This is a genomic window from Rahnella perminowiae (genome assembly GCF_019049755.1).
Taxonomy (GTDB): Bacteria; Pseudomonadota; Gammaproteobacteria; order Enterobacterales; family Enterobacteriaceae; genus Rahnella; species Rahnella perminowiae.
In genome coordinates this window covers 1-41,541 of record NZ_JAFMOS010000633.1, presented here as the reverse complement: position 1 = coordinate 41,541, position 41,541 = coordinate 1, and the positions used below count along the sequence as shown (strand labels likewise).

The window sequence follows — 41,541 nt, the reverse complement described above, 5'->3', positions numbered from 1 at the left end:
ACTTCGTAATAATTCACTAAATGAATTACTGCTTGGTCACTCTAAGACTTGATATTTTTTGCCACCGAAGTGGCTGATATCGTCTTGTGAGTGCCCACACAGATTGTCTGATAAATTGTTAAAGAGCGTTCGTTGCGAGACTTAACTCAGCAACGTGGGAGGCAGATAATACTCCTTCCCACTGAAGAGTCAACCATTTTCTTTTACAAGATTCGGTGTTTTCACCGGGTTGATTCTTCCTGACTGGGCGACTTGGTTCTCGTTAGAGGAGTCGTTGTTCCCGGTCAGTGGAGGCGCATTATAGGGAGTTCTCAGAAGGCCGCAACTCCTAATTTCAAAAAACTTTCCGACTGCTTTCTTTTTGGCCTGAACGTCTATTAAGACCGCATTAGTGTGATTTTTTATACGATATTTGTCCAAAATCTTCAGCGAATTTGGCTACCTGTTGCCAGTCGGTGTATTCCACTTCTTTACGGGTATCTGTTTCCCCGCCTGTCATCCGCATAATAAGTTGGATCATGACCTTATCGAACCAGCGATATCGCGGATAACGTAATGCGCCAGCAAAGACACCACACATTGCAGGTTCCCAAGGCGACGCCAGCAGGAATTTACGCACGTAGGCATTAGTCTGTGGCGTACGCTTTTCAGGTTTGCGTGCAGTCAGATTGACGCCGAAAAAAGCTGACGGCATGCGGTTCAATGTTTCGGCGTGTTTTTTAACGAACTTATCCAGTACCGGGTTGAAGTGGCCGTAACGTATCGAAGCGCCGATCATGATCTGGTCATAGCTTTTCAAATCGACGTGTGCCGCATGGCCGAGATCAATAACATCGCAGTAGCACTTCTCTTTCAACTCACTGGCTATATAAGAAGCGATAGCATGTGTCTGCCCGTCACGACTTGAATAGAGTATCAACGCTTTCATACTTGTTTCCCTTTCTTAAAACTCATTCCCGCCAGAACGTCGGCGTGAACAGCACTAATAATGTGAAGACTTCGAGACGACCAAACAACATGGTGACGATCAGGATCCATTTCGCCACTGAATTCATCGAGGCAAAGTTATCCGCCACAACCCCTAAACCAGGCCCAAGGTTATTGAGCGTCGCGGTGACCGCAGCGAAGGCGGAGAAGTTATCTACACCGGTGGCCACAATCGCCAGCATGCTGACAATAAACACCAGCGCATAAGCGGAGAAGAAACCCCATACCGCTTCAATGATACGTTCAGGCAAAGCGCGGCTACCCAATTTAATCGTGTAAACCGCATTGGGGTGAACCAGCCTTTTCAGCTCGCGGGAACCCTGTAAATAAAGCAGAAGGATACGGATCACCTTTAGGCCACCGCCGGTTGAACCCGCACATCCCCCGATAAAGGCAGAACAGAGCAACAGAAGCGGCAAAAACAGCGGCCATTTAGAAATACTGTCCGTGGTATATCCTGCGGTAGTAGCCATTGACACCACCTGGAAAAATGCCTGATTCAGCGTCTCCAGACCGGAACCGTAGGTATTGTGGATCCACAAAATCACCGTACAGATGATCACCAGCGTGAACTGCACACCAATGAACATACGAAATTCCGGATCTCGCCAGTACACTTTCAGGTTTCGCCCGCTCAGTACCGCAAAGTGCAGGCCATAGTTACAGCCGGAAATCAGCAGGAATATCGCGACGATAGTATTGATCGTTCCGCTATGAAAATATCCGATACTGGCGTCGTGCGTTGAGAAGCCGCCGATGGCGATAGTCGAAAAACTGTGGCTGATCGCATCAAAGACCGGCATACCCGCGCCCCATAACGACAGCGCACAAGCGATGGTCAGCAGTACATAGATGAGCCAAAGCGTTTTTGCTGTTTCGGCGATACGCGGACGCATCTTGTTATCTTTAAGCGGGCCCGGCATTTCTGCACGGTACAACTGCATCCCGCCGACACCCAATATCGGCAGAATGGCCACAGCGAGCACAATGATCCCCATACCGCCAAACCATTGCAGCATCTGCCGGTAGAAAAGAATCGCTTTGGGCAATGAATCCAACCCGACCAGAGTGGTCGCGCCCGTCGTCGTCAGGCCGGAAAAGGATTCAAAGAAAGCATCGGTAAGGGAGAGATTCGGCCGCTCGGAGAACAGAAAAGGCAATGCCCCGACGCTGCCCAGTACCGTCCAGAACAGCACAACAATCAGGAAACCTTCCCGTGGTTTAAGCTCACTTTTCTGCTTTCGGTTGGGCAACCACAGGAATAATCCAATCGCCAGAGCGACAAAGAAAGTCTGACTGAACGCACGCCCCGCGCCATCGCGGTAGATTAAAGCGACCAGACCGGGAATAATCATCGTTCCCGAGAAAAGGATGACGAGCACCCCCACAATGCGTGTTATGGCACGAAAATGCATGCTGGTGCGTTCCTCAGCGAAGTAATCATAGAAAATTTAAGAAACCGGACGCAGGATAAGTGTGCCACGGCTGATATCGAATAAGTGGCTGACTGTTGCCGGCGCATCTGCGGCAGGCAGCGCCAGAACGAGGTCCACCGCCGCGCCGTACTCACTGCGTAAAATATGCCCACCCACATGCGAAAGCAGCATTTCAACCTGCTGTAACTGGCTGTAATCACACTGTACTGCGTACTTCACCAGCGGAACCTTTTGCTGCACGATAAGTTGTTTTAATGCCTGCTGAACACCACCGCCGTAGGCCTTCACGAGGCCGCCGGTGCCCAGCATAATGCCACCGTAATAACGCACCACGACGGCCGTGATCTCCCCAACCCCGCATCCCATCAGCTGACTTAAGATGGGTTTACCGGCTGTGCCCGCCGGTTCTCCATCATCAGAAAAGCCCAGTTGCTGAGAATCAGCAGGCGCACCAGCCACAAACGCCCAGCAGTGATGACGCGCTGCCGGGTGCTGATGTCTGACATGCTGAATAAAGGCTTTTGCCGCTTCAATGCCTTCCGTTCTTGCCAGTAAGGTGATGAAGCGACTTTTCTTTATTTCTTCGCTGAAACTGACGGACTCAGCGGGGACGGCATAAGGCTGCATCAGGCCAGCTTCAGATCGCGTGTCATATTTTCGATACGATTGTCATGGATGACAATATTGTCTTCGATACGAATACCGCCAAATGGCTTCATCGCATTGATGCGATCCCAGGCAAAATGTTTGCTGAACTGCCCTTCGCGCCACGGTAACAACAACGAATCGATGAAATACAGACCCGGCTCGATAGTCAGTACCATGCCAGGCTCAATCACACGGGTGCAACGCAGATAAGGATATTGCGAAGGCGCAGCCAGATGTGTACCGGTATCGTCCTGCATAAACCCGGCAACATCATGCACCTGTAATCCCAGCGGATGTCCCAGACCGTGTGGCAGGAAAGGCCCGGTCAGGTTCTGTTCCACCATGGCGTCTTCACTGATATCGACCACCAGCTTGTGCGCTTTCAACAATTTGGCGATGCGGTGATGCATCTGAATATGATAGTCGGTATAGCGCACACCGGCCTTAATCGTATCAATTAACGCGAGTTCTTCCGTATTGAGATCTTTCACCAGTGCAGCGAAATCACTGTCCGGTTTTGCGGCATAGGTCCGCGTCAGGTCAGCGGCATAGCCATTATATTCCGCACCGGCATCAAGCAGGAAGCTGTGCATTTCGGCAGGCGGCTGGTTATCTAGCGTCGTGTAATGCAGTACGGAAGCGTGTTCATTGAGCGCAACAATGTTGTCGTAAGGCACATCGGTATCACGATGACCGGTAGCCGTGAGATACGCCAGATTGATGTCGAATTCACTCATGCCGGAAAGGAACGCCTCTTTCGCCGCACGATGGCCGCTGACCGCGACTTTCTGCGCTTCACGCATACAGGCCAGTTCATAACCCGTTTTGTAAGCGCGATGATAATGCAGGAAATCCAGCACAGCTTTCGGGTTGACGTTGGCAGCAGGAATACCCATGCCGATCGCGCGTTCCTGACTGTAACCGATGTAACCCACACGTTTGAGATCAACCGGCAACTGGCCTTTGATATCGTCGGCGTTGGCCAGCGGCGTCAGGGAAATTTCTTTCGTCCAGAAGGAGTCTGGCAGCGGTTCATGGCTGTGCCAGTAGTCCACGGGGGAATAGAACCACAATTTCGGGGCATTCACGCCATCCACCCACAACCAGCAATTCGGCACTTTGGTGACCGGCACCCAGGCCTTGAACTGCGGATTGACTTTGAAGGGATAACTGTGGTCATCAAGGAAGGTCGTCAGCAACTCACCGGAGTGAATCAGTAACGCATCAAGCTGAGAACGTTGCAGAATTTCACGGGCACGCGTCTGCAGCGTGGCAATATGTTCTTTATAAAGCGTAGTAAGCGATTCCATCCAACTCTCCTTTTTTCACCTGAAAGACGATGCAGCATCTTACCACAGCCTCACCGCGACCATAGTCCCGGAAGGTTTGTGATCTTGCCTGCAAATAAAACACATCTCATTTGCAAATTATTAACATAAAAACCACACTCCAAGTCATCTGGTCATACCAGATCATCCCAGATGATTCAGGAGAGACACATGCTCTACCAAGGCGAAACATTACACCTGCACTGGCTCGATGACGGTATCGCGGAGCTGGTGTTTGATGCCCCAGGCTCGGTCAATAAACTCGATACCCAAACGGTTGCCAGCCTGGGCGAAGCGATTGCAGTACTTGAAAAGCAGTCTGAGCTGAAAGGCTTACTGCTGAGTTCAGCCAAACCTGCATTTATTGTCGGTGCGGATATCACCGAGTTTTTGTCCCTGTTTAACGCACCTGCGGAAAAACTGCAGGAGTGGCTGAATTTCGCCAACCGCATTTTTAACCGTCTGGAAGATCTGCCGGTACCGACCCTTTCCGCTATCAGCGGTTATGCGCTGGGCGGCGGTTGCGAATGCGTACTGGCGACGGATTTTCGCATCAGTACGGCCGATGCACGTATCGGATTGCCGGAAACCAGCTTAGGTATCATGCCGGGCTTCGGCGGATCCGTACGTTTGCCACGCCTGATTGGCACAGACAGTGCACTGGAAATTATCGCAGCCGGGAAAAACATCAGCGGGAAAGAGGCCCTGAAAGTCGGTCTGGTAGATGCCGTCGTTGAAGCAGACAAACTACGCGATGCAGGCATTACCATGCTGAAAAATGCCGCTGACGGCAAACTGGAATGGCATAACCGCCGCGCCCCGAAACGTCTGCCGCTGAAACTCAGCCAGATTGAAGCGACGATGAGTTTCAGCGTCGCCAAAAGCATGGTCATGCAAAATGCCGGCAAGCATTATCCCGCGCCTATGACCGCCGTGAAAACGATTGAAGCCGCCGCTCGCCTTGGCCGTGATGAAGCATTACAACTGGAAACCGCCAGCTTTGTACCGCTCGCACAATCTAAAGAAGCCCGCGCACTGGTCAGCATTTTCCTTAACGATCAGTTTGTAAAAGGCAAAGCAAAAAAACTGGCTCAAGGGAGTGATAAACCGACGCAAGCTGCGGTGCTGGGTGCCGGCATTATGGGCGGCGGGATAGCTTATCAGTCGGCCCTGAAAGGTGTACCGGTCGTCATGAAAGATATCAACGATCAGTCCCTGACTCTGGGCATGAACGAGGCCGCTAAGTTGCTAAACAAGCAACTGGAGCGTGGCAAACTTGACGGTCTGAAAATGGCCAAAGTCCTGTCGACCATTCATCCGACTCTCAATTACAGCGGAATCGAACATGCCACCGTCGTGGTCGAAGCCGTGGTCGAGAATCCAAAAGTAAAAGCCGCAGTGTTGGCTGAAGCTGAATCTTTACTCGGTACCGGTGCCGTTCTGGCTTCCAATACTTCGACCATTCCTATCAATCAGCTGGCATCCTCGCTGAAAAATCCGGAAAACTTCTGCGGTATGCACTTCTTCAACCCGGTTCACCGGATGCCGTTGGTGGAAATCGTGCGGGGTGAAAAAACCTCAGACACGACAATTTCACGCATTGTCTCTTACGCGCTGGCAATGGGGAAAACACCGATCGTCGTCAATGACTGCCCGGGCTTCTTCGTTAACCGCGTGTTGTTCCCGTATTTTTCCGGTTTCAGTTTGCTGTTGCGTGATGGTGCCGATTTCCGCCAGATCGACAAAGTGATGGAAAAACAGTTCGGCTGGCCAATGGGCCCGGCTTATCTGCTGGATGTGGTCGGCATCGACACTGCCCATCACGCCCAGGCAGTGATGGCCGCCGGTTTCCCGGAGCGTATGTCGCGCAATTACCGTGATGCTGTTGATGTGCTGTTTGATAACCGTCGTTTTGGTCAAAAAAACCATCTTGGCTTCTACCGTTACAGCGAAGACAGCAAGGGCAAGCCACGCAAGGAAGTCGATGAACAGGCAATCAGCCTGCTGGCCGATAATCTAAAACCGTCACATGCGGATTTCTCGCCGCAGGACATCATTGCCCGCATGATGATCCCGATGATTAACGAAGTGGTACGCTGTTTCGAAGAAGGCATCATTGCCAGCCCGGCCGAAGCCGACATGGCGCTGGTGTATGGCATCGGTTTCCCTCCGTTCCATGGGGGACCGTTCCGTTATCTGGATACCCTCGGTACCGCTGCGTATCTGAAAATGACCGAACAGTACACACACCTGGGGCCGATGTATCAGGCACCAAGCGGGTTACGCGTCAAAGCGCAAACCAATGAAAGTTACTATCCGGTTGCGGCGCCGCTGGAAAACCTCAGCACCGGTAATCAGGCATAAGGACCGAAATCATGGAAAACGTAGTCATTGTTGATGCAGTCCGCACGCCGATGGGCCGTTCTAAAGGCGGCGCATTCCGCCACGTCAGGGCTGAAGATCTCTCCGCTCATCTGATGCGCGCCGTGCTGACCCGCAACCCGGCACTCAACGCCAAAGATATTGATGATATTTACTGGGGCTGCGTCCAGCAGACGCTGGAGCAAGGCTTCAATATTGCCCGCAACGCGTCGCTGCTGGCAGAAATTCCGCACAGCGTTCCCGCAACTACGGTCAACCGTTTGTGCGGTTCTTCCATGCAGGCACTGCACGACGCAGCGCGCGCGATTATGGTTGGCGACGCACAAGTCAGCCTGATCGGTGGCGTGGAACATATGGGTCACGTACCGATGAATCACGGCGTGGATTTCCATCCAGGTCTGAGCAAGACCGTAGCGAAAGCTGCAGGCATGATGGGACTGACAGCTGAAATGCTGGCGAAAATGCACCAGATCAGCCGTGAAATGCAGGATGAATTTGCCGCACGTTCACATCAGCGCGCCCATGCAGCCACCGTTGCCGGGCATTTTGCTAACGAAATCGTGGCGACCGAAGGCCATAACGCCGACGGTGTGCTGACCCGTTATGACTTCGATGAAGTGATCCGCCCGGAAACTACTGTCGCCACGCTGGCAGCTTTACGTCCGGCGTTCGATCCGGTGAACGGTACCGTTACGGCGGGCACATCCTCGGCCCTCTCCGACGGCGCATCGGCGATGTTGCTGATGAGTGAATCTCATGCCAAATCTTTAGGTCTGAAAGCCCGCGCCCGCATCCGTGCCATGGCGGTAGTCGGCTGCGACCCGTCGATTATGGGTTACGGCCCGGTGCCGGCAACGCGTCTGGCATTGAAACGCGCCGGGCTAAACGTGCAGGACATCGGTCTGTTCGAACTGAATGAAGCTTTTGCCGCACAAGCTTTACCGTGCGTGAAAGATTTGGGACTGCTGGAAACCATGGAAGAACGCGTCAATCTGAACGGCGGCGCCATTGCGCTCGGTCATCCGCTCGGCTGTTCCGGCTCGCGTATTTCCACCACGTTGCTGAATCTGATGGAGCGCCGCGACGTACAATTTGGCGTAGCCACCATGTGTATCGGTTTGGGACAGGGCATCGCGACCGTTTTCGAACGCGTCTGATTTCCCTCTTCCTGAAAAACACAAAAGCGGGCATTAAGCCCGCTTTCATCAATCTGTCGTTACCGTTTTAGTTGCCGTTTTCCCGCCTGTCAGGGGCGGGCTTTTTCATTATTCAATCAGATGAAAGAGAAGGCATCACCAAACAGACGGTCTTCCTGTGCACCGCGTTCTGCGACAAAACGTTCACGGGCGATTTTTGCCATCTCAAAACGACCCGCGATATAAATATCGTACTCAGCCAGTGAGGAGAAATCCTGTAGCACCGCGCTCAGGACAGTACCGCTTCTGCCCTGCCATCCTTCTTCCGGCTGTTCAACCACCGGGATCACTTTCAGGTTCGGGTGATTGATGCTCAGCGCTTCCAGTTCACTGAGATCATACAGATGCTTCAGTTCACGGCCGCCCCAGTAAATAGAAATATCACGATGTGGTTGTTGTTCGAGCGCGGTGATCAAAATAGAACGCACGTAAGAAAATCCGGTTCCGCCCGCAATCAGCACCAGCGGACGTTCACCGTCTTCACGCAACCAGGCATCGCCGTGCGGAATATCCACGGTGATGGCCTGTTCTTTCAAAATGCGATCCATCACGGCCATCGCGTACAGATTCAGTTCAGACGCGCCAATGTGCAACTCAATCACATTGTGTTGGGCTGGCGTGGAAGCCAGAGAGAACGGGCGCTTGTCACGCTCATCCATTACCACCATCAGATACTGACCCGCGCGGAACGAGAAAGGCGCTTCCGGAACCAGCCGGACGCGATACACCGTATCGGTTATCGCCTCAACTGAGGTCACTTTACAGCTCAATGTTGTCATGCGGTCCCTCTGTGGGTCGTCAAAGCAAAGCGTAGGACAAAGATTCGATTATTTTTTCGTATCGTCTTTATCATTAAGAATAGCGAGTTCGTGCCAAATAGCGTCGATACGCGCGGTGACTTCCGGATCTTTCACAATCGGACGCCCCCATTCACGCTGCGTTTCGCCCGGCCATTTATTGGTAGCATCCATCCCCATTTTCGAGCCAAGGCCCGACACAGGGGAAGCAAAATCAAGATAATCAATCGGGGTATTTTCTACCAGAACCGTATCCCGCGCGGGATCCATTCGGGTCGTGATCGCCCAAATCACATCGTTCCAGTCACGGGCATTCACGTCATCGTCGCACACAATCACAAACTTGGTGTACATGAACTGTCGCAGGAAGGACCAGACCCCCATCATCACGCGTTTCGCATGACCCGCGTACTGCTTCTTCATGGTAACGACAGCCAGACGGTAGGAGCAACCCTCAGGCGGCAAATAGAAATCAACAATTTCCGGAAACTGCTTTTTCAGAATCGGCACAAACACTTCATTCAGCGCCACACCCAGTACTGCAGGTTCATCCGGCGGACGGCCAGTATAGGTCGAATGATAGATAGCATCTTTACGCTGTGTCATGTGCGTAATGGTGAACACCGGGAAGTTGTCCACTTCATTATAGTAGCCGGTGTGGTCACCATACGGGCCTTCCGGTGCCATTTCACCCGGCTCGATATACCCTTCCAGCACAATTTCGGCGCTGGCCGGCACTTCCAAATCGTTAGAAATACATTTAACCACTTCCGTTTTGTTGCCACGCAACAGCCCGGCAAAGGCATATTCAGAAAGCGTATCGGGAACCGGCGTCACAGCACCAAGAATCGTAGCCGGATCAGCCCCCAGCGCAACAGAAACCGGAAAACGCTGACCCGGATTCTGTTTGCACCATTCCTGAAAATCAAGCGCACCGCCGCGATGGGACAACCAGCGCATGATCACTTTATTTTTACCCAGCACCTGCTGACGATATATGCCCAGATTCTGACGCGGCTTGTTCGGTCCCCGGGTGACAGTCAGTCCCCAGGTGATGAGCGGCGCGGCATCTTCCGGCCAGCACTGCATCACCGGAATTTTGGTGATATCGACCGCATCACCTTCCCAAATCTGCTGCTGGCACGGGGCGGAATGCAGCATTTTGGTCGACATATTCAGCACCTGTTTAAACTTTGGCGCTTTGTCGTATAAATCACGCAAGCCCCGCGGTGGCTCAGGTTCTTTCAGAAATGCCAGTAATTCACCGACTTCCCGCAACGCACTGACATCTTCTTTGCCCATGCCCATCGCCACACGCTGAGGTGTGCCAAATAAATTGCACAGAACCGGCATGTCGTAGCCTTTGGGGTTTTCGAACAAAAGCGCGGGACCGCCTGCACGCAGGGTGCGATCGGCAATTTCGGTCATTTCCAGATAAGGGTCAACTGACTGTCTAATGCGTTTCAGTTGGCCTCTCTTTTCAAGTAACGAGAGGAAGTCACGTAAATCACGGTATTTCATGCTGATTCTGAGTCGCCGGGTTGAAGGAGAGCATTATAGAGCCTCTCCGGGGTTGTTGCTGCCTTTTTGTTATCAGCAAGTTTGTTATGAGTAAATTTCTTAACAGTAACTAAAGTCTGATAACGTAAAAACTGTATAACCGTCAGCCGGGTATTTCTGGACTGACGATGCGGAAGTAGTATCGTGACGACAATTACAGGCAGTTAAAAGGCACCAGAGACTGAATCGCCTGAGTGTCCTGATATTCCTGCGTATCCTGCCCGTGACGGAAAACTTTAAAACCCTGCTCTTTCGCACTGAAGTAGCTCAGATTGTTGCCGGACACCTGTAACAGGCTGCCTTCACGCAACGCAATTACTGATTCCGACGGATTAACCGCGCAGAATTCCGCAATGCGCTCATCACGGGTTTCACCCATATGACCGCTTAAATGGGCATCAATATAGTGCGGATTGATTTGCACCGGGAACAGGCCAAGAGAAGGCAGAACCACAGAGTTGCGAACAGGCATATCATTGGTGGTACGGATACTGGGTGTGGCGACATTGCAGCCCGCACTCCAGCCGATATAAGGTACATTGCGCTCACGCACTGCCCGCTGGATCGGCACGATCAGGCTGTGTTCATGCAACATTTGATTAAGCATCCAGGTATTCCCGCCGCTGATCAAAATACATTCCGCGCTGGCAATCGCTTCAGCCGGGTTTGCTGCATGATGAATACTGCTAACGTCAATGCCCAGCACATCAGAAAGCTCCAGGGCGCGGGCATCGTAATCGCTGCGGATCAGGGCATAAGGGATTAGGACAGCTGAGGTAATCTTGTGCGCCTCAAACATAGTCTGGATACGCGCTTTAGCGTAGCCCAGTAACTCAGATTCACCTGAAAGCTTACCGTTACTCAGTAAGAATAACTCCATGAGATTTCTCCTGATAAAATAGGACTAATAGAGGGGATAAGAATGCGCTTTTCTCCGATAATAAAAGATAACGGGCCGACAATCAGCAAACGTCTGCAGAGACTTGCACTGTCTATATCTCCTGAGCGGCTTTTGGTATGCTGCCCCGCTCGACGCTTTTATGTGGGAAACTATGGAATCCTGGTATTTACTCTATTGCAAACGTGGTCAGCTTCTTCGCGCAAAAGAACATCTTGAGCGCCAGCACGTTAACTGCCTGACGCCAATGATCACGCTTGAAAAACTGGTGCGCGGACGCCGCACTGCGGTCAGCGAGCCACTGTTTCCGAATTATATGTTCGTCGAGTTCGACCCTGAGCGGATCCATACCACGACTATCAACGCAACGCGTGGTGTCAGCCACTTCATCCGCTTTGGTGCGAAACTTGCCACCGTCCAGCCTGATGTCATTAAACAGTTGATGGAACCGCCATCAGTTGATATTCGTGATCCTGATACACCGTATGAAGGCGATCAGGTGGTGATTACCGGCGGAATTTTTGCCGGCATCGAAGCGATTTATACTGAACCGGACGGCGAAGCACGTTCACTGCTGATGCTTAATCTCATCAACCAGCCGGTTCGTCAGAGCATCGAAAATACGCACTTCCAAAAAATGTAACCGGTATTCCCGCTCTGTTGAACTGGATGGGTCGACCGTAAAAAGGCACTGTCCTGCAGTACCTTTTTACGGGGTTCAGCCGCGTGCCGGAAGGGCAAAAAGCTTACGCGCATTGTCATCCGTAACGTCCGCCAGCCATAGGGGATCCTCACCACGCCAAAGAGCCACCTGCTTCACAATATGCGGCAGGAAAGCGGGTTCATTGCGACGGTTTTTCGGTTTGTTTTCCATATCACGCGGCAGTAAATACGGTGCATCGGTTTCCAGCAATAACCTCTCCGCCGGGATCAGCGGCAGCATTTCACGCAGTTCCAGCCCGCGACGCTCATCACATACCCAACCGGTAATACCCACCGACAGTCCGAGAGATAAATACAACTCAAGCTCCTGACGGGTGCCGGTAAAACAATGAACCACACCGCCCGGCAAACCGGACAGCCAAGGTTTGAGCAACGCGGCGAAGCGCTCCCCAGCATCGCGACAATGCAGAAAGACCGGTAACTGCAGTTCTTTCGCCAGCGCCAGCTGCGCGGTAAAAGCCGCTTCCTGCCGATCTGCCGGAGAAAAGTTACGATTGAAATCCAGCCCGCACTCGCCGATCGCAACCACATTGGGTAACGCTGCGAGCTCGCGGATACCGGCTTCAACCTGCGCATTCCAGTCGCTCGCCTGATGCGGATGCACACCCGCCGTCGACCAGCAAAAATCAGGATGATCATCCGCCATTTTCTGCGCTTCGACACTTTCCTGCGCTGACGTTCCGGTGATCAACATGCCGCTCAGACCGGCGGCTCTGGCTCTTTCCACCACCTGCAGCCGGTCTTTATCAAACTGACTGCTGGTAAGATTTATACCGATTTCAAACATGGGGAGTCCTGAAAATGAAACCGCCCAACAGGGCGGTTCTCTATAACGAAAAAAACTTTAAGCAGACTGATCCGGATCGGTCTCGTTGTCGACGTCCGACCGGCGACGGCCTCCGACATAGAAACGGGCAAAGAACACGCCAATTTCAAATAGCAGGTACATCGGAATGGCCAGCAACGTTTGCGAGAATACATCCGGCGGTGTTAACAACATCCCGACTACAAAAGCCCCGACCAGTACATAAGGACGTTTCTTTTTCAGATCTTCCGGGGTCGTTACACCACTCCAGCAAAGCAGCACAATCGCGATAGGCACTTCAAAGGAGACGCCAAACGCCATAAACAACGCCATCACGAAATCGAGGTAGTTGTTAATGTCGGTGGCTATCTGCACGCCAGCCGGTGCGGTTTTCGCAAAGAAAGCGAACGCCAGCGGGAACACGACGAAATAAGCAAACGCCACACCGAGATAGAATAACGCGGAGCTTGAGAACAGCAGCGGCATCATGAGCCGGCGTTCGTGTTTGTAAAGTGCCGGTGCTACAAATGCCCAGACCTGATACAAAATGAACGGTGCAGAGACAAACACCGAGACGATCATAGTCAGTTTGATAGGCGTAAAGAACGGCGACGCGACGTCAGTCGCAATCATGCTCGCACCCAGCGGCATTTGCTTGATCAGCGGCGATGCCACCAGTTGATAGATGTCATTTGCAAAATAAACCAGCGCTAAAAACACCACAATAATACAGATAATGGCATTCAGCAGACGTTTACGTAGCTCGATCAGATGGCTGATAAGGGGTTGTGTATCTTCAACGGCCATGTTTAACGCTCGCCTGTCGTTTGAGTTGATGAAGCCGGTTTAACCGGTGCTGTGGGTTCCTCCACAGGGGCTTCAGCCGCGGTTTTCACAACAGGTGAAACGTCAACAGAACTGTCAGCGACAGGTTCCACCGATGCCGCCAGCGTTTCAGCTGCGGCATGCGCCGTTCTGTTTGATGCCAGGGCAGCATCAACAGCACTTTGCGGTGCAGCGGCTGGTGCAGAAATTACCTTGTCGGCAGCAGCAGGAGAGACACCTGCATCATGGTGCGCTTCAGCTTCATCCAGAACAGGATTGTGGATAGTGTTGCCTTCCGCTTTGGCGTCTTCGACAGCCTTCTCCGCAGGATTCAATCCTGAATTGATCGACTGCTTCATAGATTCTGCGGCCTCTTTCAACTCGTCCATAGACGCTTTGATTTCTGGCGTGAGATTCTTCAGACCGGATTCTTCCGCTTTCTTCAGGCTATCCTGCAATTCCTGGAGCTTCAGTTCCTGCGATAATTCGCTCTGAACTGAAGCAGCCATTGCACGAAGCGTACGGATCCAGCCTGCTACTGTTCTGACTGCTACAGGTAAACGCTCGGGCCCGAGGACAACCAGGCCAATCACCAATACCAGCAGCAGTTCACTAAATCCAATATCGAACACGGCTTATACCTGCTCTTTGTTTTGGCTCTTGGTGTCTTCTGCTTTCGTTTCTGGCTTGCTTTCAACAGACTTGGCTACGAAATCAGCGTCATTAGGAGGAATGTCAGCGTCTTTAGGTTTTGGCTGAGTGTCGTCATCACTCATGGCTTTTTTAAAACCTTTGATCGATGCACCCAAATCAGCGCCCAGACCACGCAGTTTCTTCGTACCGAACAGCAGTACTACAAGAACAACGAGGATTAGGATTTTTGTAATACTAATACCACCCATTATTTTCACCTCAAATAGGAAGGAACCACATTCATTGCCGTCCGCAAACGGCATTCGATTTAAAACAATTTGTTTAGCTGGCGCGTTTCCATCCGATTAACCATGAAACAACACCTGCCGCCATCAGGCAAGCGGGGTAAACCTTAACGCCGCCTAACAGTAAAAGGGTTCCGCTCAACAACAGCGTCGCACCCATTCCCAACAAATAACGAGACTGTCCCTGACGGGAACTCTGGTTATGAATCTGGGAGGAAAGTTTCTCAATGTTGTATTGCAACAGCTTGTGCTGCTGCAGGCTCTGATAAACCAAATCTGGCAGTTCAGGCATTTTCTCAATCCAGAACGGCGCACGCTCTTTCAGTGCACGGATCATCGCTGGCAGGCCAACCTGATCACGAACCCAGCTTTCGAGGAAAGGTTTCGCCGTTGTCCACAAATCCAGTTGAGGATAAAGCTGACGCCCGAGGCCTTCGACATACAACAGTGTCTTTTGCAGCAACACCAGCTGAGGCTGGACTTCCATATTAAAACGGCGAGCCGTATTAAACAGATTTAACAATACGTTACCGAAGGAAATATCCGCCAGCGGTTTCTCAAAAATCGGTTCACACACTGTCCGGATCGCAAATTCGAATTCTTCAACGTTGGTATCACGCGGGACCCAGCCGGAATCGACATGCAACTCCGCCACTTTGCGGTAATCGCGATTAAAGAACGCGATGAAATTCTCCGCCAGATAGCGTTTGTCTTCCTTGTTGAGCGAACCAACTATGCCGCAATCAATGCCTATGTAGCAAGGATCTTCCGGCGTTTCGTAGCTCACAAAAATATTGCCCGGATGCATATCGGCATGAAAGAAACTGTCGCGGAAAACCTGAGTGAAGAAGACCTGCACACCGCGCTCCGCCAGCAATTTCATATTGGTGCCCTGCTTTTTCAGCGCCTCAATATCAGAAACAGGGATCCCATAAATACGTTCCATCACCATCAGTTGTTCGCTGCAATAATCCGGATAAACTTCCGGCACATACAGCATCGGGCTCCCTTCAAAGTTACGACGAAGCTGAATGGCATTCGCGGCTTCACGTAACAGATTCAGTTCATCAAGCAGCGTTTTTTCATACTCGCGCACCACTTCACGCGGACGCAAACGGCGGCCATCTGGCAACAGAATCGGCAACCAGCCAGCAAGACGCGACATCAAACGGATGTCCGCAACAATGGTCGGTAAAATATCCGGGCGGATAACTTTGAGCACCACTGGTTTGCCGTTTTCTTTCAGGATCGCTGTATGCACCTGAGCAATCGACGCAGATGCCAGCGGTGTCTGGTCGAACTCATCAAACCAGGTTTCCAGCGGGCCACCCAGCGCAGCATTAATTTGCTGACGGGCTTTTGCGCCATCAAACGGCGGAACATGGTCCTGGAGCAAAGCCAGTTGATCGGCAATTTGCGGAGGGAAAAGATCGCGGCGTGTCGACATCATCTGACCGAACTTGATCCATACCGGTCCAAGTTGTTCCAGTGCCAGACGCATGCGCTCACCCAACGGTTTTTCTTTATGACGATGAGGTAACCAGAAAAAAAGATAACGCCCCATTCTCAGCGGTAACGTTAAGCGGATTTTAGGGATCAGTTCGTCAAGGCCGTAGATCAGAAACATGCGGATAATCAGATATAAACGTCGCATTTCCCTAGGCGTCACGGTTTATCCTCCAGTTTTTTGATTCGTTTATCCAGCGCATCCAGTTCGCCCACCAGTGCGGAAACCTCATCACTAAACCAGACAACTTCCAGCGGACCGGGTGCCATTTTCCACTCTTCCGTCAGCGTTTGCGCTACATAGCTCTGCTGATGTTTCAGCCCTTTTTGCAGAAAGCTGAAAGCCCCCTGCACAGCCTGGCTCACGCCCTGTGCCGCAATATCACCGATATAGGGTGCCAGAAACTCAGCAGGCTCAATTTCCGCCATATCCAGCAATGCAGAAAATTGCTGAACCACGGCGATATCACCATCAACCACCAGCCCGCCACTACGCATCATTGGCGACAACTGCTGGCGATCACGTAACTTATGCAGCACTGACAGTTTCGAGGTGACAGTGCAATCCGCCGCCCCATCCCATTGTCCGAGCACATCAATTTTGTGTTCACTGAATACAAACGTCAGGGGTGTACTCAGTTCCTGCAATTCGACACGCAGAACTTTGCCGGCCAGACGTGTCCGTGCCGCCTTCATGCTGCGATCTCTGAAAAGCAGGTAATTAAGCGGCGTCTCGATAGCGGCAGTCAGTAACGGCGTTAACAACATCGGCATACTCATATCAGAATTTGAAACCCCGATGTAACGCCACGATGCCGCCAGTCAGGTTGTGATAAGTCACATTTTCAAAACCTGCGTCTGCCATCATTCCTTTCAGTGTTTCCTGATCCGGATGCATACGAATTGATTCAGCCAGATAACGATAGCTTTCCGCATCATGCGCAACCAGTTCACCTATACGCGGTAAAATATGGAAGGAATAGGTGTCATAAGCTTTGCTCAGCGGTTTGAACACCGGTTTGGAGAATTCTAATACCAGCAGACGGCCGCCCGGCTTGAGGACACGGAACATGGAGCGCAGCGCCTTCTCTTTTTCAGTCACATTACGCAGACCGAAAGAGATGGTGATGCAGTCAAAATAATTGTCCGGGAACGGCAGGGCCTCGGCATTCGCCTGAACGTAACTGACGTTGCCAACGATGCCGAGATTGCGCAGCTTTTCGCGCCCCATCTTCAACATGGAATCGTTGATATCCGCCAGAACGACTTCGCCTTTCTCACCCACCAGACGGGAGAATTTTGCGGTCAGATCGCCCGTACCACCGGCCAGATCCAGCACACGTTGTCCCTGACGGACACCGCTGCAATCAATTGTGAAGCGTTTCCAGATGCGATGAATACCAAAAGACATCAGGTCATTCATCAAATCATATTTTGCCGCAACGGAATGGAAGACTTCTGCCACCATTTCCTGTTTTTCATCTTTGGCTACTGTACGAAAACCAAAATGGGTGGTTTCCGGCGTCTGCTTTTCCATTATTTATGCCTGCTTTTTCAGTCGAACTCTTGGGGAGAAGTGTATCAGAACCCGTTCGAAAGCCCCATCACCGATGGTGATTCAACATATTGCGAAGATTCACGCATTGAATCACACACAATGCGGCCCCTCTGAGAGCAATGCCTGCTCGTGAGCGGTTAACTCACCCGGGTTCAGCGTCTGTTCTTCTTCCGCATCAGAGGTATCGGGCAGAGATGCGGTGTCTTCAGGTTCGTTTTCCGCTTTCGCTATTTCAGCCAGAGAGGGACTGATAGGTCGTTTAACTTCAACACCCAGCGCGCGAAAACTTTCCACCTGCCCGATAAGATTACCACGGCCTTGCGAGAGTTTATTCATCGCGGATCGATAACTTCCCTGCGCTTTGTCGAGACTTTGTCCCATCGACTCCATGTCATCCACAAACAGTCGCAGTTTGTCGTAAAGACGGGCCGCGCGATCGGCGATACGTTTGGCGTTCTGACTCTGATGCTCATAGCGCCACAAGTTGCTGATCGTTCGTAGCGCCACCAGCAAGGTCGTCGGGCTGACCAACATAATATTGTGGCGAAGCGCTTCGCTGATCAATTCGGGCTCCCGGTCGATAGCCAACAGAAAAGCAGGCTCAACGGGGATAAACATCAGCACATAATCGAGGCTGCGCAGACCGGGAAGTTGCTGGTAATCTTTGCGCCCGAGCAGGCGGATATGTCCGCGCACTGAGGCAATATGTTCATTGAGTGCCGCTTCCCGCTCGCTGTCATCCTCACTGTTGAAATAACGCTCATACGCAACCAGCGTCATTTTGGCGTCAATCACCACGTCTTTATTCTGCGGTAACCGTACGACCACATCAGGTTGCATCCGGCTGTTGCTATCCACCTGCACGCTGACCTGCGTCTGGTATTCATGCCCTTCGCGTAAACCGGAAGCCTCGAGCACGCGACTCAGAACCACTTCACCCCAGTTGCCCTGCGTTTTATTATCACCTTTCAGAGCTTTAGTCAGGTTGACGGCTTCGCGTGCCATCTCCACATTCAGTTGCTGTAAATTGCGGATCTCATGCGCCAGCGTATGTCGCTCACGGGCTTCCTGCCCGAAGCTGTCCTGCACCTGGCGGCGGAAACCATCCAGTTGCTCACGCAACGGCAGCAGTAACTTATCGAGACTTTGCTTGTTCTGTTCATCGGCACGACGGCCATTTTGTTCGAAAATCCGGTTAGCCAGGTTTTCAAACTGGCTGCTCAGGCGCTGTTCGCTGTTAATCAGCAGACGCTGCTTTTCTTCAGCCGCCATGCGGGTTTCGTCCAGACGGGTCGAAACCTCACGCAACTCAGCTTCCTGCGCACTGTTGATTTCCCGCTGCGCACGCAGTTCCTGATTGAGTTGGTCACACTCGTTTTGCCAGTGGACAAGAAGTTGTAATTTTTCCTGGCTGGCCGCCTGCAGACTGTGCAGTTTTCGCAGCTCAAGTTCAGCTTCACGCAGTTGCTGCTGGCCTGATTGCCGCTCGATTTTGTGCGTATCATTTTCCGTTTTAAGCTGTTCCAGCGATTGTTCCAGCAAACGGCGTTGCGTTTCATACTCCGTCTGTTGTTGCTGTTGGCGCAAACTGGCAATCAGCCATCCTAAGAGTAAGCCAATTAACCCTGCCCCCAGGGCAGTCAGAATGCTGATATCCACGTGATTTCCCTCTTCAAGTCTCTTGCGGCCAAGGTAATGTCAGGCTGTATGGATGTCCAGTCTATTTTCTGTTGCATTGAACCTTTGCGAGACGTCTTCCAAAAAGGAATTTCTCTGTATTTGCCCCCTTGCGACGGGCAACGACAGAGGGCAGGATTTAAAACCAGCGGCTCAGCCACTGAATGCCAAACGCACCGGGTGCCAGAATGCCGAAAGCCCAGATAAGTGCCGAGGTCACATTCGCAATCTGGAAATACTTTTGCGGCATACCGCAGATGCCAGCAACCAGTGGCACAACGGCGCGAAGCGGGCCAAAAAAGCGGCCGATAAAGGCCCCCGGCATGCCCCATTTTTCAAAGAAAGCATGCCCCCGAACCAACATTTGCGGATGACGGGAGAAAGGCCAGAAATTGCCAACACGATCCTGATAACGGGCACCAATCCAGTAAGAAAGCCAGTCGCCCAGGAAAGCCCCCGCAGCGGCGGCTGCCCAGATGGGCCAGAACGGTATGCCGGTTTCGCCAATCAGCGCACCGAGCCCCAACAAGATAAACGTTGCCGGAAGCAGCAGGGAAAGGAATGCCAGCGATTCACCAAAGGCCAGAAAAAAAACGATCGGCGCAGCCCACACCTGATGGGCACGAATGAAGGTAGTGGTGTACTCAAGAAGGTCGTGAACAGTCAAAAATGCAGTTCCTTGTGTCAGAGATCCGGAAGGGAATACATCAATTATTCCAGATGGATTACTAACATGACCTTAACAGATCTGCTTAACAGAGCAAAAAAACGGGCCGTCAGAGGCCCGTTGATAAGATGTGGTTGTTTTAGTTTTACAGGGACTAAAGCAGTCTGCGGGCCGCTTCGACAACAATCTTCACTGCATGGCTTTCGGTCTTTTTCATGGTTTCCGCATTAGGGATTTCCTGCTGCGTGCGGTTCACGATAACACCGGCAACCATCCCGGCGCGCAGCCCCTGGCTTGCACACATGGTCAGCAGAGTCGCGGATTCCATTTCGTAGTTCATGACGCCCATTTCCTGCCATTCTTTCATCGATTCTTTGAAGCGACGGACAACACGGCCGGAGTAAGTGTCATAACGTTCCTGACCCGGATAGAACGTGTCAGAAGATGCAGTAACGCCAATGTGTGTCGCGGCTCCCACGGCTTCTGCCGCCGCAACCAGCGCGGTAGTGCAGGCAAAATCGGCTACCGCAGGGAATTCCATCGGCGCAAAGTGCAGGCTCGCGCCATCAAGACGAACGGCAGCGGTCGTGACCAGCACGTCACCGACATTGATATGTGGTTGGATCGCACCCGTTGTGCCGACACGCAGGAAAGTACGGATCCCCAGCTGTGCCAGTTCTTCCACTGCGATGGAGGTAGAAGGCCCGCCGATACCGGTTGAGCAAACAATCACAGATTTGCCATCAAGCTCAGCACGCCATGAGGTAAATTCGCGGTGGGAGGCCAGACGAACCGGATTCTCCATCAGTTTGGCAATTTTTTCTACGCGCTCAGGATCGCCGGGAACAATCGCCAGCGACGCGCCGTTTAAATCTTTTTTGGCCAGGCCAAGATGGAAAACTTCGGGCTGAGACATAACAAACTCCTCGGTGTGTAAGGTCATTTATTGGCAGGAGGAACACCCGGCAACTGTACTCAACATTGTGGCGTTATTTCGTGACGGTCGTCACTATGATGTAACAACTTGAATTGCGCATACATTTATTTTGTGACACTCATCACAAAATAAAGGTGCATTTCACTGAAACCTGAACAGGCAATCTCCGTTACCGGAGGTTGCCTGCTTTCCAGCTACAGCAAATCAGGCAGGAACAGCAAATCAGGCAGGCACAGCCTCTGCCAACGCACTGCGTGACCAGATCCGGTGTTTGAGCATTTCTTTCAGGAACGTTTTCAGTAATGCTCCCTCCGCTTTTTCACCTTCGACAATGCCCTCTTCCGGCACGTCATCCGTCAACCCCAGCAGTGATTTGAAGCGGCGTGCATCGCCACTTAGGCCTACGACTTTCAGGTGCTTGTAGGCCTCGAGCACGTAATGCCGCGCATCGCCGTTCATGAGCAGTGCATCGATATGTCCGTGCGGAACAATCACCGCATCCACGGTGATGGAAGGCGCCCCGGCAAAGGTTGCATCAACCGGCAACGTGGAGCCATCATCGGCAGTTACATTGCCTAAATGACTGGCCAGCAGTTTAGGATGGACGCCTGCGACCTGAAGCGCCTGCAACGTTTCCAGAACATCTGCCGCTTTCACGCCCTCCCCCAATAATATTGCCACCTGACGTCCTTTGAGCGTGCCTTTACCGCTGGCATACAAACTCAGCGACGGATCATTTTTCAGGCCATTCACCGGCTTCGGCGGTTTGATATTCAGAGTATCTGCGGAAAGGGTAATACCCAGATTCTTCGCCACTTTTTGCGCCAGCGGCTGATCAACATGCGCCAACAGATCCACCACCCGCTCGCGGATATAAGGCCGCGCCACTTTCGATAATTCAAATGAGAAGGCCCCGATAATATGATCCTGCTCCGCCGCTGTCTGGCTCAGCCAGAACAGGCGCGGATGGGCATAATATTCGGCAAATGACGGGCTGCGCTGACGAATTTTTTCTGCACCAATACGCTCAGGGTAACTTTCAAAGCCGCCGCCGGATGCTGCCGGAGGCGTTTCCCTTGGCCAGTTATTGTTGATGGAATTCGGCTCGTAGTTTGCCGGATTGGTATCAATATCCTGGCGGTGCATACCGTCACGCTGGAAGTTATGGAAAGGACATGTCGGCCGGTTGATCGGAATTTCATGGAAATTTGGCCCGCCAAGACGGCTGATTTGCGTATCGGTGTAAGAGAACAAACGCCCCTGTAACAACGGATCATTGGTAAAATCTATGCCCGGCACAATATGTCCGGGATGGAACGCGGCTTGCTCGGTTTCAGCAAAGAAATTATCGGGGTTACGGTTAAGCACCATTTTGCCGATCAGTTCTACGGGCACCAGCTTTTCGGGAATGAGTTTAGTCGGGTCGAGCAAGTCGAAATCAAATTTGAACTCGTCTTCTTCCGGGATCAACTGAACCCCCAGTTCGTATTCCGGATAATCTCCGGCTTCGATGGCTTCCCACAAATCACGGCGGTGAAAATCCGCGTCTTTCCCCGCCAGTTTCTGTGCTTCATCCCATAACAGAGACGCTTTTCCGGCCACCGGTTTCCAGTGGAAACGGACAAAAGTGGCTTTCCCTTCGGCATTCACAAAGCGGAACGTATGAATGCCGAAACCTTCCATCGTGCGGTAACTGCGCGGAATGCCGCGGTCAGACATCGCCCAGAAAACATTATGCAGCGTTTCCGGTTGCAGAGAAACGTAATCCCAGAAGGAATCATGCGCACTCGCGCCTTGCGGGATTTCATTATGCGGTTCAGGTTTGACCGCGTGGACAAAGTCAGGGAATTTATGTGCATCCTGAATAAAGAACACTGGCGTATTGTTACCCACCAGATCGTAAATCCCTTCATCCGTATAAAATTTGGTCGCCCAGCCGCGGATATCACGTACGGTATCTGCCGAGCCGCGGGACCCCTGAACAGTAGAAAATCGTACAAAAACCGGGGTTTTCTTTTCGGGGTCTGAAAGGAAACTGGCTTTGGTGACATCTTTCATATTGCGGTATGGCTGAAAATAACCGTGCGCTGCCGCACCGCGCGCATGAACGATACGTTCCGGGATGCGCTCATGGTCAAAGTGAGTGATTTTTTCGCGCAGGATGAAATCTTCAAGCAGTGTCGGACCGCGGCTTCCGGCTTTCAGCGAATTTTGGTCATCGGCAATTTTGGTGCCCTGATTGGTGGTCAGCGGCTGTTTTTCTCCATTTTTGCGGTGGTGTTCTAATGCATCAAGTTTGGTATTGCTATTTTTCGGACTCCTGGCGCTGCCGGAAGCTGTCGGTTCTTTTCCTGGCGGTGTAGGTTGTGCTGAAGGCTGATAAGCACGATCCGCGGGGGCAAGATCCCCCAGGCCTGGCTGCGAAGACTCAATGCCCGTGGCGGGGGCGCGGCTTACCGGTTTTAACTCACTTTTCTTGGTGACTTTAGAGGGTGATTTGGACATTGAACATAGCTCCTCGGCAAAAGTTTCGGGTGTTCTGTGAATCTTCCGTGATGACTTTCCTGATTAACTTTTAACTATAGAACATCTCTTGCGCCTTGCTGTTCATGCTTTCCGGCTATAGTTTTAATCCATAGCCACAGATTTCCGTATGGACACTTGCCTGGAGACACCCGATGAAAAAAGAAGAATTGCTTACCCTGAAACAGGCTCCGACCAGCTTTGCTCCTGCCGTCACGCCCGTCGCCAGCACCACCATACATACCGACACCGACGGGCTGCACGCAGGCCAGACCACCATTCCCTCACAGGGCGAAGATATGCCCGCCTATCTCGCCCGTCCTGAACAGTTCACCGGTAAATTACCGATCGTGCTGGTCGTGCAGGAGATTTTTGGTGTACATGAACACATTCAGGATATCTGCCGCCGGCTGGCGAAGCAGGGGTATATGGCCATCGCGCCGGAGTTATATTTCCGTCAGGGTGACCCGCGTGATTACACCGAAATCAGTGAGCTGTTTGCCAAACTGGTCAGCAAAGTACCGGACCAGCAAGTGCTTTCCGATCTCGATCATACTGCTCACTGGGCATCACAGCATGGCGGGGATATTACAAAATTAGGTATCACCGGTTTCTGCTGGGGCGGGCGCATCACCTGGCTGTATGCGGCGCACAATCCGCAACTGAAAGCGGGCGTAGCCTGGTACGGTAAACTGGTCGGTGATAAAACGCTAACCAGCCCGTTCCAACCGGTTGACCGCGCAGCGGCACTGGATGCACCGGTGCTGGGTTTGTATGGCGGGGAAGATTCGAGCATTCCTCTGGATACCATTGAAACCATGCGACAGGCCATTCGCGCAGCCAATGCCACAGCGGAAATCGTGGTATATCCCGAAGCGGGTCACGCGTTTAACGCCGATTATCGCCCGAGTTACCATGCTGAAGCCGCTGCCGATGGCTGGCAACGCATGCTGGCTTTCTTTGCGCAGTACGGAGTTAAGTAAAAGTAAGGCGTAAAGTAAAAGGATACTGACCAGAATGACAAAGGCCCGACAGGTTTTCCTGCCGGGCTTTTTACGCAACGTTAGCCGATTAAAGTGAAAGTTGCCCGAAAGTACCTTGCCAGTCTTGTTCAAATTTATCGACAGCCGCCTGTACGGCGGGCGCACTGATCAATTGCTCCGCGACATCGACAGGGATCGTGACCGATTGACAGCCTGCCAGCAGACAGGCCAGAACCTGGCGCGGCGTTTTAAAACTGGCGGCCAGCACTTTGGCATGCGGTACATGCAGGGTAAGCAATTGCTGCAACTCGGTCACCATCGCAATGCCATCACCCCCCTGGGCATCCAGCCGGTTAACATAAGGCGCGACATATTCGGCCCCGGCCAGTGCCGATAGTAACCCTTGCCCCGCACCATACACAGCGGTTCCCAGGGTTGGAATTTTACGAATACGCAGCGTCTTAATCGCTGCCAACCCGGCAGCGGTTACCGGCACTTTGACCACAAGCCCTGGTACGCGGGAATACAATAATTCAGCTTCTTCAACTATCTGCTCAGTTTGATTTGCCAGTACCTGCGCAAACAGTTTCCCTTCTCCTCCTAATGCATCACGAAGCGCGGGCAAAACCTCCCACAGGGAAGTTTGCGATTTAGCCACAATGCTCGGGTTCGTGGTCACGCCCTGCAACGGCAAAATCCGGGATAAACGTTTTACTGCGCTGATATCAGCAGTATCCAGATAAAGTTCCATACCCTCTCCTGTCAGAGTTCAAGCTCTTGTTTGAGCAACGTTTCAATCTGTGCTGCCGTGGCCGAATGCATCAGTGCGTCGCGGAAACTGTCATGCATAATCCGTCGCGCCAGCCTTGAGAAAATCCGCATATGCTGGTCGCCTGCGGCATGTTTATTGAGGGTCAGCATGATCACAAATTGTGCTTGTTCATCACCCCACTGCACCGGTTGCGGAAGTTTCGCGACGCTGATGGTCGATTGCTCAATGTGCTCTGATTTGGTGTGCGGTATCGCAAAACCAAACCCGAGACCGGTGGAAAATACGGCTTCCCGCGCCCAGACATCAGCGGCGAGTTTGCGCGGATAACGGCAACGCCCTGCCAGCATCAGGTTATCCACCATACCTTTAATCACTTCTTCTTTGCTGCGCCAGTCGGCATTAAGCGTCACACATTCCGTCGTAATCAGCGGAGCATCGTTAAACGTCATCCTGAACTGCGCCAGCAGGTGTTCGACTTCCAGCGACGTCCGGCACTGCATGGCGCGGTTAAGCAACAGGCGGCATTCGCGGCTGTCGAGTTTTGCCAGACGCGCTTTGGTCACCGGAACTGACGGCGCACTCATGCTAATTTCATCAAGCCCCATTCCAACCAGTAGCGGCAACACCGAGCCTTTCGCGCCCAGCTCACCGCATAAACCAATCCATTTACCGTGACGATGCACCTCGCGCACAACATGATCGAGCCCGCGCAGAAAGGCCGGATTCAGGCTGTTGTAATGGCGGGTCACTTTCGTATTATCACGATCGACCGCCAGCAGATATTGCGTCAGGTCATTGCTGCCGATGCTAAAGAAATCAATCTCTTCACAGCATTGATCGATGATGAACATCACCGACGGCACTTCCAGCATGATCCCCAACTGAATTTTTTCATCAAACGGCACTTGCTCGCTGCGCAGCGACTGTTTGGCTTCCGCCAGCTTCTCTTTCACCCATAAGATCTCCTCCATGGAAGAGATCATCGGGATCATGATTTTCAGCGACCCGTGCGCCGAGGCGCGCAGGATCGAACGCAACTGCGTATGAAATAACGGCAGAAATTCCTGATAAATACGCACGGCGCGATAACCGAGGAACGGGTTGTTTTCGGCAGGAATGTTCAGATAATGAACCGGCTTATCTCCCCCGATATCCATCGTGCGGACAATGATAGTTTTGCCCCGGGCTGCCTCCGTCGCCTGACAATAAATATTGTACAGCTCATCTTCGGAAGGGGCGCTGGCGCGGTCCATATACAACATTTCCGTACGGAACAGCCCGATCGCTTCAGCGCCATGATCAAATGCCGCGCTGGCTTCAACCGAATGAGCGATATTGGCCGCCACTTCAAGACGCACTCCGTCTGCCGTGTACCCGGGTTTATCGAGATATTCGCTTTGCTGTCCGCGCAGCGCCTGTTGCACTGCCTGTTCCTGACAATAATAACGGCGTACCGGTTCGCTGAGTGCACAGGCAATCAGACCGAGATCGCCGTCGATCAGCACATCCTGCTGTAAATAAGCCAGAAGTGGTTGCGGATCCACACCGACGAGAGTGGGTATATTGAATGATCGGGCGAGGATCACGGTATGTGACGTACTGCCTCCGCTGCCGAGCAGCAGACCTTTCAGATGGGTTTTATCCAGTTCGAGAAACTGGCTCGGCGTCAGTTCATCGGCCAGACAAATACTCGCTTCGCTCAGTGCCTGTTGGGAAGGAAAGCGTTCCTCACCATAGATTTGCTGTAAAAGCCGGAAGCTGACATCACGAATATCCAGTTCGCGTTCACGCAAATAAGCACTGGACGATTGTGCGAGTTGCGAGCTGAAATATGCTGCGGTGTCCACAATACTTTGTGCACAGCTCCGGTCTTGTGCCACACGGCTCAGCAAAGCTTCGCGCAGGCTGTTATCACGCAGCAAAGAAAGGTGTGATTCCAGCACCGCAGTCATCGTCCCGCTGCCCGCCATCAATTGTAAATTGAGAGATTTTTCCAATCCAGCCAGCCCGCGGCAAAGCAGGCTTTGTTCTTTATCTTTCCCCTGAGACGCGGGTAAGTCCCTGAATGTTGCCAGGTTCACATCAGAAAGGCTGACCAGTTTTCCGGACGCGCACCCTTCACTGACTGAACGGGCGCGGAAAACCAACGGAGAAAGATGGCTCAGGGATTCAGGAAGCGGCTCAAGTTCCGCGCTTTCATCATGCTCAGGCAGGGCTTCATCACAATGAGGGAGTTGGTATTCAATGAAATGAGCCAGCGCCCTGTACGCGGCGTCTTCGTCATTCCCTTCTATGGTGACCAGGCATTCATCATTAAACAGAATATCGGCACCAATCAGTGAAAGAACACTTTTACCATCGGCAACGCGGTCAGTGCGCCCATTATGCCACTGAAACGCAGACCCGAAGCCATTGCACAACGTTTCAATATGGCTGGCTGGCCGGGCATGAACCCCATTGACTAACATGCAGGTGAAGCTCAACGTCTTACTCATTTCTGAATCCTCATCCCAAATTCCGGTGTAATGCACCGGCTCTTTGCAGAATAAGAGTCAGGCGGATCCAATAGCTACCAGACAAAAATGACAAACACTGGATAAATGTAATATCTGTCATTTTTTGCGAAGCAGCTCACACAGCAAACGAGCGCACAAACCTCGCTTTATTTCGGCTTATTTGAACCTGCTCGCATTTTTGGCAGGACATTACAAAAGTCCAGTAAAACACAAATTTGTCCACTATTAGCGTTATCAGCAGCGGCCTATTGTTGTGGTCGATAGCCTTTCTGTATCTGCGGTTTTGAAATGAAACCCTGATATTTGCGATTTTTAGCCCGGCACCGGTTTTCGTGGAGTTCATCATGAAAGACTTGATCACTATTCTAAAAAATACCCGCCAGCACCTGATGACTGGCGTGTCTCATATGATCCCCTTTGTGGTCGCAGGCGGCATTTTGCTGGCGGTCTCCGTGATGTTGTATGGCAAAGGTGCCGTACCGGATGCGGCAACCGATCCGAACCTGAAAAAGCTGTTTGATATCGGTGTCGCTGGTTTAACCCTGATGGTGCCTTTTCTGGCGGCTTATATCGGCTATTCCATCTCGGATCGTTCCGCGCTGGCTCCTGCTGCCATCGGTGCCTGGGTCGGTGCGTCATTCGGTGCAGGATTTTTTGGCGCGATCATCGCTGGCCTGCTGGGTGGCATTATCGTCTTCTATCTTAAAAAGATCCGCGTACCGAAGATCCTGCGCTCGGTGATGCCGATCTTCGTGATCCCGATTATCGGTACGCTGCTGACAGCAGGGGTGATGATGTGGGGACTGGGCGAACCGGTTGGTCTGCTGACCACCTCCCTGACTCACTGGCTGCAAGGCATGCAGCAGGGCAGCATTATTGTGCTTGCCATCATCATGGGGTTGATGCTGGCCTTCGACATGGGCGGGCCGGTGAATAAAGTTGCCTACGCTTTCATGCTGATTTGCGTGGCACAGGGTGTGTATACCGTGGTGGCCATTGCCGCCGTGGCTATCGCAACACCGCCTCTGGGATTGGGTTTCGCCACGCTGATTGGCCGTAAATATTATTCCACTGAAGAGCGCGAAGCGGGCAAAGCCGCCATGCTGATGGGCTGCGTCGGCATCACCGAAGGTGCTATTCCTTTTGCCGCCTCTGACCCGCTGCGTGTCATTCCTGCCATCATGGCTGGTTCAGTGTGTGCGGCGGTGACAGCAGCTCTGGTTGGCGCTCAATGCTATGCCGGCTGGGGCGGACTGATTGTGTTGCCGGTTGTACAGGGAAAACTGGGGTATATCGGTGCATTGCTGGTCGGCATGGTTGTCACGGCACTGTGCGTCAACACGCTGAAATATCTGGCCGCCAAAAAGCAGTCGGCAAAAACGCGTCAGGAATCAGAACTTGATCTGGACTTCGAAATTAACTGAACCCAAAGGAAAACATCATGACTCACATTATTGCTGTAACCGCGTGCCCGTCCGGTGTTGCTCATACCTATATGGCGGCTGAAGCGATTGAACGCGCGGCAAAAGCTAAAGGCTGGGAATGCAAAGTTGAAACGCAGGGTTCAATCGGCCTGGAAAACGAACTGACGCCGGAAGATGTGGCGGCGGCAGACATCGTGATCCTGACGAAAGACATTGGCATCAAACAGGAAGAGCGCTTCAGAGGTAAAGTCACGGTGCGTGTGGCCATCAGTGATGCCGTAAAACGGGCAGATGCCATCATGGAAAAAATCGCAGCACATCTCGCCAACGCTGCCATCACGGATTGACGCCAGGGAGAATGAGATGACTTCCCGCACAGAACGTCTGAAAGCCGCACTTTTCGCCAGCCCGCGTGAAATTTCGCTGGAACGTGCCCTGCTGTATACCGAAAGTCACCGCAGCACAGAAGGCGAACCTACGCTTCTGCGCCGCGCAAAGGCCACGGCACATATTCTGGATAACGTTGAGATTGCCCTGCGTGAAGGCGAGTTGATTGCCGGTAACCGTACGGTCAAACCGCGTGCGGGGATCATCTCTCCTGAAATGGACCCCTACTGGTTGCTGGAAGAACTGGATGGGTTTTCAGCCCGTCCACAGGACCGCTTTAACATTTCGGAGCAGGATAAACAGATTTACCGCACACAGCTTTTCCCTTACTGGGAATCGCGTTCGATGAAAGATTTCATCAACAGTCAGATGCCGGAAGATGTCACCGCTGCCACCAAAATGCAGATATTCAGTATCAACCAGACAGACAAAGGCCAGGGGCATATCATTATTGATTATCCCCGGTTACTGAATTCTGGCCTGGATAACGTCGTTTCAGAACTTCAGCAGCGCGTCGCCGGCGCGCCGGATAATACCTTTTATCAGGCAGCGCTGATTACGCTACAGGCAGCACAGCGGCATATTTTGCGCTACGCCGCGCTGGCAGAAGGGTTAGCAGAAGCCTGTCAGGATGCCTCGCGAAAACAGGAGCTGATGCGTATTGCCCGCATTTCGCGTCATATTTCAGTCAATAAACCGCAGGATTTCTATCAGGCCTGCCAGCTGTTCTGGTACATGAATATCATTTTACAGATCGAATCCAATGCCAGCTCGTTATCGCTCGGGCGCTTCGATCTGTACATGTTGCCGTTCTATCAGTATTCCCTTTCGCACGGTGAATCACCGGCGTTCCTTAAAGAGTTGCTGGAAAGCCTGTGGATAAAGTGCAATGACATCGTGCTGCTGCGTTCGATGTCCAGCGCTCGTTACTTCGCCGGCTTCCCGACGGGTTATACCATTTTGCTCGGCGGCCTGACCGACGCCGGACGTAGTGCCATCAATGTGCTGTCGTTTCTGTGTCTGGACGCGTATCAGAGCATTTGCCTGCCACAGCCTAACCTTGGCGTACGGGTCAATGAACTGATCGACCGTCAGTTTCTGCTGAAAACCGCTGAAACGATCCGTCTCGGTACCGGTATTCCGCAAATATTCAATGATGAAGTGGTGGTTCCGGCGTTTCTTAACCGTGGCGTACGCCTCGAAGATGCGCGGGATTATGCTGTCGTGGGCTGCGTCGAACTGTCGATCCCCGGAAAAACCTACGGCCTGCACGATATCGCCATGTTTAACCTGTTAAAGGTCATGGAACTGGCGCTGTATGAGAACGAGGGCAACCCGGCGATCACTTATCCAGAACTGGTGGAACAGATCCGCCGGAAAATCAGCCATTACGTCAGACTGATGGCGCAAGGCAGCAACATCTGTGATATCGGCCACCGCGACTGGGCACCGGTTCCGCTGCTGTCTTCGTTTATTGAAGGTTGTCTGGACAGCGGTAAAGACATTACCGCTGGCGGCGCACGTTACAACTTTTCCGGTGTTCAGGGCATCGGTATCGCTAACCTCAGTGATTCCCTGCATGCGCTGAAAGGCATGGTATTTGATCAGCAACGTCTGACCTTTGATGAATTACTGGCTTCTCTGAAAGGGAATTTTGCCGGCGAAGAAGGGCTCGCCATTCGTGCCCGTCTGATCAACCGCTTTGAGAAGTACGGTAATGACATTGATGAGGTCGATCTGATCAGTGCCGATTTGCTGCGTTTCTACTGCAAACAAGTCGAGCAGTTTCGCAATCCACGTGGCGGTCAGTTTACGCCAGGCTCGTATACGGTTTCCGCGCATGTACCGCTGGGCGCAGTGGTCGGCGCAACGCCAGATGGTCGTTTTGCCGGTGAACAACTGGCAGATGGCGGCCTTTCACCGATGAGGGGACAGGACCATCAGGGACCGACAGCGGTACTGAAATCCGTCAGTAAACTCGACAACACACTGCTCTCCAATGGCACACTGCTGAATGTGAAATTCACGCCATCAACGCTTGAAGGCAGGCAGGGGCTGAATAAACTGGCCGATTTCCTCTGCGCGTTCACCCGCCTGAAGTTGCAGCATGTACAGTTCAACGTGGTGAATGCTGAGCAGCTTCGCGAAGCGCAAAAACGCCCGCAGGATTTCGCAGGGCTGGTCGTCAGGGTAGCGGGATACAGCGCGTTTTTTGTTGAGCTGTCAAAGGAGATCCAGGATGACATTATCGGCCGCACCGCACATCAGCTCTGACGGGCAGATCCCCGTCAGGGAGGCCGCGGAAAGACACGCGCGTATCTTCAATATTCAGCGTTTTTCACTCAATGATGGTCAGGGTATTCGTACCCTGGTTTTCTTCAAAGGCTGTCCGCATCGCTGCCCGTGGTGCGCCAACCCTGAATCGATGTCGCCGCGCATTCAGATCATCAAACGTCAGGCAAAATGCCTGAACTGCCGCACCTGCCTGCAGGATCCGAACGAATGCCCGAGCGGTGCAATGGAATATGTCGGTGAAGACATCACGCTGCCGGAGTTAATGACGCGCCTGCTCAAAGATGAGGTATTTTTCCGCTCATCAGGCGGTGGTATCACGCTTTCCGGCGGCGAAGTACTGATGCAGCACGAGTTTGCCGGTGAGTTGCTCAGGCAGCTACAGGCATTAGGTATAACGACGGCGATCGAAACGGCGGGCGATGCGCCGCTGGATCACCTGCTGTCGCTCACCGATCACTGCGATCAGGTGTTGTATGACTTCAAGATAATGGATCCTACTCATGCAAGATCGGTTCTGAATATGAACCAGTCGAGAGTACAGCAAAATTTTACGGCGCTGGCGCGGCGCGGCGTTAAGTTGATCCCCCGCGTGCCGCTGATCCCCGGCTTCACGTTAACGATTGAAAATATGCAACAAATTCTGGATTTTCTGCGACCCTTCAACTTAACTGAAATCCATCTGCTGCCTTTCCATAAATACGGCGAAGCAAAATATCCGTTACTGGATAAACCGTATTCAATGCATAAGATAAAGGTGCCGGATGACGCCACTGTTGCGCCGTTTTATACGATGGCCGAAAAATACGGTTATAACGTGACGCTCGGTGGATAAACTTTTTAAACAGGGGAAATATTATGTCGCTCAAACTGGTCGCCGTAACCGCCTGTATCAGTGGCGTGGCGCATACTTATATGGCGGCAGAAAAGCTGGAAAAACTGTGCCTGCAGGAAAAATGGCCGGTGAAAGTCGAAACGCAAGGTGCACTGGGCATCGAAAATGCCCTGTCACAAACCGACATTGCTCAGGCCGATGTTGTCCTGTTAATCACTGAAATTCAGCTGGAAAACAGCGACCGGTTTGCACATAACCGATGCGTCCAGACCGGAATTCACACCTTTTTACGTACGCCGGAGAAAGTGATGGCAGCGGTAAAGAAACTCGCCTCCTCGCCTCAGGGAACGAAAATTATTCTACCCTGATGGTGACGATGCCCTGTTTTCCAACTGACTACGGTATTGCCGCCGGTATGCCGACGCAGAGCGCCCGGTATTTTTCCTGAACCGGGGCATGGCTCAGCAACCCTTTTACCCCTGCGTGACTCAGCTAACAGGCCAAAGAAGACCCCCATAAAAAAGAGGCACCGGAGTGCCCCAAACGTTTCAGCAACACCACAACGTAAATCTAGTCAGCGTTCACTCAGATTTTCTCAGCACGCAGACGCTTGGCCGCTTTCACCATGTTTTCCAGCGACTCACGGGTTTCCGGCCAGCCACGGGTTTTCAGGCCGCAGTCCGGATTGACCCACAGGCGTTCGGCCGGAATACGGTCTGCGGCTTTACGCAGCAGATCTTCAATCCATTCAACGCTTGGTACGTTTGGCGAATGAATGTCGTAAACACCCGGACCGATTTCATTCGGGTATTCGAAATCTTTAAACGACTCCAGTAAATCCATATCGGAGCGTGAGGTTTCGATTGTGATCACATCGGCATCCAGCGCGGCAATGGAATCCATGATGTCGTTGAACTCGCAATAACACATGTGGGTGTGGATCTGCGTGTCATCACTGGCAATCGCGGCATTCAGTTTGAACGCATCCACCGCCCAGCGCAGGTAGGCATTCCATTCAGACTGGCGCAATGGCAGGCCTTCACGCAGTGCCGGTTCGTCAATCTGGATGATGCCGATACCGGCCTTTTCCAGATCTTCCACTTCGTCGCGCAATGCCAGCGCGATTTGTTTGGCGATAGTTTCGCGGCTGACATCTTCACGCGGGAATGACCAGCAGAGAATGGTAATCGGGCCGGTCAGCATGCCTTTCACCGGTTTTTCGGTCAGAGACTGTGCGTACTTCGCCCACTCAACGGTGATCGCTTCCGGACGGCTGACGTCGCCGATAATGACCGGTGGTTTCACACAACGTGAGCCGTAGCTCTGTACCCAGCCGTTTTGCGTGAACACAAAACCGTCCAGGTGTTCGCCGAAGTATTCCACCATGTCATTACGTTCCGCTTCGCCGTGAACCAGTACGTCGATATCCAGACGTTCCTGTTCTTTGATGGCTTGCCGGATGTGCTCACTGATACCGGTACGATATTTGCTCTTATCAAGACGACCTTGTTTAAAGTCCAGGCGCAGACCACGGATTTCAGTGGTTTGCGGGAATGAACCGATGGTCGTCGTCGGCCATGCCGGCAGGTTGAAACGGGCACGCTGTGCTTTGGCACGTTCGGTATAAACGTGCTGACGTTCAATATCCGTAGCCGTGATTGCAGCCACACGTCTCCCCACAGCAGCGTTATTTACGCGGGCTGATTCGCGACGGGCACGGATTGGCGCACTGTATTCAGCCAGTTTCTGTTGTGCCTGCGCGGTGGGATTGTTCAGGGCAGATGTCAGCAATGCCAGTTCGGCACATTTTTGCAGGGCGAAGGCGAACCAGCTTTTCACTTCATCATCCAGACGGCTTTCAACGTTTAAGTCGATCGGGCTGTGCAGCAATGAACAGGAACTGCCAATCCAGACGTTACGGCCTTCAACCAGTGGCTTGAGACGTTCAAACCAGGTGCTGAGATCCGCCCGCCAGACGTTACGACCATTGATGACACCCAGAGAAATCAGCCACTCTTTTGGCAGCGCGTTGATGACGGTTTCCAGATCATCATGACCGGCAACGGCATCAATGTGCAGCCCCTGAACCGGCAGGGCCCGGAGGGTGTCGAGATTATGTCCGACGCTGTCGAAATAGGTGGTCAGCAGCAGTTTAATTTTATTCTGTTGCAGGGCGGTATAAGCCGGTTTGTAAGCATTTAGCCATTCCTGAGGCAGTTCCAGCACCAGAGCCGGTTCGTCAATCTGCACCCATTCGATGTCGCGTTTTGCCAGTTCAGCCAGCACCTGCTGATATACAGGCAGGATGTCGTTGAGCAGGGAAAGACGATCAAACTGTTCGCCTTTCACTTTGCCGAGCCAGAGATAGGTCAGCGGGCCAAGCAGAACCGGTTTCACTTTGTGACCGAGCGCCAGCGCTTCATCCACTTCTTCCAGCAGTTGTGTCCAGGTCAGTTTGAATTTCTGACCTTTCACGAACTCCGGCACCATATAGTGGTAGTTGGTGTTAAACCATTTGGTCATTTCCGCTGCGGCAGCCGGTTTACCGGTCGGTGCACGGCCGCGGCCAAGACGGAATAAAGTATCGAGGTCAACAGAGCCGTCGTCATTCTGGTGACGTGCAGGCACGTTACCCAGCAGCAGACTGGTGGTCAGTACGTGATCGTACCAGGCAAAATCGCCCACCGGGACCCAATCCACGCCGGCTTCAGCTTGTTGTTTCCAGTGACGGGCTCGCAATTCGCGACCGGTTGCCAGCAATTCTTCCTGCGTGGCATTACCCGCCCAGTAGCTTTCTTGTGCTTTTTTAAGTTCACGACGCAGACCAACGCGTGGAAAACCCAGAGTGTGATTCAGTATCGTCATCTTTTTAAGTCCTGTTTAGCCATCCAGATGTTTACACATCCATAATCCGCAGGTAGTGTATATTCCACAAGCGCAAATTATTCATGACAAAGTGAAGGACACTCATGATCGAACTGAAACACCTGCGAACGTTGCAAGCACTGCGCAACACCGGGTCACTGGCCGCAGCCGCCTCGCAGCTTCATCAGACCCAATCGGCCCTGTCGCACCAGTTCAGTGACCTTGAGCAACGCCTCGGTTTCAGATTGTTCGTGCGAAAAAGTCAGCCCCTGCGTTTTACCCCGCAGGGTGAAATCATGCTCAATCTGGCAGAACAGGTGCTGCCGCAAATTCAGCAGGCATTGCAGGCATGCAATGAGCCACATCAGACTTCGCTGCGTATCGCGATTGAATGTCACAGCTGTATTCAGTGGTTAACGCCTGCACTGGATAATTTCCATCAGAACTGGCCACAAGTAGTAATGGATTTCAAATCCGGCGTGACATTCGACCCGCAGCCCGCACTGCAACAGGGCGAGCTGGACATCGTATTAACCTCCGACATCCTGCCGCGTAGCGGTTTGCACTATTCTCCGATGTTTGATTTTGAAGTGCGTCTGGTGCTGGCACCGGATCATCCGCTGGCAGGCAAAGCGGTCATCACGCCGGAAGATCTGAGCACTGAAACGCTGATGATTTATCCGGTGCAACGCCAGCGTCTGGATATCTGGCGACATTTCCTGCAACCGGCAGGTATCAGCCCGTCACTGAAAAGTGTCGATAACACATTGTTATTGATTCAGATGGTGTCGGCGAGGATGGGGATTGCAGCGTTACCGCACTGGGTAGTGGAGAGTTTTGAGCGCCAGGGTCTGGTTGTCACCAAAACCCTGGGCGAAGGCTTATGGAGCCGTCTGTACGCCGCCGTGCGTGACGGCGAACAGCGTCAGCCTGTGACGGAAGCGTTTATTCGTTCGGCCCGGCAGCACGCGTGCGATCATCTGCCGTTTGTTCGCGACGCGGCACGACCCAACGCCGGTGTACCCACAGTGAGGACATAATCACAGCGGCACCTGTGATAAAACTCGGCCAGTGCGGCTGCTGTTGCCAGATTGCCAGGTTAACCAGCAGCCCTGCCGGGACGTGAAAGTTGTTCATAATCCCAAGCGTTCCCGCATCAACCTGCGTTGCCCCGTAGTTCCACATAAAGTATCCCAGCCCGGAAGCCCCGATCCCCAGCCACACCAGAATCCCCCATTGCAGATGGGTGGTCGGCAGTTTTTGCGGATTCCCCCACAGGAACCACGCCACCACTGCGCAAAGCAACGCCCCCAGATAAAACCAGGAAAACGCCGTATGTTGCGGCACCGGACGGGTTTCCATCAGACGCTTGTACCCCACCTGCCCGATGGCAAAACAGATATTCGCCGCCTGCACCAGCAGCAAACCGATGATGAAATGTTCGCTGATATGGTCGTAACGGATAATCGCTGCACCGGCCACCGCCAGCAGTGCACTGAGCGCATAGCCCATGCGGATTTTCCGTCCGCTGATCAGGTCATAAATCAGCGTGACATACAGCGGCGTCATTACCGTAAACAACAGGAATTCCGGTACCGACAGATACAGGTAGGCCTCAAAACTGATGAGATACATGATACCGAGCTGCATCGCCCCCACCGCCATATACAGCAAAATGGTGGTGAGCTGATGGCCTTTCCAGCGCAGGAAAGGCAGAAAAACCAGCGCCGCCAGCCCTAAACGGACTAATACGGAAAACACGCTGTCGACCTGTCCGGCCAGATACACGCCAATCAGGCTGAAGGAAAAGGCCCACAAAATGGTGGTAATGATGAGTAAAGGCACGGCAGCTACGCCCTGTTTGTCAGAGAAAAAGTGAAAGATGCACGATTGTAACGGAATGGGGGAAACCGCGAAGTACGAAGATGGTTTACGTTTGTTTAATTATTGAGCAAACGAGAGCCGTGCCACGCTTTGAGGGAATCGTGCGCTCAAATCACACGTCTGCCGCCGGGATGGCATACACTTAACCTATGACCGGAAATGGAGGATGACCTGATGAAATGTTTGTATGGAATGCTTGCCGCGCTGCCATTGCTGTTTGCCGTTCAGACCGCCAGCGCCGCCGAAAAGGTGCCGAATCCTAACGATCCGCTGCTGACCAATCCGTCGCAACAACGCATGCAGCAGCAACAGCAAAACAATCAGCAGATGCAGAAACGCCAGCAGGAGCAGGATTTACGTAACAGCCAGCAGCAACAGCAACTCAAACTGAAATCGCAAATCCAGAGCAATCAGCAACGGTTGCAGATCCAGCAGAATAATCAGACGCTGAATCAGAAATTGAACCAGACGCCTTAACCCGCAGTTCAGGCGTGGTGAGTACCACGCCTGATGCCGGATTTTAACACCAGGTTCTAGGCAAAATCGGGCCCGATCACATCAATCTTATCCGTACAGATACAGTCCACGCCCCAGCGCAGTAATTCGCGGGCGCGTTCCGGGCTATTCACCGTGTACACCAGAATACGCAACCCGGCGTCTTTAATCGCTCTGACGCGTTCTTCGTTCAGTAATTTATGGTTAAGATGCAGGGAAACGCACTCCAGTTCACCGGTCAGTGCTTTCCAGTTTTCGTGCCATTCGTCGATCAGTAAGCCGCGAGGCAATTCCGGTGCGGCTTTTTTGGCAGCCACCAGCGCGTCGAATTCAAACGAGGAAAGCAGCGGCGGAACGGCCTGATCTTTCCACAATTCACGGGCAGCCAGCGCAATGTCAGTGCCGGTTTTCTCATCAGTTCCGGTGGTCGGTTTGATCTCGATATTTACCATCATGTGATGGTATGCGCAGCGTTCGGCTACCTGCGCCAGCAGCGGCAATTTCTCGCCTTTAAATGTGGCGCTGTACCAGTCACCCGCATCAAGCTGGGCCAGTTTTTCCCACGGCAAATCCCCCGCAACACCCCAGCCGTTGCTGGTACGTTGCAGCGTATCGTCATGCAGCAGGAAGATCTCTCCATCCTGCGCCAGTTTGGCGTCAAATTCGATCATGGTGTGACCGTATTTTGCGCCTGTGTCGATGGCTGCCAGCGTATTTTCCGGCGCCAGTGCGCCACCACCGCGGTGTGCCACAATACGTGGATAGGGCCAGGCTTTCATGTTCATTCCATCCGTAATCCGCTGTGAGTATCGAAAAAGTGTAACGCTTTCGCCGGGAAATCCAAGCGCAACAGCGATCCGGCTGTCGGGAACACTTCATGCGACAAACGGACAACAACGCCGCTGCCCGCCAGCTTGCCGTGCGCCAGATTATCCGCGCCCAGCAGTTCCAGCGTATTCAGCACCATCGGGATCCCCTTCTGAGTATCATCAGTCAGATGAATATGTTCAGGACGGATGCCCACTGTCAGTTCACGGCCGCCCCATTCAGGGCGCGGAACCGGCAGCGGCAATTCAAATCCGCCTTCCATTACCAGCGATAATCCATCCGTAGTCAGCTGGCCTGGTAATAAATTCATGGCTGGCGAACCGATAAAACTGGCGACAAACAGACTTGCCGGTCGGCGGTAAACTTCGGAGGGTGTACCGATTTGTTCGGCAATGCCTTTGTTCATCACGATCACACGCTCAGCCAGCGTCATGGCTTCGACCTGATCGTGCGTGACATACAAACTGGTGGTGCGCAGACGGCGGTGAAGCTGTTGCAGTTCGAGGCGCATCTGCACCCGCAGTTTGGCATCGAGGTTGGACAGCGGTTCGTCGAACAGGAATACCGCCGGTTCACGCACGATAGCGCGGCCCATCGCCACACGCTGACGCTGGCCACCGGAAAGCTCACGCGGTTTGCGTTTGAGCAGCGGGCCGAGTTCCAGGATACGCGCCGCCTCTTCGACGCGGTCGAGGATCTGCGCCTTGCCGAAGCCACGAATTTTCAGGCCATATGCCATGTTGTCGAACACGGTCATGTGCGGATACAGCGCGTAGTTCTGAAACACCATCGCGATGCCGCGGTCTTTCGGTTCCAGTTCGGTGACGCGCTGGTCGTTGATATAAATATCACCGGAGGTGGTGCGCTCCAGCCCGGCAACCATACGCAGCAGGGTGGATTTTCCGCAGCCGGAAGGGCCGACCATCACGATGAATTCGCCGTCAGCGACATCCAGGTCAATGCTCTGGATAATCTGGTTTTTGCCGTCGTAGGATTTGGTCACTGCCTGTAATTTCAAATTTGCCATTTCAGTTTACTTCTCACTGTCTACCAGGCCGCGCACAAACCAGCGCTGCATCAGGAGCACCACCGCCAGCGGTGGCAATAAGGTCAGGATCATGGCCGCCATCACCTGATTCCATTGGGTCGAGCCGTCGCCGGAAGAAATCATGCTTTTAATTCCCGCCACCGCCGTGCCCATCGAGGCATCATTGGTGATCAGGATCGGCCATAAATACTGGTTCCAGCCATAGATGAAGGTGATGACGAACAGCGCTGCAAGGTTGGTTTTTGACAGCGGCAAAACGATGTCCCAGAAGAAGCGCATCGCGCCAGCACCGTCGATACGCGCCGCTTCCAGCAGCTCATCCGGCAAGGTCATAAAGAACTGACGGAACAGGAAGGTCGCGGTCGCAGACGCCATCATCGGCAACGTCAGTCCGGTGTAGCTGTCGAGCATATGCAGATTGGCGATCACCTGCACGGTCGGGAAAATACGCACTTCCACCGGCAACATCAGCGTCATAAAAATCAGCCAGAAGAACAGATTACGCAGCGGAAAACGAAAATAGACAATCGCGTAGGCCGACAACATGGATACCGAAATCTTACCGATGGTGATCACCATCGCCATGATGAAGCTGTTGAACAGCATCCGCCCGAATGCCGGACTGCTGTTGCCCGCGCCCTGCGTCCAGATGATGCTGATGTTTTCCCATAAATGCGTGCCTGGGATCAGCGTCATCGGCACGTCAAAAATTTGTTTGTTATCCAGAGATGCCGCCACAAACGCGACATACAGCGGAAAGAGGATCACCAGCACGCCGAGCAGCAGCATGATGTGGCTGAAAATATCCAGCCCTCTGCGGTTTTCAATCATTGGTAACGCACCTTACGCTCGACAAAGCGGAACTGAATGAACGTCAGGCCGCAAACCAGCAACATCAGAATCACGGACTGCGCGGCAGAACTGGACAAGTCCAGACCGGAGAAACCTTCGCGATACACTTTGTAAATCAAGGTAGTTGTCGCCTGTACCGGGCCACCGGCCGTCGCGGCATCAATCACCGGGAAGGTATCAAAGAAGGCGTAGACCAGATTGACCACCAGCAGGAAGAAACTGACCGGCGAAATCAGCGGCAACACCAGATGGAAGAACCGGCGAACCGGACCCGCACCATCGATAGCCGCCGCCTCCACCAGAGATTTGGGGATCGACTGCAATGCCGCCAGGAAGAACAGGAAGTTGTAACTGATTTGCTTCCAGACCGATGCCAGCACCACCAGAAACATCGCCTGACCGCTGTTTTGCGCGTGGTTCCAGTTATAGCCCATCGAACCTAAGAAATGGGTGATCAGACCGAGGCCGGGGCTGAACAGGAACATCCACAATACGGCGGCCACGGCAGGCGCAACGGCGTATGGCAGGATCATCAGCGTCTGATAAATCCGGCTGCCGCGTACAACGTGATCGACCAGCGCCGCGAAAAACAGCGAAACGGCCAGCCCGATAAACGCCACCATAAAGCTGAATTTCAACGTGGTATAAAACGAATCGAGATAGTACGGGTCCTGAAACAGCTGTATGAAGTTAGTCAGGCCGGCAAACGTACTGGATAAACCGAACGGATCCAGCGTCTGAACCGAATACCACAGCGCCTGACCTGCAGGCCACAGGAAAAATATCGCGGTGATCAGCAGCTGTGGCAATACCAGCGCGTAGGGCAGCCAGCTGCAACCAAAACCGGGACGGTGTGAACTCATGATGGTGTACTCGTTGATGCGATGGCGGGTTTAGCTCCTCCCCCTGCGAAGGGGAGGTTGGGAGGGGGTTTTGCAAACGACTGAGTTGTCTTTAATACCCCACCCC

37 protein-coding genes are annotated in these 41,541 nt (G+C 52.8%); 11 read left to right on the top strand and 26 right to left on the bottom strand.

The genetic code is table 11. The annotated features are described in order from the left end of the window. Window positions 1–388: 388 nt before the first annotated feature. The 4 genes from hemG to pepQ are packed head-to-tail and all read right to left on the bottom strand — an operon-like array spanning window position 389 to window position 4,381. Window positions 389–928 (bottom strand): menaquinone-dependent protoporphyrinogen IX dehydrogenase, encoded by a 540-nt coding sequence (gene hemG, locus J1785_RS23615; protein ID WP_129992176.1) that lies wholly within the window; start codon window positions 926–928, stop codon window positions 389–391. Between the two features lie 22 nt (window positions 929–950). Beyond that, complete coding sequence (gene trkH / locus J1785_RS23610) at window positions 951–2,402, bottom strand: Trk system potassium transporter TrkH (protein ID WP_129955146.1); 1,452 nt, start codon at window positions 2,400–2,402, stop codon at window positions 951–953. A gap of 36 nt (window positions 2,403–2,438) precedes the next feature. After that, window positions 2,439–3,050, bottom strand: coding sequence for an IMPACT family protein (locus J1785_RS23605; RefSeq protein WP_129955147.1), 612 nt, complete (start codon window positions 3,048–3,050; stop codon window positions 2,439–2,441). Then, window positions 3,050–4,381 carry a Xaa-Pro dipeptidase gene (pepQ, locus tag J1785_RS23600; protein ID WP_129955148.1) on the bottom strand — a complete coding sequence of 444 codons (1,332 nt, stop codon included), beginning with the start codon at window positions 4,379–4,381 and terminating at the stop codon, window positions 3,050–3,052. The genes J1785_RS23605 and pepQ overlap by 1 nt, the downstream gene beginning before the upstream one ends. A 189-nt stretch (window positions 4,382–4,570) precedes the next feature. On the opposite strand from pepQ, the gene fadB reads away from it, so the two are divergent. Both fadB and fadA read left to right on the top strand, forming a co-directional pair. Beyond that, entirely contained in the window at window positions 4,571–6,763 is a 2,193-nt protein-coding gene (fadB, locus tag J1785_RS23595) for a fatty acid oxidation complex subunit alpha FadB (RefSeq protein WP_129955149.1), read from the top strand. 11 nt (window positions 6,764–6,774) lie between these two features. Continuing rightward, entirely contained in the window at window positions 6,775–7,938 is a 1,164-nt protein-coding gene (gene fadA / locus J1785_RS23590) for an acetyl-CoA C-acyltransferase FadA (RefSeq protein ID WP_129955150.1), read from the top strand. 116 nt (window positions 7,939–8,054) lie between these two features. Here the strand turns inward: fadA and fre are convergent, their stop codons facing one another. From fre to pepE, 3 genes are all read right to left on the bottom strand, one after another. After that, window positions 8,055–8,756 (bottom strand): NAD(P)H-flavin reductase, encoded by a 702-nt coding sequence (gene fre / locus J1785_RS23585; RefSeq protein WP_129955151.1) that lies wholly within the window; start codon window positions 8,754–8,756, stop codon window positions 8,055–8,057. Window positions 8,757–8,804: 48 nt separating this feature from the next. Then, entirely contained in the window at window positions 8,805–10,295 is a 1,491-nt protein-coding gene (ubiD, locus tag J1785_RS23580) for a 4-hydroxy-3-polyprenylbenzoate decarboxylase (protein WP_217220912.1), read from the bottom strand. Window positions 10,296–10,488: 193 nt separating this feature from the next. After that, on the bottom strand, window positions 10,489–11,214 hold the full coding sequence (gene pepE / locus J1785_RS23575; RefSeq protein WP_129992174.1) for a dipeptidase PepE: 726 nt from the start codon (window positions 11,212–11,214) through the stop codon (window positions 10,489–10,491). 172 nt (window positions 11,215–11,386) lie between these two features. On the opposite strand from pepE, the gene rfaH reads away from it, so the two are divergent. Beyond that, the gene (gene rfaH, locus J1785_RS23570; protein ID WP_205951622.1) at window positions 11,387–11,875 is read left to right on the top strand and encodes a transcription/translation regulatory transformer protein RfaH; all 489 of its coding nucleotides are present in this window, start codon (window positions 11,387–11,389) and stop codon (window positions 11,873–11,875) included. A gap of 75 nt (window positions 11,876–11,950) precedes the next feature. Here rfaH and tatD read toward each other — a convergent pair whose 3' ends face one another. From tatD to katE, 11 genes are all read right to left on the bottom strand, one after another. Further along, window positions 11,951–12,742 carry a 3'-5' ssDNA/RNA exonuclease TatD gene (gene tatD / locus J1785_RS23565; protein WP_217157493.1) on the bottom strand — a complete coding sequence of 264 codons (792 nt, stop codon included), beginning with the start codon at window positions 12,740–12,742 and terminating at the stop codon, window positions 11,951–11,953. A gap of 57 nt (window positions 12,743–12,799) precedes the next feature. After that, window positions 12,800–13,567 carry a Sec-independent protein translocase subunit TatC gene (gene tatC / locus J1785_RS23560; RefSeq protein ID WP_129955155.1) on the bottom strand — a complete coding sequence of 256 codons (768 nt, stop codon included), beginning with the start codon at window positions 13,565–13,567 and terminating at the stop codon, window positions 12,800–12,802. A gap of 2 nt (window positions 13,568–13,569) precedes the next feature. Next, window positions 13,570–14,217: a Sec-independent protein translocase protein TatB gene (gene tatB, locus J1785_RS23555; protein WP_129992172.1), complete on the bottom strand. Its 648-nt coding sequence runs from the start codon at window positions 14,215–14,217 to the stop codon at window positions 13,570–13,572. Between the two features lie 3 nt (window positions 14,218–14,220). Further along, on the bottom strand, window positions 14,221–14,487 hold the full coding sequence (gene tatA / locus J1785_RS23550) for a twin-arginine translocase TatA/TatE family subunit (RefSeq protein ID WP_129992171.1): 267 nt from the start codon (window positions 14,485–14,487) through the stop codon (window positions 14,221–14,223). A 73-nt stretch (window positions 14,488–14,560) separates the two neighbouring features. Next, window positions 14,561–16,192: a ubiquinone biosynthesis regulatory protein kinase UbiB gene (gene ubiB, locus J1785_RS23545; RefSeq protein WP_129955158.1), complete on the bottom strand. Its 1,632-nt coding sequence runs from the start codon at window positions 16,190–16,192 to the stop codon at window positions 14,561–14,563. Further along, window positions 16,189–16,797 (bottom strand): ubiquinone biosynthesis protein UbiJ, encoded by a 609-nt coding sequence (gene ubiJ, locus J1785_RS23540; protein WP_129955238.1) that lies wholly within the window; start codon window positions 16,795–16,797, stop codon window positions 16,189–16,191. The genes ubiB and ubiJ overlap by 4 nt, the downstream gene beginning before the upstream one ends. Before the next feature lie 13 nt (window positions 16,798–16,810). After that, on the bottom strand, window positions 16,811–17,566 hold the full coding sequence (gene ubiE / locus J1785_RS23535; RefSeq protein WP_129955159.1) for a bifunctional demethylmenaquinone methyltransferase/2-methoxy-6-polyprenyl-1,4-benzoquinol methylase UbiE: 756 nt from the start codon (window positions 17,564–17,566) through the stop codon (window positions 16,811–16,813). Between the two features lie 111 nt (window positions 17,567–17,677). Further along, window positions 17,678–19,246, bottom strand: a complete 1,569-nt coding sequence (gene rmuC / locus J1785_RS23530) for a DNA recombination protein RmuC (protein ID WP_129955160.1) — start codon at window positions 19,244–19,246, stop codon at window positions 17,678–17,680. A gap of 157 nt (window positions 19,247–19,403) precedes the next feature. Then, window positions 19,404–19,931, bottom strand: coding sequence for a DedA family protein (locus J1785_RS23525; protein ID WP_013577438.1), 528 nt, complete (start codon window positions 19,929–19,931; stop codon window positions 19,404–19,406). 154 nt (window positions 19,932–20,085) lie between these two features. Next, a complete protein-coding gene (gene udp, locus J1785_RS23520) occupies window positions 20,086–20,847 on the bottom strand; it encodes a uridine phosphorylase (RefSeq protein ID WP_129955161.1) in 762 nt (253 codons plus the stop codon). A 243-nt stretch (window positions 20,848–21,090) separates the two neighbouring features. Beyond that, the gene (gene katE / locus J1785_RS23515) at window positions 21,091–23,373 is read right to left on the bottom strand and encodes a catalase HPII (protein WP_217220911.1); all 2,283 of its coding nucleotides are present in this window, start codon (window positions 23,371–23,373) and stop codon (window positions 21,091–21,093) included. 173 nt (window positions 23,374–23,546) lie between these two features. On the opposite strand from katE, the gene J1785_RS23510 reads away from it, so the two are divergent. Next, window positions 23,547–24,374, top strand: coding sequence for a dienelactone hydrolase family protein (locus J1785_RS23510; RefSeq protein ID WP_217220910.1), 828 nt, complete (start codon window positions 23,547–23,549; stop codon window positions 24,372–24,374). 88 nt (window positions 24,375–24,462) lie between these two features. Here J1785_RS23510 and fsa read toward each other — a convergent pair whose 3' ends face one another. Further along, window positions 24,463–25,125 (bottom strand): fructose-6-phosphate aldolase, encoded by a 663-nt coding sequence (gene fsa, locus J1785_RS23505; RefSeq protein ID WP_217220909.1) that lies wholly within the window; start codon window positions 25,123–25,125, stop codon window positions 24,463–24,465. Window positions 25,126–25,136: 11 nt separating this feature from the next. Next, window positions 25,137–27,641 (bottom strand): phosphoenolpyruvate--protein phosphotransferase, encoded by a 2,505-nt coding sequence (ptsP, locus tag J1785_RS23500; protein WP_217137685.1) that lies wholly within the window; start codon window positions 27,639–27,641, stop codon window positions 25,137–25,139. A 365-nt stretch (window positions 27,642–28,006) separates the two neighbouring features. Here ptsP and J1785_RS23495 point away from each other — a divergent pair, with 365 nt between their 5' ends. The 5 genes from J1785_RS23495 to J1785_RS23475 are packed head-to-tail and all read left to right on the top strand — an operon-like array spanning window position 28,007 to window position 32,968. After that, complete coding sequence (locus tag J1785_RS23495; protein WP_129992166.1) at window positions 28,007–29,086, top strand: PTS fructose transporter subunit EIIC; 1,080 nt, start codon at window positions 28,007–28,009, stop codon at window positions 29,084–29,086. Between the two features lie 17 nt (window positions 29,087–29,103). Beyond that, the gene (locus J1785_RS23490) at window positions 29,104–29,433 is read left to right on the top strand and encodes a PTS fructose-like transporter subunit IIB (RefSeq protein WP_129955167.1); all 330 of its coding nucleotides are present in this window, start codon (window positions 29,104–29,106) and stop codon (window positions 29,431–29,433) included. A 16-nt stretch (window positions 29,434–29,449) separates the two neighbouring features. Beyond that, complete coding sequence (locus tag J1785_RS23485; RefSeq protein ID WP_217220908.1) at window positions 29,450–31,747, top strand: formate C-acetyltransferase; 2,298 nt, start codon at window positions 29,450–29,452, stop codon at window positions 31,745–31,747. Continuing rightward, window positions 31,713–32,600 carry a [formate-C-acetyltransferase]-activating enzyme gene (locus J1785_RS23480; protein WP_217220907.1) on the top strand — a complete coding sequence of 296 codons (888 nt, stop codon included), beginning with the start codon at window positions 31,713–31,715 and terminating at the stop codon, window positions 32,598–32,600. Before J1785_RS23485 ends, J1785_RS23480 begins: the two co-directional genes overlap by 35 nt. A gap of 23 nt (window positions 32,601–32,623) precedes the next feature. Continuing rightward, window positions 32,624–32,968 (top strand): PTS fructose-like transporter subunit IIB, encoded by a 345-nt coding sequence (locus tag J1785_RS23475; protein ID WP_129955170.1) that lies wholly within the window; start codon window positions 32,624–32,626, stop codon window positions 32,966–32,968. 217 nt (window positions 32,969–33,185) lie between these two features. Here the strand turns inward: J1785_RS23475 and metE are convergent, their stop codons facing one another. Next, window positions 33,186–35,465: a 5-methyltetrahydropteroyltriglutamate--homocysteine S-methyltransferase gene (metE, locus tag J1785_RS23470; protein WP_217220906.1), complete on the bottom strand. Its 2,280-nt coding sequence runs from the start codon at window positions 35,463–35,465 to the stop codon at window positions 33,186–33,188. Between the two features lie 104 nt (window positions 35,466–35,569). Here metE and metR point away from each other — a divergent pair, with 104 nt between their 5' ends. Continuing rightward, on the top strand, window positions 35,570–36,505 hold the full coding sequence (gene metR, locus J1785_RS23465) for an HTH-type transcriptional regulator MetR (RefSeq protein WP_129955172.1): 936 nt from the start codon (window positions 35,570–35,572) through the stop codon (window positions 36,503–36,505). On the opposite strand, the gene J1785_RS23460 is transcribed toward metR, so the two are convergent. After that, window positions 36,411–37,310, bottom strand: a complete 900-nt coding sequence (locus J1785_RS23460; protein ID WP_129955173.1) for a carboxylate/amino acid/amine transporter — start codon at window positions 37,308–37,310, stop codon at window positions 36,411–36,413. The two genes, metR and J1785_RS23460, sit on opposite strands and share 95 nt — an antisense overlap. 213 nt (window positions 37,311–37,523) lie before the next feature. On the opposite strand from J1785_RS23460, the gene J1785_RS23455 reads away from it, so the two are divergent. After that, window positions 37,524–37,826 (top strand): DUF2756 domain-containing protein, encoded by a 303-nt coding sequence (locus J1785_RS23455; protein WP_015699075.1) that lies wholly within the window; start codon window positions 37,524–37,526, stop codon window positions 37,824–37,826. A gap of 56 nt (window positions 37,827–37,882) precedes the next feature. Here J1785_RS23455 and ugpQ read toward each other — a convergent pair whose 3' ends face one another. Genes ugpQ through ugpA form a run of 4 tightly spaced genes read right to left on the bottom strand, consistent with a single transcriptional unit; the run spans window position 37,883 to window position 41,435 of the window. Further along, entirely contained in the window at window positions 37,883–38,623 is a 741-nt protein-coding gene (gene ugpQ / locus J1785_RS23450; protein ID WP_217137691.1) for a glycerophosphodiester phosphodiesterase, read from the bottom strand. 2 nt (window positions 38,624–38,625) lie between these two features. Then, entirely contained in the window at window positions 38,626–39,699 is a 1,074-nt protein-coding gene (locus J1785_RS23445; protein ID WP_129992162.1) for a sn-glycerol-3-phosphate import ATP-binding protein UgpC, read from the bottom strand. A 6-nt stretch (window positions 39,700–39,705) separates the two neighbouring features. Then, entirely contained in the window at window positions 39,706–40,551 is an 846-nt protein-coding gene (gene ugpE, locus J1785_RS23440; RefSeq protein WP_129955176.1) for a sn-glycerol-3-phosphate ABC transporter permease UgpE, read from the bottom strand. Then, window positions 40,548–41,435, bottom strand: coding sequence for a sn-glycerol-3-phosphate ABC transporter permease UgpA (gene ugpA, locus J1785_RS23435; RefSeq protein ID WP_129955177.1), 888 nt, complete (start codon window positions 41,433–41,435; stop codon window positions 40,548–40,550). The genes ugpE and ugpA overlap by 4 nt, the downstream gene beginning before the upstream one ends. Window positions 41,436–41,541 lie beyond the last annotated feature (106 nt).

What these genes read in the sequence shown, in the direction of transcription:
- hemG (WP_129992176.1), bottom strand. Translation starts at nt 928, where the DNA reads ATGAAAGCGTTGATACTCTATTCAAGTCGTGACGGGCAGACACATGCT.
- trkH (WP_129955146.1), bottom strand. Translation starts at nt 2,402, where the DNA reads ATGCATTTTCGTGCCATAACACGCATTGTGGGGGTGCTCGTCATCCTT.
- J1785_RS23605 (WP_129955147.1), bottom strand. Translation starts at nt 3,050, where the DNA reads ATGCAGCCTTATGCCGTCCCCGCTGAGTCCGTCAGTTTCAGCGAAGAA.
- pepQ (WP_129955148.1), bottom strand. Translation starts at nt 4,381, where the DNA reads ATGGAATCGCTTACTACGCTTTATAAAGAACATATTGCCACGCTGCAG.
- fadB (WP_129955149.1), top strand. Translation starts at nt 4,571, where the DNA reads ATGCTCTACCAAGGCGAAACATTACACCTGCACTGGCTCGATGACGGT.
- fadA (WP_129955150.1), top strand. Translation starts at nt 6,775, where the DNA reads ATGGAAAACGTAGTCATTGTTGATGCAGTCCGCACGCCGATGGGCCGT.
- fre (WP_129955151.1), bottom strand. Translation starts at nt 8,756, where the DNA reads ATGACAACATTGAGCTGTAAAGTGACCTCAGTTGAGGCGATAACCGAT.
- ubiD (WP_217220912.1), bottom strand. Translation starts at nt 10,295, where the DNA reads ATGAAATACCGTGATTTACGTGACTTCCTCTCGTTACTTGAAAAGAGA.
- pepE (WP_129992174.1), bottom strand. Translation starts at nt 11,214, where the DNA reads ATGGAGTTATTCTTACTGAGTAACGGTAAGCTTTCAGGTGAATCTGAG.
- rfaH (WP_205951622.1), top strand. Translation starts at nt 11,387, where the DNA reads ATGGAATCCTGGTATTTACTCTATTGCAAACGTGGTCAGCTTCTTCGC.
- tatD (WP_217157493.1), bottom strand. Translation starts at nt 12,742, where the DNA reads ATGTTTGAAATCGGTATAAATCTTACCAGCAGTCAGTTTGATAAAGAC.
- tatC (WP_129955155.1), bottom strand. Translation starts at nt 13,567, where the DNA reads ATGGCCGTTGAAGATACACAACCCCTTATCAGCCATCTGATCGAGCTA.
- tatA (WP_129992171.1), bottom strand. Translation starts at nt 14,487, where the DNA reads ATGGGTGGTATTAGTATTACAAAAATCCTAATCCTCGTTGTTCTTGTA.
- ubiJ (WP_129955238.1), bottom strand. Translation starts at nt 16,797, where the DNA reads ATGTTGTTAACGCCGTTACTGACTGCCGCTATCGAGACGCCGCTTAAT.
- ubiE (WP_129955159.1), bottom strand. Translation starts at nt 17,566, where the DNA reads ATGGAAAAGCAGACGCCGGAAACCACCCATTTTGGTTTTCGTACAGTA.
- udp (WP_129955161.1), bottom strand. Translation starts at nt 20,847, where the DNA reads ATGTCTCAGCCCGAAGTTTTCCATCTTGGCCTGGCCAAAAAAGATTTA.
- katE (WP_217220911.1), bottom strand. Translation starts at nt 23,373, where the DNA reads ATGTCCAAATCACCCTCTAAAGTCACCAAGAAAAGTGAGTTAAAACCG.
- J1785_RS23510 (WP_217220910.1), top strand. Translation starts at nt 23,547, where the DNA reads ATGAAAAAAGAAGAATTGCTTACCCTGAAACAGGCTCCGACCAGCTTT.
- fsa (WP_217220909.1), bottom strand. Translation starts at nt 25,125, where the DNA reads ATGGAACTTTATCTGGATACTGCTGATATCAGCGCAGTAAAACGTTTA.
- ptsP (WP_217137685.1), bottom strand. Translation starts at nt 27,641, where the DNA reads ATGAGTAAGACGTTGAGCTTCACCTGCATGTTAGTCAATGGGGTTCAT.
- J1785_RS23495 (WP_129992166.1), top strand. Translation starts at nt 28,007, where the DNA reads ATGAAAGACTTGATCACTATTCTAAAAAATACCCGCCAGCACCTGATG.
- J1785_RS23490 (WP_129955167.1), top strand. Translation starts at nt 29,104, where the DNA reads ATGACTCACATTATTGCTGTAACCGCGTGCCCGTCCGGTGTTGCTCAT.
- J1785_RS23485 (WP_217220908.1), top strand. Translation starts at nt 29,450, where the DNA reads ATGACTTCCCGCACAGAACGTCTGAAAGCCGCACTTTTCGCCAGCCCG.
- J1785_RS23480 (WP_217220907.1), top strand. Translation starts at nt 31,713, where the DNA reads ATGACATTATCGGCCGCACCGCACATCAGCTCTGACGGGCAGATCCCC.
- J1785_RS23475 (WP_129955170.1), top strand. Translation starts at nt 32,624, where the DNA reads ATGTCGCTCAAACTGGTCGCCGTAACCGCCTGTATCAGTGGCGTGGCG.
- metE (WP_217220906.1), bottom strand. Translation starts at nt 35,465, where the DNA reads ATGACGATACTGAATCACACTCTGGGTTTTCCACGCGTTGGTCTGCGT.
- metR (WP_129955172.1), top strand. Translation starts at nt 35,570, where the DNA reads ATGATCGAACTGAAACACCTGCGAACGTTGCAAGCACTGCGCAACACC.
- J1785_RS23455 (WP_015699075.1), top strand. Translation starts at nt 37,524, where the DNA reads ATGAAATGTTTGTATGGAATGCTTGCCGCGCTGCCATTGCTGTTTGCC.
- ugpQ (WP_217137691.1), bottom strand. Translation starts at nt 38,623, where the DNA reads ATGAAAGCCTGGCCCTATCCACGTATTGTGGCACACCGCGGTGGTGGC.
- J1785_RS23445 (WP_129992162.1), bottom strand. Translation starts at nt 39,699, where the DNA reads ATGGCAAATTTGAAATTACAGGCAGTGACCAAATCCTACGACGGCAAA.
- ugpE (WP_129955176.1), bottom strand. Translation starts at nt 40,551, where the DNA reads ATGATTGAAAACCGCAGAGGGCTGGATATTTTCAGCCACATCATGCTG.
- ugpA (WP_129955177.1), bottom strand. Translation starts at nt 41,435, where the DNA reads ATGAGTTCACACCGTCCCGGTTTTGGTTGCAGCTGGCTGCCCTACGCG.